The 57,671-nt window shown below is 50.9% G+C and carries 50 protein-coding genes, 1 other RNA gene and 1 pseudogene (2 of these 52 running past the window's edge); 14 read left to right on the forward strand and 38 right to left on the reverse strand.

Annotation, left to right across the window (positions count from 1 at the left end):
- Positions 1-58, forward strand: partial view of a thioredoxin family protein gene (locus GZZ87_RS14780; RefSeq protein WP_162026589.1) — the 3' end only. It extends 650 nt beyond the left edge of the window; 58 of the gene's 708 nt are visible here — the last part of the coding sequence; its start codon lies off the left edge, out of view; it ends in the stop codon at positions 56-58.
- A gap of 181 nt (positions 59-239) precedes the next feature.
- The gene (locus GZZ87_RS14785; RefSeq protein WP_162026590.1) at positions 240-494 is read left to right on the forward strand and encodes a GlsB/YeaQ/YmgE family stress response membrane protein; all 255 of its coding nucleotides are present in this window, start codon (positions 240-242) and stop codon (positions 492-494) included.
- Positions 495-770: 276 nt separating this feature from the next.
- Here the strand turns inward: GZZ87_RS14785 and GZZ87_RS14790 are convergent, their stop codons facing one another.
- Positions 771-1,148 carry a rhodanese-like domain-containing protein gene (locus tag GZZ87_RS14790; protein ID WP_162026592.1) on the reverse strand — a complete coding sequence of 126 codons (378 nt, stop codon included), beginning with the start codon at positions 1,146-1,148 and terminating at the stop codon, positions 771-773.
- Between the two features lie 339 nt (positions 1,149-1,487).
- Here GZZ87_RS14790 and GZZ87_RS14795 point away from each other — a divergent pair, with 339 nt between their 5' ends.
- Together GZZ87_RS14795 and GZZ87_RS14800 are read left to right on the forward strand one after the other, a co-directional pair.
- Positions 1,488-2,378 carry a diadenylate cyclase gene (locus tag GZZ87_RS14795; protein WP_162026593.1) on the forward strand — a complete coding sequence of 297 codons (891 nt, stop codon included), beginning with the start codon at positions 1,488-1,490 and terminating at the stop codon, positions 2,376-2,378.
- Positions 2,379-2,421: 43 nt separating this feature from the next.
- Positions 2,422-3,765, forward strand: a complete 1,344-nt coding sequence (locus tag GZZ87_RS14800; protein WP_162026594.1) for a DUF2254 domain-containing protein — start codon at positions 2,422-2,424, stop codon at positions 3,763-3,765.
- A 10-nt stretch (positions 3,766-3,775) separates the two neighbouring features.
- On the opposite strand, the gene GZZ87_RS14805 is transcribed toward GZZ87_RS14800, so the two are convergent.
- The 4 genes from GZZ87_RS14805 to GZZ87_RS14820 form a co-directional block, all read right to left on the reverse strand.
- The gene (locus tag GZZ87_RS14805; protein WP_162026595.1) at positions 3,776-4,585 is read right to left on the reverse strand and encodes a hypothetical protein; all 810 of its coding nucleotides are present in this window, start codon (positions 4,583-4,585) and stop codon (positions 3,776-3,778) included.
- Between the two features lie 512 nt (positions 4,586-5,097).
- A complete protein-coding gene (locus tag GZZ87_RS14810) occupies positions 5,098-5,421 on the reverse strand; it encodes a helix-turn-helix domain-containing protein (RefSeq protein ID WP_162026596.1) in 324 nt (107 codons plus the stop codon).
- A gap of 15 nt (positions 5,422-5,436) precedes the next feature.
- Complete coding sequence (locus GZZ87_RS14815; protein WP_162026597.1) at positions 5,437-5,745, reverse strand: type II toxin-antitoxin system RelE/ParE family toxin; 309 nt, start codon at positions 5,743-5,745, stop codon at positions 5,437-5,439.
- 287 nt (positions 5,746-6,032) lie between these two features.
- Positions 6,033-8,039, reverse strand: coding sequence for a tetratricopeptide repeat protein (locus tag GZZ87_RS14820; protein WP_162026598.1), 2,007 nt, complete (start codon positions 8,037-8,039; stop codon positions 6,033-6,035).
- Positions 8,040-8,489: 450 nt separating this feature from the next.
- On the opposite strand from GZZ87_RS14820, the gene GZZ87_RS14825 reads away from it, so the two are divergent.
- Positions 8,490-9,044, forward strand: coding sequence for a hypothetical protein (locus GZZ87_RS14825; protein ID WP_162026599.1), 555 nt, complete (start codon positions 8,490-8,492; stop codon positions 9,042-9,044).
- A gap of 530 nt (positions 9,045-9,574) precedes the next feature.
- Here the strand turns inward: GZZ87_RS14825 and gatB are convergent.
- From gatB to gatC, 3 genes are all read right to left on the reverse strand, one after another.
- Positions 9,575-11,041 (reverse strand): Asp-tRNA(Asn)/Glu-tRNA(Gln) amidotransferase subunit GatB, encoded by a 1,467-nt coding sequence (gatB, locus tag GZZ87_RS14830; protein WP_162026600.1) that lies wholly within the window; start codon positions 11,039-11,041, stop codon positions 9,575-9,577.
- 161 nt (positions 11,042-11,202) lie between these two features.
- Complete coding sequence (gene gatA / locus GZZ87_RS14835; RefSeq protein ID WP_162026601.1) at positions 11,203-12,669, reverse strand: Asp-tRNA(Asn)/Glu-tRNA(Gln) amidotransferase subunit GatA; 1,467 nt, start codon at positions 12,667-12,669, stop codon at positions 11,203-11,205.
- A 133-nt stretch (positions 12,670-12,802) separates the two neighbouring features.
- Positions 12,803-13,096 (reverse strand): Asp-tRNA(Asn)/Glu-tRNA(Gln) amidotransferase subunit GatC, encoded by a 294-nt coding sequence (gene gatC, locus GZZ87_RS14840; RefSeq protein WP_162026602.1) that lies wholly within the window; start codon positions 13,094-13,096, stop codon positions 12,803-12,805.
- A gap of 224 nt (positions 13,097-13,320) precedes the next feature.
- On the opposite strand from gatC, the gene GZZ87_RS14845 reads away from it, so the two are divergent.
- Positions 13,321-13,719, forward strand: a complete 399-nt coding sequence (locus GZZ87_RS14845) for a response regulator (protein WP_162026603.1) — start codon at positions 13,321-13,323, stop codon at positions 13,717-13,719.
- Between the two features lie 150 nt (positions 13,720-13,869).
- Here GZZ87_RS14845 and GZZ87_RS14850 read toward each other — a convergent pair whose 3' ends face one another.
- The 5 genes from GZZ87_RS14850 to ffs all read right to left on the reverse strand — a co-directional run bounded on the left by GZZ87_RS14850 (position 13,870) and on the right by ffs (position 17,915).
- Positions 13,870-15,279, reverse strand: a complete 1,410-nt coding sequence (locus GZZ87_RS14850) for an alkaline phosphatase (protein ID WP_162026604.1) — start codon at positions 15,277-15,279, stop codon at positions 13,870-13,872.
- A gap of 210 nt (positions 15,280-15,489) precedes the next feature.
- Positions 15,490-16,116, reverse strand: a complete 627-nt coding sequence (gene msrB / locus GZZ87_RS14855; RefSeq protein ID WP_244648036.1) for a peptide-methionine (R)-S-oxide reductase MsrB — start codon at positions 16,114-16,116, stop codon at positions 15,490-15,492.
- Positions 16,117-16,187: 71 nt separating this feature from the next.
- Positions 16,188-16,433: a hypothetical protein gene (locus tag GZZ87_RS14860; protein WP_162051185.1), complete on the reverse strand. Its 246-nt coding sequence runs from the start codon at positions 16,431-16,433 to the stop codon at positions 16,188-16,190.
- A 113-nt stretch (positions 16,434-16,546) separates the two neighbouring features.
- Complete coding sequence (dnaX, locus tag GZZ87_RS14865; protein WP_162026606.1) at positions 16,547-17,683, reverse strand: DNA polymerase III subunit gamma/tau; 1,137 nt, start codon at positions 17,681-17,683, stop codon at positions 16,547-16,549.
- A gap of 134 nt (positions 17,684-17,817) precedes the next feature.
- Positions 17,818-17,915, reverse strand: an RNA gene (gene ffs / locus GZZ87_RS14870) — signal recognition particle sRNA small type.
- A gap of 178 nt (positions 17,916-18,093) precedes the next feature.
- Between ffs and GZZ87_RS14875 the strand changes: the two genes are divergently transcribed.
- Entirely contained in the window at positions 18,094-19,167 is a 1,074-nt protein-coding gene (locus GZZ87_RS14875; protein ID WP_162026607.1) for a hypothetical protein, read from the forward strand.
- Between the two features lie 223 nt (positions 19,168-19,390).
- Here the strand turns inward: GZZ87_RS14875 and cimA are convergent, their stop codons facing one another.
- Entirely contained in the window at positions 19,391-20,968 is a 1,578-nt protein-coding gene (gene cimA / locus GZZ87_RS14880; RefSeq protein ID WP_162026608.1) for a citramalate synthase, read from the reverse strand.
- Positions 20,969-21,234: 266 nt separating this feature from the next.
- Between cimA and GZZ87_RS14885 the strand changes: the two genes are divergently transcribed.
- Positions 21,235-22,083 (forward strand): PEP-CTERM sorting domain-containing protein, encoded by an 849-nt coding sequence (locus GZZ87_RS14885; RefSeq protein ID WP_162026609.1) that lies wholly within the window; start codon positions 21,235-21,237, stop codon positions 22,081-22,083.
- Position 22,084: 1 nt separating this feature from the next.
- Here GZZ87_RS14885 and GZZ87_RS14890 read toward each other — a convergent pair whose 3' ends face one another.
- Both GZZ87_RS14890 and aldA read right to left on the reverse strand, forming a co-directional pair.
- Positions 22,085-23,521 carry an NAD(P)H-binding protein gene (locus GZZ87_RS14890; RefSeq protein ID WP_162071463.1) on the reverse strand — a complete coding sequence of 479 codons (1,437 nt, stop codon included), beginning with the start codon at positions 23,519-23,521 and terminating at the stop codon, positions 22,085-22,087.
- A 214-nt stretch (positions 23,522-23,735) separates the two neighbouring features.
- Positions 23,736-25,172, reverse strand: a complete 1,437-nt coding sequence (gene aldA / locus GZZ87_RS14895) for an aldehyde dehydrogenase (RefSeq protein ID WP_162026611.1) — start codon at positions 25,170-25,172, stop codon at positions 23,736-23,738.
- A gap of 231 nt (positions 25,173-25,403) precedes the next feature.
- Here aldA and fusA point away from each other — a divergent pair, with 231 nt between their 5' ends.
- Together fusA and GZZ87_RS14905 are read left to right on the forward strand one after the other, a co-directional pair.
- Positions 25,404-27,497 carry an elongation factor G gene (gene fusA, locus GZZ87_RS14900; RefSeq protein WP_162026612.1) on the forward strand — a complete coding sequence of 698 codons (2,094 nt, stop codon included), beginning with the start codon at positions 25,404-25,406 and terminating at the stop codon, positions 27,495-27,497.
- A 285-nt stretch (positions 27,498-27,782) separates the two neighbouring features.
- Positions 27,783-28,640: an MYG1 family protein gene (locus GZZ87_RS14905; RefSeq protein WP_244648035.1), complete on the forward strand. Its 858-nt coding sequence runs from the start codon at positions 27,783-27,785 to the stop codon at positions 28,638-28,640.
- A gap of 522 nt (positions 28,641-29,162) precedes the next feature.
- Here the strand turns inward: GZZ87_RS14905 and GZZ87_RS14910 are convergent.
- The gene (locus tag GZZ87_RS14910; RefSeq protein WP_162026613.1) at positions 29,163-30,155 is read right to left on the reverse strand and encodes a DNA/RNA non-specific endonuclease; all 993 of its coding nucleotides are present in this window, start codon (positions 30,153-30,155) and stop codon (positions 29,163-29,165) included.
- A 424-nt stretch (positions 30,156-30,579) separates the two neighbouring features.
- On the opposite strand from GZZ87_RS14910, the gene GZZ87_RS14915 reads away from it, so the two are divergent.
- Positions 30,580-31,521: a PfkB family carbohydrate kinase gene (locus GZZ87_RS14915; RefSeq protein WP_162026614.1), complete on the forward strand. Its 942-nt coding sequence runs from the start codon at positions 30,580-30,582 to the stop codon at positions 31,519-31,521.
- 77 nt (positions 31,522-31,598) lie between these two features.
- On the opposite strand, the gene GZZ87_RS14920 is transcribed toward GZZ87_RS14915, so the two are convergent.
- The 3 genes from GZZ87_RS14920 to menD all read right to left on the reverse strand — a co-directional run bounded on the left by GZZ87_RS14920 (position 31,599) and on the right by menD (position 36,074).
- A complete protein-coding gene (locus GZZ87_RS14920; protein WP_162026615.1) occupies positions 31,599-32,030 on the reverse strand; it encodes an RNA-binding protein in 432 nt (143 codons plus the stop codon).
- Positions 32,031-32,380: 350 nt separating this feature from the next.
- Positions 32,381-34,060, reverse strand: coding sequence for a fumarate hydratase (locus GZZ87_RS14925; protein ID WP_162026616.1), 1,680 nt, complete (start codon positions 34,058-34,060; stop codon positions 32,381-32,383).
- Between the two features lie 259 nt (positions 34,061-34,319).
- Complete coding sequence (gene menD, locus GZZ87_RS14930) at positions 34,320-36,074, reverse strand: 2-succinyl-5-enolpyruvyl-6-hydroxy-3-cyclohexene-1-carboxylic-acid synthase (RefSeq protein WP_244648034.1); 1,755 nt, start codon at positions 36,072-36,074, stop codon at positions 34,320-34,322.
- A 519-nt stretch (positions 36,075-36,593) separates the two neighbouring features.
- On the opposite strand from menD, the gene GZZ87_RS14935 reads away from it, so the two are divergent.
- Together GZZ87_RS14935 and GZZ87_RS14940 are read left to right on the forward strand one after the other, a co-directional pair.
- Positions 36,594-36,854: a hypothetical protein gene (locus GZZ87_RS14935; protein ID WP_162026617.1), complete on the forward strand. Its 261-nt coding sequence runs from the start codon at positions 36,594-36,596 to the stop codon at positions 36,852-36,854.
- A 24-nt stretch (positions 36,855-36,878) separates the two neighbouring features.
- A complete protein-coding gene (locus GZZ87_RS14940; protein WP_162026618.1) occupies positions 36,879-37,286 on the forward strand; it encodes a hypothetical protein in 408 nt (135 codons plus the stop codon).
- Here the strand turns inward: GZZ87_RS14940 and GZZ87_RS14945 are convergent.
- The 4 genes from GZZ87_RS14945 to GZZ87_RS14960 all read right to left on the reverse strand — a co-directional run bounded on the left by GZZ87_RS14945 (position 37,283) and on the right by GZZ87_RS14960 (position 39,780).
- Positions 37,283-37,987, reverse strand: a complete 705-nt coding sequence (locus tag GZZ87_RS14945; RefSeq protein WP_162026619.1) for a 5-oxoprolinase subunit PxpA — start codon at positions 37,985-37,987, stop codon at positions 37,283-37,285. The genes GZZ87_RS14940 and GZZ87_RS14945 overlap by 4 nt on opposite strands.
- A 27-nt stretch (positions 37,988-38,014) precedes the next feature.
- Positions 38,015-38,275, reverse strand: coding sequence for a hypothetical protein (locus GZZ87_RS14950; protein WP_162026620.1), 261 nt, complete (start codon positions 38,273-38,275; stop codon positions 38,015-38,017).
- 121 nt (positions 38,276-38,396) lie between these two features.
- Complete coding sequence (locus tag GZZ87_RS14955; RefSeq protein WP_162026621.1) at positions 38,397-39,125, reverse strand: hypothetical protein; 729 nt, start codon at positions 39,123-39,125, stop codon at positions 38,397-38,399.
- A gap of 217 nt (positions 39,126-39,342) precedes the next feature.
- Positions 39,343-39,780 carry a Fur family transcriptional regulator gene (locus GZZ87_RS14960; protein WP_162026622.1) on the reverse strand — a complete coding sequence of 146 codons (438 nt, stop codon included), beginning with the start codon at positions 39,778-39,780 and terminating at the stop codon, positions 39,343-39,345.
- 151 nt (positions 39,781-39,931) lie between these two features.
- Here GZZ87_RS14960 and GZZ87_RS19970 point away from each other — a divergent pair.
- Positions 39,932-40,204, forward strand: a pseudogene (locus GZZ87_RS19970) (MerC domain-containing protein); the annotation flags it as partial.
- 141 nt (positions 40,205-40,345) lie between these two features.
- On the opposite strand, the gene GZZ87_RS19975 reads toward GZZ87_RS19970, so the two are convergent.
- The 14 genes from GZZ87_RS19975 to GZZ87_RS15030 form a co-directional block, all read right to left on the reverse strand.
- The gene (locus GZZ87_RS19975; RefSeq protein WP_348534077.1) at positions 40,346-40,492 is read right to left on the reverse strand and encodes a hypothetical protein; all 147 of its coding nucleotides are present in this window, start codon (positions 40,490-40,492) and stop codon (positions 40,346-40,348) included.
- A gap of 283 nt (positions 40,493-40,775) precedes the next feature.
- The gene (locus GZZ87_RS14970) at positions 40,776-42,653 is read right to left on the reverse strand and encodes a sulfatase-like hydrolase/transferase (protein WP_244648033.1); all 1,878 of its coding nucleotides are present in this window, start codon (positions 42,651-42,653) and stop codon (positions 40,776-40,778) included.
- Positions 42,654-43,003: 350 nt separating this feature from the next.
- Positions 43,004-43,204: a hypothetical protein gene (locus GZZ87_RS14975; protein WP_162026624.1), complete on the reverse strand. Its 201-nt coding sequence runs from the start codon at positions 43,202-43,204 to the stop codon at positions 43,004-43,006.
- A gap of 27 nt (positions 43,205-43,231) precedes the next feature.
- Positions 43,232-43,555, reverse strand: a complete 324-nt coding sequence (locus tag GZZ87_RS14980) for a hypothetical protein (RefSeq protein WP_348534067.1) — start codon at positions 43,553-43,555, stop codon at positions 43,232-43,234.
- A 14-nt stretch (positions 43,556-43,569) separates the two neighbouring features.
- Positions 43,570-44,298: a DUF1080 domain-containing protein gene (locus GZZ87_RS14985; RefSeq protein ID WP_162026625.1), complete on the reverse strand. Its 729-nt coding sequence runs from the start codon at positions 44,296-44,298 to the stop codon at positions 43,570-43,572.
- Between the two features lie 30 nt (positions 44,299-44,328).
- Positions 44,329-45,681 (reverse strand): Gfo/Idh/MocA family oxidoreductase, encoded by a 1,353-nt coding sequence (locus GZZ87_RS14990; RefSeq protein WP_162026626.1) that lies wholly within the window; start codon positions 45,679-45,681, stop codon positions 44,329-44,331.
- A 54-nt stretch (positions 45,682-45,735) separates the two neighbouring features.
- Positions 45,736-47,133, reverse strand: a complete 1,398-nt coding sequence (locus GZZ87_RS14995; protein ID WP_162026627.1) for a sulfatase-like hydrolase/transferase — start codon at positions 47,131-47,133, stop codon at positions 45,736-45,738.
- A gap of 17 nt (positions 47,134-47,150) precedes the next feature.
- Positions 47,151-48,605, reverse strand: a complete 1,455-nt coding sequence (locus tag GZZ87_RS15000; RefSeq protein WP_162026628.1) for a sulfatase — start codon at positions 48,603-48,605, stop codon at positions 47,151-47,153.
- 70 nt (positions 48,606-48,675) lie between these two features.
- The gene (locus GZZ87_RS15005) at positions 48,676-50,211 is read right to left on the reverse strand and encodes a sulfatase (RefSeq protein WP_244648032.1); all 1,536 of its coding nucleotides are present in this window, start codon (positions 50,209-50,211) and stop codon (positions 48,676-48,678) included.
- Positions 50,212-50,280: 69 nt separating this feature from the next.
- Positions 50,281-51,777, reverse strand: a complete 1,497-nt coding sequence (locus tag GZZ87_RS15010; RefSeq protein WP_244648039.1) for a sulfatase — start codon at positions 51,775-51,777, stop codon at positions 50,281-50,283.
- A 71-nt stretch (positions 51,778-51,848) separates the two neighbouring features.
- Positions 51,849-53,771 (reverse strand): sulfatase, encoded by a 1,923-nt coding sequence (locus GZZ87_RS15015; RefSeq protein WP_162026631.1) that lies wholly within the window; start codon positions 53,769-53,771, stop codon positions 51,849-51,851.
- Positions 53,772-55,262 carry an arylsulfatase gene (locus tag GZZ87_RS15020; protein WP_244648031.1) on the reverse strand — a complete coding sequence of 497 codons (1,491 nt, stop codon included), beginning with the start codon at positions 55,260-55,262 and terminating at the stop codon, positions 53,772-53,774.
- Between the two features lie 44 nt (positions 55,263-55,306).
- Positions 55,307-57,157: a sulfatase gene (locus tag GZZ87_RS15025; RefSeq protein WP_244648038.1), complete on the reverse strand. Its 1,851-nt coding sequence runs from the start codon at positions 57,155-57,157 to the stop codon at positions 55,307-55,309.
- Positions 57,158-57,267: 110 nt separating this feature from the next.
- Positions 57,268-57,671: the final stretch of an arylsulfatase gene (locus tag GZZ87_RS15030; protein ID WP_162026632.1), read on the reverse strand. 1,168 nt of this gene lie beyond the right edge of the window; the window shows 404 of its 1,572 coding nt (coding positions 1,169-1,572); its start codon lies beyond the right edge, outside the window — the gene reads right to left on this strand; it ends in the stop codon at positions 57,268-57,270.

Consider the following 57,671-nt stretch of genomic DNA (forward strand, 5'->3'; position numbering starts at 1 on the left):
TAGCAAAGGCGGCTATGTGAGCGGAGGCCCATCTGCCTTTTTAAGTTCAATCCGTTAGTCATCAAACGCGAGAGCTGCAGAACACAGGAGTTTCGACCCGATTCCAGTCCCTTGCACCTATAATTCCACCCTCAGGGCGCATGGTTGTGCTCGCGCTGTCGGTTACCCTTGGGTATACATTTTGTTGAGTTGTCATCTCGGTCAACTCGCAACAGATCATCTAAACAAAAAGGCAGAACATGGACATTAATGAAATCGTAGCTTTTCTTATAATCGGAGGTGTTGCTGGTTGGCTGGCAGGCCTCCTCTTAAAGGGGCGTGGGTTGGGACTTATCGGCAATGTCATTGTCGGTATCATCGGTGCCGTTTTAGGTGGTTCCATTTTCCGTGCCTTGGATATCTCGCTGGGGAACGATTTGCTGGGGGTGCTCGCCACTGCAACTGTGGGCTCGGTGGTCTTACTGTTTGTCTTAAGTCTGATCCGAAAGAAATGAGCATAAGTGCAATGGGAGCAGAATGACCTCATTTTCAAGAACAGCCTTCGCAGTATTCGTGGTGTATCTGTTGTGCTGCTTTAGCCCTCACGTTGGCGCAGAGGCCTCGTAAGACGACTTCCCCTGGATCGCAAGGTATCTTCAGGATACAAGAAGTGCTGAGTGCCGATGTGCCTCGTTCAGCTTTAACGGAACGCTCGCTTTTTCAGCCTCCTCCAGATTGGGGGCGTCTTTTTGAGTAACAATGATTCCAACCTGTGAGTTAAAAATAAAACGTTAATTCAATTGGTCGTAGTATGCCTGAGCATCCGCAAACGACCCTAAGTCTGTGATGTTGGTGAAGCCGATTCCCTCGAGGCTAGCTTTAGCAATTCCAGACCGTCTGCCACTGCGACAAAACACGATAATTGAATCGCTTTTTTGAAGCTTCAGTTGAGCGACTTCGCCTACGATCTGATCGAATGGGATATTGATGGAACTCCCAACTGTTTTTTCAGCAAACTCGGAAGGAGTCCGAACATCAATCCAAAGAGCCTTTTCGTTCGCCTCAACAGGCGCTCGTTCCAGCCTGTCTGTATTCGAAGCATTATCACACCCAACGAAAGTGATGAGTGCACCAGTCCAAACAAAGCATGATATTAGTTTAAATCGCATCGTTACTTCGAAACAGTGACACCCCTTTGAGTCAATGGGAATGGATACCGAAGCGTCAGCGGACCTGAATATATGCATCATCATTTTTGAAGCACACAATCGATGCTCCTGGCGAAGCGTCCGATCAGTCCCGAAATAATTCCAGCCTTATTTTCAGGATAATTACGCATCAGAGCCTTTGCTTTATCCTGTGTCCAAACCATGCACACGGAGCAAACTCTTTTCAGACTTTAAAAGAGTAAGCGACTACAGACATGTCTGAACGCCCCAATGTCAGCCCTCACCACATTCAAGGATCTCGCTTGCAGATTTACACAAATTATATAATTAGTAGCGTGTATGCCGACGAAGAAAAAGACTCATAAGCAAATAGAAATCAATGAAACCCGCTTGTTGATCGACTATGGCTTCGACTTAGCGCGAAAGTTAAACATCAGAACGGTCCTTGTCATCGGTGAGCTTGTAACCGATAGGAAAATGGTCGACAAACACCGGGTAGATGAAAGCATCATCTGGGTCTCTCGCGACACGGAGAAGAAGCAACAGGACCTCAAGGAAGGTGACTATTTAGTTTTCATCCCGCATAGTCCAGCGAAACGAATGGACCAAATATCACTCGCTCTGATACTCTCTGTTATGCACGGATATGTCAAAGAAGCTGATTCGATTGTATGCCTGCTGGGGCTGTCGGGGTCCAAACGCTTAGACAATTTACTCATTGCAAATCCACAACGTGACTTCGAGTGGTTTAAAGACGGCAATCATGAAAAAAGCCAACTACCCATTTCCCAGGAATTCATCCAACTCGTCGAGATTGCTTTGAGATTCGCTCATGAGGGACGCGAAGGTAAGTCGATCGGCACTGTATTTTTACTCGGAGATCCCGAAGAGTTAACTGCTATCGCACGCCCCCTCATCTTGAATCCCTGTCACGGGCACCCAAAAAAGTCTCGCAGTATTTATGATCCCGACTTTGTGGAAACCATGCGTGAGTTTTCCGCGCTTGATGGCGGATTTCTAATTGACCGCAAAGGCGTGGTCGAAGCCGCAGGCGTTTACCTGGACGCACCCGTCACCTCGAAGGTTAAAGTCCAAAGAGGATTAGGTTCGCGCCATCTCGCGGCAGCAGCTGCCACGGCACAATCCAATTCGATTGCAATCGTCATCTCGGAATCCTCAGGGATGGTGACCGTATTCTCGAAAGGTTCGAAGGTTCTATCACTCGGCTAGATCAAGGCCTGACTACCAAACGACTGCCATCTAATTTTTCTTGATGAAGGAGCGCTCAAATATATCGCAGGAGATACTCTACCAGATGCCGCGGCTATTTGTGCTCAAAGTCATTCATTCCTTCTGGTTCATCCCTAGCCTGCTCGCAGGCGCATCAGTATTGACCAGCATCCTGCTGCAGAGTGCGGATCGATGGCTCGAACTTGAGCCGAGCGGATCACTTAGCTGGCTGTTTACCAGCAGTGCCGACGGCGCACGCTCCCTACTATCCACGATCGCGGGCTCAATTATCACTGTCACAGGTGTCTTGCTCTCCGCTATTATCGTGGTCATGACGCTCGCCTCTCAGCAATACGGCCCACGGTTAGTGCAGAATTTCATCAATGACCGTGTCGGTCAAATCGTCATCGGTTGCTTTGTCGGATGTTTCGTTTACAGCGTGCTCACGCTCAAATCCATCCAATCTGGCGAAATCATTTTCCTACCACACCTTTCTATTCTCGGCGCGCTCCTTTATTCACTACTGTGCATCGCCTTACTAATTTTCTTCGTCCAGCACCTCGCCTCCTCCATACAAGTGCAATCCATTATGCGTCGTGTGTCACTTAACCTCAATGCGGAGATCGACCATCTATTCCCAGAGGCACTCGGCCATGAGCCGAGTGACGACGTATCGCAGTCGAAGACTGATTCAAAAAAAGCCGCAGTCTCTACCGAGATCAAAGCACATCGCTCCGGCTACTTACAGTCCATCGACTACGATCAGTTGATGAACCTGTCTAAAGTCAACGAGTTCGTCATTCACCTCAAGGCAATGCCTGGAGAATTTCTGATTCATCAAGCAACCATTGCCGAATTAGAGACCAAGGCAGCAGTTGAAGAGCCACAAGAAACACTCAAAGGTTGCTTCATCATCGGCACCTATCCGACATGCGATCAAGATGTCCTCTTCCCCATTCGCCAACTCTCTGAGATCGCCATTCGCGCACTCTCACCAGGCATTAACGACCCACATACGGCCATCGAAGCAATCGATTACCTAGCGTCTTCCCTCGCTCAACTAATCAACCGAGACTGGCCCTCTCAATACCGCTACGACAGCGATCAAGCACTCCGAATCACCACACGATCCCCGAGCTTCGAAACCATTCTACGACAAGCCTATCAACAAATACACCACTATGGGCTACGCGACGTGACCATCGTCACCAGACTACTCGAAGTGCTTGCCACCATTGCAGCACAAAATACCACGGCCACAGAGCGCATCGCTGTCATCCGCAGCTTCGCCCATGAAATTTGCGAAAAGAGTTCCTCAACCATTGAAGCACAGTCCGACATCACAGCCATCAAGAAGACTTACCACAGCTGCTTTCCGAACAACTAACACCGATCGCCTAGGGGGTCGAATCTTCGACCAGAGCATTGAGTAGTTCGTGTAGTTCCCGTAGATCGTTCGCGTCAATTGACTCTCCCTTATTAATTTTTTCGATGTAAAAAGTATCCATAGCGATGCCTCGCTCGGTTGCGATACGTGCGGATGCGATGTCAAATCCTAGGGAATAAATGAGACGTGAAATGCTGTAGAGTAAGCCGGTGCTGTCGCCTGCCTTTACCTCGATAATGATACGGTTGAGTGAGAGTTCATTGTAGATTTCTGCATATGGTCGGAAATTCCGTGGTGGCATGCTACTCAGTTTTTTATGGCCCTTGATCTGAGCTTCCAAGCACTCGATATCGTAGGTCAAGCGTTTGTCATGCACCAGCGATTCTTTGACGTGTGCTTGAAAGATGCCTTGCGCCTCGGTGTCCGACACCACTCCACCTTCGGGCCCCATGATGTAAAAGGTGTCGATTGATATATTGTCTTTGCGCGAGAATGCTCGGGTGCTCTGGATGTTGACACCTGCCAAAGTCAGTGCTCCTGCCAGCTTGAAGAACAAGCCCGCGCGGTCCCATGTCACTAAGTTAACAACGGTCATGTTTAAGTCGTTGTCATCACGCCAGTCGATGATGGGGGACAGCGTCTCGACTGAGTCGGATTGTTCGACGTGCGCCAGTAGTTGGTTCACCATACGCAGGTGTAATTGAATCTCTTGAGCGGTGAATTTTATAAAATAGTGCTCAGGCAAGAGACTAAAGTGGGCTTCAATTTCTTCTTTGGCGACTCCTTCGATTGCCAATTCGGCTATCTGTTTATGTAACATAGAACCCTATCTTAGCCAGATTCATACCATTTCTCATTGATTGGACGCATTAGGTTCAGTCTCACGCATTCTAACATAACATTGTTGAATGTAGGCCCGAATGGGCCCGTAGGTTTCTGCATATAAACAAAGACCGCCTCTGCTGGATCTCGAAAGATACCTTTCTCAACCATATCAAGCACCCACTCGGCTAGTCCCGACGGGAGATAGGCTTCAAATTTCAAACCACCTTCCGAAGCCTGCTGACGCAACAAGCCGGCACGCTCACGTGCATCACTCTCAAAACTATCGCTAGAGCCCTCAGTATTGTAATCTGCGGGTGCTTCTGCCTCAGCTTCAGTTTAGCCCGAAAGCGGTGTCCTTTTGGATTGCTGCAGCTTCAAATAAAACCAGCGCATATCGCTCAGCTCACGCATCAATCCCTTCTTTGAGTAGCAATCCAGGATGTTGGACGGGCGGTAGCTGTTTGGTATGGCTCATGACATATTATCCTAACTTCTAACTACTGCCTCCTAACTCCTCTTTTTAGGATTATACGGTGCAGCATCCTCCGCACACTCCAGCACTTGCTCGGGATATTTGGTGGCCACGCGCATCAAAACCTTCGCGCTCGGCGGTGGTTGACGACGCCCCTGCTCCCATCCGCGGACTGTGCCGACTGGCGTGTCCAATAATTTGGCAAAGGCCTCCTGAGTGAGCCCCAGCTTCATCCGCGCCGACGCCACAGCATTCTCAGGATTGACCACCCGCACGCGTGACGGTGCGAGTTCGCCCTGTTCAATCGCCTTCATCTGGCGGATCGATTCTTTCAGTTCGTTAAATAGTTCAGTCTCCATGGTCGTGCTCCTCTCTTAACTTTCAATCAGCTCACGTAGGAGCTTGACCTCAGCCTTAGTTAAATTGTCCTGTTTGTTTTTCGGATAAGCCAACAGCAAGAAGATCACTTCTGGCGTGTTTCGATAGTAGATCACTCGAAAGCCCCCGCTCTTTCCGCCGCCTTTACGAGCGAGACGAATCTTTCGCAGTCCGCCACTCCCCGCAATCAGATCACCCTTATTCGGATTCTCCAAAAGTTCACCTTGTAACTGTTTCAGCTCATCATCCTCAAAAAGCCCACCGCTGGCTTGCTTCGTAAAAATCGGTGTTTCAATGAAGAGCATTCGACTAAACTACGTCATTGGCGCAGACAGTCAACAGCTAAGTCAATGACGCACCGCAAAGGTAATGACATGACCCGTTTTTCAGCCTTCGACTTTCAATAGTTGTTGGTAGACTCGCATCGAAACGGGCGCTGAAAGTAGCACAAATGGCCCTGACGCCACTGCGAATACTAAAGGGCTACAAAAAGAAAATACAACCGCACCATCCCAACCATAACCTGCCCATTTCATAATCGGACATGACACAAGCATGACCCCAAGATAAACAACTAGCGTTACATCAACCATTACTCGTTCTCGTGATTCTCGAGTGCGTTCGCACGGGCTCCGATATAAACCTCTGGATCCGCCGCTACCTCAGCAAAAGCATTTCTTAGCGATGGCAGCGGAATCATCTCGAACACGACATCCATGAGATATAATTTGAGGGCCTTTCGAGTGGCACTATTTTCCCGACGCTCTTCTAAGTCTAGGTCTTCCTGCTTCAATATTTTTTGAGCCCGATTGGATTTTGCGGTAAGCGTTTCAGTCTGCCCCAAAAACGCCTCAGCCGCCATCAGATCGATTAAGGAATGAGTATTCGATTTCATATCAGTCACCACCCGCTCCATATACACCAATAGTTCATTCGCATATGCAAAATCCTTCTTAAGCAGTGCGAGTTCTATGCTAAGTTCAAACTGGTCAAAAAGGTCACGGAATTTGAAGAAATCAGGGCCTTGGTAACGATTAGAATCCAACGCTCTATAAGCCATAGATAAATGATCCATTGCAGCAAAAGCACACTGCTTCAACTCTCCCGATACTGATGCATACTTATGCAAGGCATTCGATTGTTGAATGAGCGCCAACTGCTCCTTCGAAATAGGTCCGACATCCATTTGAAACTCTGCCCAGTCCTCAGGAAATTGATCCGCCGCTAAAGGTTCAACACGTCCACCAAGCCATGCCACTTCAACATCTAGGAAATAGCGATTCCTCGGATCAATCACTCGGCAAATCTCTAGAGCTTCAATAACAAGTTCATGATCACCATACCTATGCTCGCGTTGAGAAAAGGAAAACACCGCCTTCTGCAAATGCGTATTATCCGGATAATCTCCAGCCCATTGAATGATACGTCGCCACTTCCCCTCACGCGAAGTCAACAATACCATACCTGCGAGCACTTCGGGCCTATCCGCTTCAGCAGCTGCGAGCTCTAGTAATTCAGAATCTGAAATCTGATAAATGCCTGACTTGCCCAGCATTTGATCGCCCAACAAACGCTGTATCATCGGATCATTCGCCCCCATCATCCCAATCCGCTCAGAAATATTAGTCTCGTCCGAAAGTAACCATGCAGCAGTTAGCAGCGACTCATCTGGACGCTCACTCCGCCGTGCTGCCAACTTTGACATATACTCGGCAGACACAACCTCAGCATTCAATACTGTGACCTGACCAAAGGCCTTCGACGCTGCCTCATACTGCCCTAACTCAAACAAGGCACAGCCCATCAAATAGCGAGGATAGACATCATCAGGCTCTTCTTCTAAGGCATTTCGATACTCTGCCACTGCTTGCTCATACTCACTGAAAAAGAGATGCCGATCCCCACGAACAACTGCTTCAGTGCGCTCCACTCTCATCGCCAGATCCCGCGCATCATCCATCGTAGACAAGGTGTCGCCAATAAGGTCTAAGGCTGGTAGATCATTAGCAAAATCATCTGTCACAGTGCGAAGCGCTTGAAAATTCGCCTTTAGCGCTAGATTGCGCCGTATGATCGGATCCTGAAGGTCCAATATCAATGCGTCATACTCCTCACGACGTGACTCCCACAGGGACAGCCACTCCGCTTGATTTCCGGCAGGCTCCTGCAATAAAGCCTCTAACAACAGTGAGAGTGTATCCGAATTATATGCATCATAATTTTGAAGCAAATAATCGACTCCTTCAGGTGAATGCCCGATCAGTCCCGAAAGTATTCCAGGCTCATTATCAGGATAATAACTCAGTAAATGCGCCGCCTCTTGCTGCAAATCTTCCAGCTCAAGCATGGTAACATAAATCATCGTGCTCACAAAACGAAGTGCCACATCCTCAGACGCCCACAGCGCTTCTATATCCGAACGATCACCCTCCGCTTCATAGGTCTCAAGCGCTCCAAGCAGCAGATCGACATCAGCATCCTTAATCTCAACCGATTGTTGAATCGCAGCACGTAACTCTTCGACAGAGATCTCTTCCTCCTGAGCCCAAACCAAGGACACGGAACAGATCACAAGAATCCAAATATGAAAGACGCGCATACGGGAAACCTAACAGTCACTAACGGCCAGTCAATGAATCGCTGTAATCTTCATATTAGAGACCATTTCATTCGAGGTTGAGTTAGAGTTAGTCCGCTTTTTTACTCCCAACCACAAAGGTAATGACATGACCCTTTTTTCAGCTAAAGGTAATGACATGACCCGTTTTTCAGCTTTTCAGCTTCTTTTTTCAGCTTCTGACCCTTTTTTCAGCTTGTAAGTCAATGACGCACCACAAAGGTAATGACATGACCCGTTTTTCAGCCCGACCCGTTTTTCAGCCCTGACCCGTTTTTCAGCCCCTACCCGTTTTTCAGTCCGTTTTTCAGTCGACCCGTTTACCAGTCCCTATGAATTAAATCATTTTAACGTTTGCTCCTGACCATTTTCCCCTACACACAAACCACGATTAGAACAATAGCTCTTTACTTAAACACATATATCAAAAATATGACCAGACTACTAAACTGCATCATCGCATTTTCAATATTTCTATTTGGAGGTTGCACGATGCACATCCATCAGATGCAGCCTGCACCAGTGTTAAATATTACGCCAAAGTATTCAGACATAAATGTATCGGTCTCAGACTCAATCCCTGAACTTTATGAAATCCCAACGAAAAACGGTATTAAAGCAGCAAAAATGGATACTTGGAACTCGACCCTGAAGGGCGCATTTTCAGATTGTCTGTCGGAATTTTATACGGTTACAAATAATGCGAGCTACACGTTAGAGGTCACTCGAGCTGATGTCGAATTCGTGCCAGACGGAAGCACTTCAAGTTCCTATGGATCAAACGGATACGTAAACAGTGTCACAGTGCCAATCGTTCGCGCCCAAATCAAATATTCAGTATCACTCACCAAGGCAGGATCCGAAGTAAAACGATCAACAGGACGCGCCTTGTCGACCTCTACAGCAACAAGTCAAAGAGCAATTACAGATTTAGTTGAATCTGCGTTGGAAACGATGATCGAGGAAGTTTCGGAAGACCTGCTATAAGCAAGAAAGCAAACGACCTAATAATAGGAAAAACTCGCATCAGAGCGGATCGAAGGGGTCGCCCCCTTTTTCAGTCTCCTTTTTCAGCCTGGACGCCTCTGAAATAGTCGCCCTCGGCGTAGCGCAGACTGTTTTGAATGAAGCGAATCTGGCACGCGCAAACCCTGGATTTGCCGACCGATTAATCCACGCAGATTACCTCGTATCGACTGCAGGCATGTTGAGCTTTGAACGCAAAAAAAGGGAACGCAAAAAAAAGGCACCAAACGCAAAATATAAAGATTAGAAAACATAAACCGCCTTTACCATGGAACATATTGAACCTGCGGAAGCGTTATTGCCTTCGCGGTCTTCGCGGAGCAAAGCCCCTACGTTTATTCAATATTCAAAGTTAGAAGTTTGAGCGTCGAGGTCGTGACGCTGACACGAAAACGCCCAACTCCTATTCGAAGTTGGGCGTTGAAAGTTTAACGTTGCTACGCCATCTACGGCAGACCTCCGTCAACGTTCAAGCGACGAAGCCGCGCCCCCTACCCTTCGCCAATCAGCTTCTTAAGCAGCTCATCAAGCATCGCTGGATTGGCTTTGCCCTTAGTGGCTTTCATGACTGGGCCCTTCAAAGCATTCAGCGCCTTTTCGTTGCCGTCCTTATATTGGCCGACTGCTTTGGCGTTGCCGGCGATGGCTTCGCGGCAAAGGGCTTCGATCTCGCCGGTGTCGTTACTCTGCTTGAGGCCTTTCTTTTCGACGATAGCATCGGGCATGTCGCCGGTAGCGAACATATCCGTAAACACTTCCTTGCCGATTTGCTTGGAGATCACGCCTTCATCGATAATTTTGACCAGTGTTCCAATGTGCGCGGGTGTGAGCTTACACTCGCCGACGCTTAGGGCGCTGTCACCATGCTCGGAGGCTGCGGAGAGTTCGCGCAACAGATCATTGGTGATGTAGTTGGCGATCGCTTTAGGCGCGTTGTGCGTTTCTAGAGCAGCTTCAAAGAATTCACTGAGCTCGCGGTTTTGGCAGAGCACGGAGGTAATGGTGAACGGTAGCTTCAGGTCTTCCTGGTAGCGGCGCTGCTTATCAAGTGGACGCTCTGGCAGCTCGGCTTCGAGCTCGGCCACGCGGGCGCGGTCCATTTGCACGGGCATCAAATCGGGGTCTGGAAAATAGCGGTAATCGTGTGCTTCTTCCTTACTGCGCAGTGAGAAGCTAATGCCTTTGTCGACATCCCAGCGGCGGGTTTCTTGTGTGATGCTGCCGCCCTCTTCCAAGATTTCAGTCTGGCGCTCGATCTCGTATTCGATCGATGCCTTAACATTGGACATCGAGTTCAAGTTTTTCATCTCGGTGCGGGTGCCGAGCTTGTCGGAACCGACGGGACGGATGGAGACGTTGGCGTCGCAACGCATTTGGCCCTTCTCCATATCACAGTCGGAAATGCCGGCGTAGATGATCATATTGCGCAGGCAGTTCAAGAACGCGACGGCTTCGGTGGACGAGCTCATATCGGGCTCGGTCACGATCTCAGCGAGTGGCACGCCGGCACGGTTGAAATCAATTACGGTCTCGAAGGCTTCGTGTGTGAGCTTGCCCGGATCTTCTTCTAGGTGAATACGATTGAGCTGCACCCAACGGTGGTCGCCTTCGACATTGCGCGATGGGCCGGGGAGTTCGATCTCGACCTTACCACCGATGCAAAGCGGCTCTTCGTTTTGCGTGAGCTGGTAGTTCTTTGGTGAGTCCGGATAAAAGTAGTTCTTACGGTCCCACTTACAGACTTCGGCGATTTCGCAGCCGAGCATGAGGCCGAGCTTAGCGCACTTCTCGATGGCGGCGTGGTTGAGCACCGGCAAGGTGCCTGGCAGGCCGAGCACGACGGCGTCGGTCAATGTGTTGGGCGCAGCGCCATAGTTATAAGGCGCGGCGGTGAACATTTTGGTGCGGGTTTTGACTTGGACGTGAATTTCAAGTCCGATGACTGCTTCGTATTCCATAGGAAGTGATTACGCGCGGAGCGCGAAGTGAAGGTGTGAGTGAAAGTGGCTTAGGATACGTGCGATTTGAAACCGCGAATGGACGCTAATTAACGCGAATAATATTAATTTTGACTCCTAAATTAGCGTGTATTCGAGTTGATTCGCGGTTCCTTACGTCGTTAAAGGGTTGGAGTTTGCTGCGCATAATCATGCGCTTGCTCGAAGGCATTGGCTACGGCGAACATGTCGGCTTCGCCGAAGGCTTTGCCGATGACCTGCAAGCCGATTGGCAGACCGCTTTCGGTGAATCCACTTGGGATCGAAATCGCTGGCAGGCCGGCGAGGTTGACCGAGATGGTATACACGTCGCTCAAATACATCGCGAGTGGATCGTCGCTACGCTCGCCGCGTTTGAATGCGGGTGTGGGCGAAGTTGGCGTTAAGATGGCGTCGACTTGCTCGAAGGCTGTTTCGAAATCACCTAGAATGAGGCGGCGGACTTTTTGCGCGCGCAAGTAATACGCGTCGTAATAACCGGAGCTGAGCACGTAAGTGCCAAGAATGATGCGGCGCTTCACTTCGTCGCCGAAGCCTTCGCCGCGGCTCTTGGTGAAGAGTGTCATTGCATCTTTGGCTTCTTCACTGCGATGCGTGTAACGCACACCGTCAAAGCGAGCGAGATTGGAAGAGGCTTCGGCAGTCGCGACGATGTAGTAAACCGGCACGGCCAGTTCAGAGTGTGGCAGGGAAATATCAACGATTTCGCAACCTTGGCTCTTATACCAGTCGATGGCCTTCTCAATGTTAGCCTTTACCTCAGGATCGATGCCTTCGCCGAAAAATTCACGCGGCACGCCGAGTTTCCACGGGCCTTTCTTTTCCTTGAGGGCTTCTGCGTAATTGGTTTCGCCTTGAGGAGCGATGGATGTGGAATCCAGATCGTCTTTGCCGAGCATGGCTTCCATCAAGATGGCAGCGTCTTCAACGGTGCGAGCAAAGGGGCCGACTTGATCAAGCGAGGATGCGAAGGCCACGAGGCCGTAGCGGGAAATGAGTCCGTAGGTCGGCTTCATACCAACGACACCACAAAGCGCGGCGGGTTGACGAATGGAGCCACCCGTGTCGGTGCCAAGGGTGGCAATCGCCTCCCCCGCTGCCATCGCAGCGGCACTACCGCCGGAGGAGCCACCAGGGATGGTTTCGAGATCCCATGGGTTGGCGGTGGTTTGGTATGCAGAGTTCTCGGTCGAGGAACCCATCGCAAATTCGTCCATATTGAGGCGGCCCCAGATCACAGCGCCCGCTTCGCGTAGCTTAACGATACAAGTCGCGTCAAAGGGAGAGACGTAGTTCTCAAGCATCTTGGAAGCGCAACGTAGCGGCTGGTCCTTTACAGCGAGCGTGTCTTTGATGCCAATGGGGATACCATCGAGCGGCCCGAGAGCATTACCCGCAGCGCGGCGCTCGTCCGAGGCCTTGGCCTGAGCGAGTGCGTCTTCGGCGTCGGTGGAGAGAAAGGCTTTCACCTGGCCGTCGACGGCCGCGGTGCGGTCGATCACGGCTTGGGTGATGGCGACGGAAGTGGTCTCACCCGCGGCCAGCATGGCGGCGAGTTCGGAAATGGTTTTGAAATGGAGATCGGACATACCTGCGGTAATGGCGAATTGCTAATGAATGATGGCTAATGAAAAAATCTGAATCTTACTCGTGATCTTGATCTGAATCGGCCCACGGCTCTGCTGAGATTAGGAGTATGATTAAGATTATGAGTAAGAGGGTTTACTCGACGACTTTGGGAACCACGACTTGGTTGTCGCGTTGTTCGGGAGCCATTTTGGTGAGCACTTCGGGTGAGTAGGTCTCGCCGGGTTCGTCGCCTTCGCGCCAAACATTGAAGACACGGTGCGCGTGCGCCATAGGCTCGACGCCTTCGACATCGACGCCGTTGAGCTTATCAAAGTGGCCTAGGATGTCGTCGAGCTGAGAGCCGAGCTTGGCCTTCTCGTCGTCGGAAAGATCGAGTCGCGCGAGGTTAGCGACGTAGTCGATGTCAATATGTGGTGTTTCGGACATGATTTTATAAATATTAAAGGGCAGAAGGCTCTCGCAAAGGGTGAAAGACGCAAAGTTTTTTTGGCTTAAAACGGCCAAAAAGTGAAATTCGCCCACTTCAGCTGCCATAAAACCACTGCCGCTTTAACATTTACACATCTACCAATCATATTCTTACTATGAGGCTCTGATCAACGGCGTCCCTCACTCGCCAAGCCTGGAGCAAAATAGACCGATCTATCACAATGCACTCACGTGAAAGCCTCGCCCCATTTCATGTTCTCATCTGCGAAGATCGGGATGACAACCTATTGCTGGCTCAACTCTTGGTAAAATCCTTCGGGTGTGAGTGTTCCAGCGCAAGAGACGGGGCTGAAGCGGTCAATACCTGCCAAGAGACTAAGTTTGACGTCATCCTAATGGACTTAGCCATGCCGGTGATGTGCGGTCTCGAAGCCTCCAAAGCGATCCGAGCGTCCGAAAACCCCAACCAGCACACTCCAATTATCGCAGTGACTGCCGACATCAATCCGATCGTCAAATCAGCATGTGCCAATTTCGGCATCGAATACTATATCAGTAAGCCAATCAACAGTGACTCGCTCTATCGAGCCATGAGTGAACTGCATGCTCAAAAGTCATAGGCTCCTCAGACTCCGAGAAGCACCTCAGACTACACCAAACTCGGATCATCCACTCTAGCCCTTTCGATCCACACGTCGCCCCCAGCGTCGTAAAGCTAAAGCGCATGAGTCAGCACCACATGGATCTACTATTTGCGAACCGCTAGGCAATTACGGAGTCTTCAAATCCAACGCCTGCGTCATCACACCGAACAATTCGTTGTTATTGATAAAGGGCTTAATCCGATCCGATCCCGGTCCGAATGCAAATAGGTCCACACACTCGGATGTGTGGTTACTCGACGTCCAACCGACCGCGGTTTTCTGGAACAAGTCATCCTCCACGATGCCTGTCATAGCGCTAGACAGATAAGTCGTCTCTGGGTCATCCATTGTCGCTTGAATCGCATTCGCCTGCGCCTCAGTCGGAATGATCCCAGTGGCCTCGGTAAATACTTGAGGATCAAAACGTCCTGTTGCCTTAAACTGTTGCTCCAATGCCTCGAAGCTCGCGGTCATATCATTGATACGTTCCAGCGCGGGCCCACTATCAGCATACGCTTTACCAGCGCCATTGAGCTGACAACCACCAGTGCCGTGATCTGTCGTAATAATTAGCAAGGTGTCGGGATCATTATTCAAATACTCCAAGGCAATGGGGATGCAGTCATCAAACTCCAACAGTTCATGTAAAATGGCGGCAGGGTCATTACCATGCCCCGCGTGGTCCACGCGGCCGCCTTCGACTTGCAGCACAAAGCCATCCTTCGACTGGCTCAGGCTTTTCAGCGCAGCGCGAAACATCTGCGGCAAGCTCGGCACCTCAGCTAGCGCAGCATCATTCTGGCGATCAATCGCATAAGGAATGTGAGATTTCGAAAACAATCCGAGCAAGCGTGGAGTGCCTGCCTGCGCTGCCAACTCGGACTTGGTTTGCACAAACTGGTAGCCCTTCTTCTGGAAATCAGGCACCGTCGTCAGCGCTTTCTTGCCTTCAAAGAAACGCGATCCACCACCAAGTAACACATCAATCTCACGCTCGTTGTATTGCTGTGCGATCTCACTTTCCATGCCTCGCTTTTTGACGTTGGTCGCAAATCCAGCAGGTGTCGCATGTGTGATGCGGCAAGTAGTGACCAAGCCAGTGGCTTTGCCTGCGGCCTTCGCATAGGTGAAGAGTGGCGTCAAAGAGTTGCCATTCGCATCGGTATTAAGTGCGCCATTCATCACGCGTTGCCCACAGCCCCACGCACTGGCGGCGGCGGCGGAATCGGTAACCGGCGAACTCGCCGAAGCAGTGTCTTGCAAGGCACGCGTCAAACCGGCTTGCTCATACACTTGCATCCAATTGAGCGGTGCCTTGCGATTGCGCAAACTCCAATGATGTGCGAAGCCATACGTGCCAGTGCACATCCCATCGACGACTAGAAAGATTAGGTTCTTCGCCGTTGCCGTCTTCGGAGTTCGGAGACGAACACGTCCAGCAACAGAGGAGCTAGCTCCGAGTGTCGCAGCGACACCGCTGAGGCCGAGGCCTTTAATAAACTGACGACGATTCGACAACGGGAATGATTTCGACATGGCTCAAATCATTAATGGCAGATGCATGACGACGGAAGCCCGAAATCTAAAAATGCGCGCCATTTACCTCTTCAGTCTCAGCTCTTCAGTCTCAGCTCTCAAGTCTCAGCTCTCAAGTCTCAGCTCTCAAGTCTCAGCTCTCAAGTCTCAGCTCTCAAGCCTCAGCTCTCAAGCCTCAGCTCTCAGCTCTTCAGTCTCAGCTCTCAAGTCTCAGCCCTCTTCTTTATACCACGCTTCAACCAACTCTTTGATTGCCTCTGGCGACTCTGCCTCTTCGAAACTGAGAGATGCTGAATTGATGCAATACCGCAAACCAGTCGGCTCGGGACCATCGGGAAACACGTGCCCTTGATGTGAGCCACATACATCACAATGCACTTCAACACGGGTCATACCAAAGCTCACATCTTTCGTCTCACCGAGCGTGCGTTCATCGATCGGCTTGAAAAAGCTAGGCCACCCCGTGCCGGAATTAAATTTGGTCGTGCTACTAAAAAGCGGCGTATCACAACCGACACAACGATACAGGCCGGTTTTCTTATTATCGTGATAGGGATTATTAAATGGGGGTTCAGTGCCCTGCTTACGCGCGACATGATACTGGATATCCGTAAGGCGCTCTCGCCACTCGGCATCGGTGCGCAATACTGGGTAACGATCCCCGCTAAGATCTACATGCGAAGGCAGGCCGCAGGCACTGGCACATTCACTTAAGTTCACATCAGAAGATTCGGGAGAAGACGTATTATCAGCCATGGCAAATGTAATGAGAAGACTGCCCACTACAAGAGCGAGCACAGCATAGATGGATCGAGAGAAACGTGAGGCAAGGTTCATAGTGAATATGAGATGTCACTCACATAAAACTTATTCCAATAGAGTGCAAACCACTGAACGTGGATTATTCCCTAAAACAACAAATCATTCTCATCTGGATAGCGAATATCCGTCAGACTGCCATTGAATTTCTCCTCCAATACAGCCAACACCTTCGGCCCCAGTCGTTGAGCGGCTTGGGCCGGACTCATGAGCGGTTCTCCGGAGTGAACTACCACGGGCTTTTCTTTGCCTGTAGAAAACACACCCGCAGCTTCTTGTGCCAGTCGATCCGCTTCAGCATCCTGCCTCGCACGCTCTGCATCAACCTCAGGCAATTCAACATCCAGCAATGCATCGATGACATTATCCGGAGCATCTAAGGCCGGCGTTGACGGAGCCTCAACGACTTCAGTCGTCTGAACATCAATCGCCTCCGGTGTCGCTGGGACTAAGGCTTTTTTTTTTCGTCTGGTAGTGTCGCACCTGCGCCTGCCAATTGCTTGATCAAGCTATCAATCGCACGTGAGCGCGACTCTTCAGCTGCTTTCAACAGCACCACTTCGAAATTTACTTTTTCAGAGAGACCACGTTGCACAGACGCCTCACCACGATGCAAGGCATCAAGCATACGCATGATCGACTCAGTCGTCAGCGGCACACCGAGCTTCGCAGTCGAACCACCATTTTGAATCGCATCCAACAACGCTTCGCGTGCATACGCCTCGAGATCCTGCAAAATACGAAACAGATCGCGGCCCTCATCCGCAAATTGATCCACTGCTGCAATAATCGCCGGGTAATCGAGTGTGCCCAGCGCCTTTCCCAGCTCAGCGATACGTGCGCCAGAAACCAAGCCATACACATCGAGCACGTCACTTTCTTCGATCTGACTGCCACAGAAGGAAATCATTTGATCAAGAATCGACTGTGCATCCCGCATCCCGCCATTGGCAAGGCGTGCAATCGAAGTCAACGCGGCGTGCTCGACCTTAATGCCTTCGGCATCGGAAATCTCCATGAGTTTCTCGGTGATGACTTTATCCGAAATCGGACGAAACTCGAATCGCTGGCAGCGCGAAGTGATGGTCGGCAGCACCTTATGCGCTTCAGTGGTCGCAAAGAAAAATTTAACGTGCTCTGGCGGCTCTTCGAGTGTCTTGAGCAGCGCATTAAACGCCGCAGTCGAGAGCATGTGCACCTCATCGATAATGTAGATCTTGTAAGTGCACTGCGTCGGAGCGTATTGGCAGTCATCACGCAATGCGCGCACCTGCTCCACACCATTATTAGACGCACCATCGATCTCGATCACATCCATGCACGAGCCACCCATGATCGCTTGGCTGATCTCAGAGTCATTATCCGGCGTCGCACTCGGCCCGCCCTCGGCATTCAGCGCCTTAGCAAACAAGCGCGCGGTGCTAGTCTTACCCGTGCCACGCGGCCCAACAAATAGATAGGCGTGCGCGATACGCTTCGTATCAATCGCGTTGCGCAAGGTGCGCACGATATGATCCTGCCCCACCAGTTCATCAAACTGCTTAGGACGCCAGCGGCGTGCGATTACTTGATAGCTTTTTTCCATCGAGGCTTAAAGAAAAGCTCTGATTTGGGGGAAGTTGCAAGGGGCTTTTTCAAGAACTTCGCGCTTTTCAAAAATCTAGTGAAAAGTAGCCGAAAAACGGCGAATTCTGGCCAATCCATATGTCCAGACACAAAAGTGGCCAGGCACCCTACGGCACATGAGGATTAGGTGTTCGCTGCTTCCTTCCGGATCTGACGAGGTCAACCTGTCCAACATTGCATAGGACCCGGCCACCGACAGAAGACACCGACTCCAGCGGTTCATTCAACATTAAAATGAACTATTTTTTCAGCCGAAGCATTGCGTGCAGAACCGAAACAAAAGACAGAGCCCTCCACTTTCGATGAAAAATCCGCTTAAACACCATTCCGTGTTCGACCTTCGCCATAGGATAATCGATCTTTTGGCGCATGCAGCCAGCCGTCACTCAACACCGAAAACAATTTTTTCCCATCAATGACCTTTTTCGGGACTACCTGAAAACCTTCCACCGCAGTCAGGATTTGCCAATCAGCTATGAAGATATGCTGAAATACGACGACTCCTTCCCCCTGATCAACAAAGAGGGCAACGACACACTGTGGCAGACCCTAATCTATGAGCAACAGTTCGGTCGCGAGATCTACGACGGCCTAAAACGTATCTATGTGCAGCTCCGCTCAGGTGGCGACGAGTCGATCCTTAGCAATCTCTACATCGACCGCGTTGACTTCTGCACCTTTGGTAACACCAAGCCGATGCGCGTGCGCGTCGTGAATCAATACAACGACAATCACGACTATTTTTACGTCAAAAAGGCCGACGCCTCTCGTATCTATGGCCTTGAACTGGAAGAGCTACTCTCACCCAATCATATTAATTTCCTAGTCAACGGCGACACCCTAATCGAAGAGCACATCATCGGCGTGCCAGGCGACGACTTTATCCGCGACTATCTCTCACGCCCCGACTTACACGAAGTCCGCCTAGCAAAGGAATTCATCAAATTCAACGAGCGCTGCTTCGTGCGACTGCTTGGCGATATGCGCGCCTATAACTACGTGGTCGAAGTGACGCCCGACTTTGAGCAAAATCAATACCGCGTGCGCGCCATCGACTTCGACCAACAAAGCTACGAAGGCCGACGCAGCCTCTATCTACCACAGTTCTTTAAGAATAACCTGCCAGTGGTAAAGCTCTGCACCGAGTTGATCAACTTAGAGACCAGTCAGCAGTATCAGCGCGAAGAACGTTCTTTGATGCGCCGCCGCCTCAAATTCGCGATCCACCGCGTCCGTCACCTACGCGAGTGCATGTGCGCCGATCAGATTTCGAGCACCGAAAAGACCTACCAATTGCGCAAAGAACTCGCACAAATGCACAACGACCACCGCTTCATGCTGTGTCACTCGATGGGCGAACTCACCTTCCTCAATATCACGCTGACACTCGGGCTCGAAGGCGACGCGGCCTACTTCCCCGAAGGCGCAGGCACCTTCCTCTAGAGATCTGACGTCATAATCATAATCTTACTCATAATCGTAATCCTCTAATCGAATCCGTAAGGTATTCGATGAAAACGCTTCGATTATAATTACGATGAAGAGTCAGAGTAAGAGAACAGCAGCCACGTAAGCAATTCACTGGGACTGTCGTAATTCCGTGCTGAGGATCGGCGGACGGCAGCGTAGAACGCAGCAGGCGCGGAGGCCATCCCTCCTCTAAACTCTACTTTTCCGAATCCAACAGAATCTTATATTCAACCGAATCCACCAACGCGCGCCAAGTGGCTTCGATGATATTATCGCTCGCGCCGACTGTGCCCCATGTGGCTTCGCCGTCCGTGGATTCAATTAATACACGAGTGATCGCATCGGCGCCGTGCTCTGTCTCGAGAATACGCACTTTGTAGTCAATCAACTCGACTTCCATGATTTCAGGAAAGACGGGTGCGATCGCTTTGCGCAAGGCATCATCCAATGCCCCAACAGGACCATTGGCCTCGGCAACGGTGTGATGCACTTCGTCGCCAATCTTCACCTGCACCGTCGCTTCAGAAACGACACGATCCAATGCGGGTTGATGGCTCACCATCACACGATAGCCGACCAACTCGAAATCCTCTTTTTTCCCCTTGAGGAAACGGCTTAGCAACAACTTGAACGATGCATCGGCGGCTTCATATTCGTAGCCTCTAAATTCCAATTCTTTAAGTTCACCGAGAAACTCCTTCAACTCCGGCGAACGCGCATCGAGATCGACACCAATTTCCTTGGCCTTCATCATCACACTGCTACGGCCGGACATATCCGATACCAATACGCGCGTGCGATTTCCGACCAACTCAGGCGCAATGTGCTCGTAGCTATGCTTCACCTTGGCAGCGGCATCCGCATGCACCCCACCCTTGTGCGCAAACGAGCTCGTGCCGACAAATGGCAACGTCGCATCTGAAGCGCGATTGGCCATCTCATCCACAAACAGCGAGAGGTCACGTAACTTGCTCAGATTGGGCGCGCAATTCAGCTCAGCCCCCATTTTCAAAATCAAATTCGGAATGATCGCACTGAGATTCGCATTCCCGTTGCGCTCACCAAAGCCATTCATCGTGCCTTGAATCAAGCTCGCGCCCGACTCGACACCCGCCAATGACAACGCGACACCCAGACCAGAGTCATCGTGGCAATGCACGCCCACCGTAGTCTTCGGGAAGTGCGCAACCACCTTGCTGACGATCGTCTGCAGCTCACTGACAAGCTTACCCCCATTAGTATCACACAGTGTTAAATTAATCGCACCACCACGCTCAGCGGCTTCCAACGTTTGCAGCGCGTATTCAGGGTTGTCGCAGTAGCCATCGAAGAAGTGCTCCGCATCATAAATCACCTCGCGCCCGTTCTCGGTCAAGAAACGCACCGAGTCCTCGATCATTTTTAGATTCTCTTCAGCCGTCGTGCGAATGATCTCAGTGACATGCAGCAACCAAGTCTTACCAAAGATAGTCACCACGGGCGTTTCAGCTTCCAACAATAATTGTAACTGAGGGTCCTCCTCTGCTTTCAAGCTCGCACGGCGCGTCGAGCCAAAAGCTGCGATCTTCGCATGCTTGAGCTTCAGCTTCTTCGCTTCATCGAAAAACGCCATATCGCGCGGGTTGGATCCCGGCCAGCCACCTTCAATATAATCAATCCCGAACTGGTCCAATTTCTCTGCAACGCGGATTTTAGCCGCGACAGTAAAGGATACCCCTTCGCCCTGCGTGCCATCACGTAAGGTAGTGTCGTAGATTTTGAGAGCTGTTTTCATCGGTAGGTAGCAATTGAAAAACCGACGAAAACAAAGACTTCACCGCAGCGGGGCAAACCAAAAAGCCAACTCTCTCATACCGCGAGCATAACCCCCATCATCGACCCACAAAGATCGCAATTAGACATACGCCAACCTGATTGGACAAAATGCCGCTGGAGCAAGTGTTGCGAATAGGAATCCAAAGCATTCCACTTGACACCCCCAAAAATACGCCTAACCCCTACATGATTATAAGGTATATAACCTACTTTTTTAATTTACAGATGAAAACTTCATTCAGAAACCTCAGCTTACTAATTTCCCTCTGCCTATCGCTCCCCTGCACATCTCAAGCGATCGTGATCAATATAGATAGCGGCAGCGACTACGCCCTGAATATTACTGCTGTCACCTACACAAACACAACACACCTCACTTCTACGACATACGACAACAGCACGACACTCGAGTTCTACGACAACGAAGTGAAAGCGATTGGCTGGAATTCAGCCAACTCCAAAGCTCAATTTTCCATCCTCAACAATCAAGCCCCCACAGTTGCAGCATCGGATGACTTTAATGCATATGGCTCCGCACTTTCGGATTCATTCACCAACACAAATCTACTTAATTATTCTAACAAAGATGGTGGGTCCTCAACGAACTACGACTACGACATCATCTTCAAATACGGCCTACAGACAACCGACTACATGATCATTGGAGAGCGCGATGGCAACAGCACGTTCACACTACAAGCCCTCGACAATAATGGCTACATCATCGGCAACACAGTGACCTTCAATAGCCCATATTCCTGGAACACTGGCTTTACTAGCCCAGAATACCAAGGCCAAGAGATGGAGATCAATCTAGTAGATCTAGATGCATTCTTTGACGACACCAATGGCGACCTAGTCAACCCAGAGGCAATCTACGGATTCAAAGTCACCAATGATGACGGGGCTGACATTAAAATACTTGCGGCTTCAGAGAACAGTTTCATTACAGCAGGAAATGTAAATGCGAACTTCGACTCCCCCTCACCCATCCCAGAGCCCAGCACTTACGCCCTACTACTGAGCCTAGCCATGCTCGGCTTCGTAGGCACACGACGCAAAAATCGCAAGTAAGCTAAGGCTTCACTCGGCTCAAATATCGCCCAAACGCACGCATCACAAATAAATGAGCCCTAGCCTGGGTGCTGGCATACAACCACCAAGGCAGAGTCGGTGCAAACCCATGGATTGAGGCGATTAGGCAGCCGCGCTCAGCAAATGTGCGAAACTCTAAACGCCCGCGCGGCTCAACATCACGCGAAAGTAAACCGCCGGTAATATAAAAGGCGCAGCGACGCTCTTGCTCGCTATACGGCGAAGGCGTCAACTCCAGCAGCACAAAGCGCCGACTCAAGACACAGAAACGCACCACGCCAGCGGAATCCGTATCGACCTTGAGCAAGCCACGATAGCGACGGCTCAACCACACTCCATATTCACTTGCAACCTGCTCGGCCACCCACCCCTCCGGCAGTGGCATACGCTGCACCGATCGCACGCGGCGCGCCTGCTTAATCTGCTGTGTATCAGTCAATTGCGTCCCACTACGCGGGTTCGGTAACGGTTGCCCATCCGCATCCACTGCGCGCGCCAGCGAATCTGCGAATGAGATCAGTCGCGGTTGCAGGTGTTCCAGCAGTGGATTTGGACGCGCTTCTAGATCATGCAACAAGCTCTCCTGCAATGGCCGCACCAAGGCCATCGGCACACGGCCAAAATATGACACCCATCGTTGCGACAACGCAAACAAGTGCCATGGCAACGATACCGTGCGGATCGGACGGTTCATTAATTCTCCCGTGCGACAGATCAACTGCCCATAACTCATGGGCTCATGCCCGCCAAGATCATACACGCCCCCCACCCACTGCGACTCCGACAAGCAACACTCAAAAGCATCGCAAACATTCTCAATATCGACCGACTGAGTCATCGACGACGCCCACGCCGGAAAGATCATATACGGCAAGCGCCTCACTAAATTAATCAGCATCGAAAACGACGAGCCACCTGGCCCGAAGATTAAGCCCGCCCGTAGCACCGTCACCTGCACAGAGCGACTCTTCAACACCGCCTCCACCTCCGCACGACTACGCAAATGCGGTGACAACGGTTCATCGCCCTGCGGCAGCAGCCCGCTGAGATACACGACATGCTTCACACCAGCCGCCTCAGCCGCTCGTATGAAATTATCCGCCAGAAGTAAGTCCGTATCCTCGAAATCCGCCTGCATGAGCCGACTCGATGGTGCCATCGAATGCACCAAATAGATGCCAACCTCACAGCCCTCCAATGCCTCGGTCAATTGAGGCAACGAATACAAGTCACAATGTCGCCACTCCGTGGAGTCCTCCTCCTCGTGACACGCCACGATGTTCTGACTACGCGTCAGCGCCCGAAAACGGAAATGCTCAGCAAGGCGCATCCGAAGGTGAGTGCCGACAAAACCACTCGCCCCAGCAAGGGCGACCAAAGGCTGAGTTTCCTGAGCATTAGACGTCACTGATTGCATCTTATAACAGTGCAGGCAGATCACAAATTGATATGCAAGAAACAGGAAAGCGCAGCATAATTTGTAAAAACAACATCAACCAAAGCACCAGCACACCGCAAGACGAGGCAGAGCCTGAGCTCGTCCCTCCCGAATGGGTTGAGCTAAAAATCACAAAATGCTGCGCGGCAAGAATATCAAGCAAGCTCAGCTCAACTGAGCCCATCAGCACGAATTACGAGCGCTGCAAATAGACGACCTGCGTCTGCATGAACTCATACAAACCGTGTTTACCGTCCGCACCACCAATACCAGACTTACGCCAACCGGCATGGTAGCCCTGCATCGCTTCGAAATGCTCACGATTCACATAGGTTTCCCCAAAGTTCAGCGCATCCACGAGGTTCAACGCCTCATTCAAATCCTGCGAAAAGACAGAAGATGTAAGTCCATACTCCGTATCATTCGCCATCGCAATCGCCTCTTCGATCTCGTCAAAGATCACAATTGGCACCACAGGACCAAAGATTTCCTTCGTCACAATGTCCATCTGCTGCGAGCAACCAGCCACCACTGTTGGTTCAAAATAATAGCCACTCTCATCCGCTCCGCGTTGACCGCCGCAAAGGACCTCCGCGCCATCGCGAACCGCACTCTCTACTAGAGTGACGATCTTATCAAAGCCGGCCTGGTTAATCATCGGACCATAATCGACGGTCTCATCTTCGAGTGGATTACCAAAACGAGCCGCTTTCATCTTCTCAACCAGCTTCGCGGTAAATGCCTCGGCCACGCTACGCTGCACATAGACACGCTCGGCACAGTTACAAACTTGGCCACTATTAATCACACGTGACGCTTGGATCGCAGTCGCTGCCAGATCGAGATCGGCATTCGCAGTGACAATTGCTGGAGCCTTTCCCCCCAACTCAAGGTTCACCCGAGTAATGTTCTTCGCGGCTGCCGCCATGATACGCGAACCTGTGTCCACACTGCCCGTAAAGCTAATCAGTCCCACCTTTGGACTCTCCGTCAGCACACGACCAGCCGTTGCACCATAGCCCGACACCAGATTAACCACCCCAGCAGGAATATCCGTTTGCTCCAGAATTTTGCAGAATTCAAATGCGTTGTTCGGCGTCTCCTCACTCGGCTTCAAGACGATGGTGTTGCCAGTGACCAAAGCCGGCGCGAGCTTACGCGCGATCAGGAAGAACGGAAAATTCCATGGCAAGATGCCAGCGACCACACCGATCGGCTTGTGATGTAGGTAAATATTCTCTTTAGGACGGTCGCTCTGAATCACCTCACCTTCGATGCGGCGCCCCCACTCGGCCATGTAATCTAGATAATCTGCAGTGAAGTTCACTTCCACCCGCGCCAGCCCCAGCGTCTTGCCCTGCTCCTCCACAATCACGCGAGCCAGCGGTTCGCTATGCTCGCGAATTTTGTCAGCCAGCACACGTAGATGCTTCGCACGTTCGATAGCCGGCAGTGCTGCCCATGCTGGTTGTGCAGCTTCTGCAGCATTAATAGCAGATTCAACGACTTCCGCCGAACTGTCAGGAATCGTCGAGAGCGCTTCGCCAGTGGCAGGGTTCACCACAGAGATCGTGTCCGCGTTGGGGGATTCGACAAATTGACCGTTAATAAAGTTAGAGTAATGGATCATATAAGAAACCATTCTAAGAACCCGCCATCGATACAATCAGAAAGAGGCTCCACACAAAATATTACGCCCGCGGGGATAAGAGAGTTAAAATCCCCTACTTTCTGGCCTTGCAGTATTCAAAATCAGCCCTAATCTCCGCCTCTTTTTTGGAACTTCGTGGGCGATTCTCGCGTATCCAAAGCCCTCAAGTTCAAGTAGTAAACACAATCTCTAAACACATCAGATAAGATCATGACCGACCTATCAAAATACAGAAACATTGGTATCTTCGCACACGTTGACGCCGGAAAAACAACGACAACCGAGCGTATTTTGAAGCTCACTGGTAAAATCCACAAGTTGGGCGAAGTGCACGATGGTGCGGCTACGACTGACTTCATGGAACAAGAGCAAGAGCGTGGCATCACGATTCAGTCCGCTGCGACAACTTGTTTCTGGGACGGTTACCGCTTCAACATCATCGATACTCCGGGTCACGTTGACTTCACCGTTGAAGTTTACCGCTCACTTAAGGTGCTTGATGGTGGTGTGGGTGTATTCTGTGGTTCTGGTGGTGTTGAGCCTCAGTCCGAGACAAACTGGCGCTACGCCAATGACTCGAAGGTCGCTCGTTTGATCTTCGTCAACAAGCTCGACCGTATCGGCGCTGATTTCTACAAGGTCGTAGACCAAGTGAAAAACATCCTCGGTGCTAAGCCACTCGTTATGGTGCTGCCAATTGGTGAAGAGAGCGAACTTCAAGGTGTCGTCGATCTTCTGACACGTAAGGCATGGGTATGGGACAACTCCGGTGACCCAATGGCATACGAACTTCAAGACGTGCCTGCTGACATGGTGGACAAAGTCGAAGAATACCGCGCTGCGCTGATCGAAACTGCTGTTGAGCAAGACGACGACGCAATGGAAGCTTACCTCGAAGGTAACGAGCCAGAGATGTCTGTCATCAAGGCATGCATCCGCAAGGGCACCATCGCACTCGACTTCTTCCCAACTTTCTGTGGTTCCGCGTTCAAGAACAAGGGTGTGCAAAACGTCCTCAACGCTGTCATCGACTACCTTCCAAGCCCAACTGAAGTGCCTGCACAACCAGAAGTGGATGCAGAAGGTGTTGAAACTGGTGAATTCGCAATCGTTGATGCTGAAAAGCCACTCCGTGCACTTGCATTCAAGATCATGGATGACAAATACGGCGCGTTGACTTTCACACGTATCTACTCCGGCAAGCTCAGCAAGGGCACAAGCGTTCTTAACACCTTCACAGGTAAGACAGAGCGTATCGGTCGTATCATCGAAATGCACGCTGACGAACGCACTGAAGTCGAGTCCGCTCAAGCGGGTGACATCGTCGCGCTCCTCGGCATGAAGTCTGTGCAAACAGGTCACACACTCTGTGACCCTAAGTTCCCAGCAACACTCGAGCCGATGGTATTCCCTGAGCCCGTGATCTCCATCGCTGTGAAGCCAAAGGATCAAGGCAACTCTGAGAAGATGGGCACCGCGATCGGTAAGATGGTTGCAGAAGATCCGACTTTCATCGTTGAAACAGACGAAGACTCCGGCGAAACCATCCTTAAGGGAATGGGCGAGCTTCACCTCGACATTAAGGTCGACATCCTGAAGCGCACATACGGCGTTGAAGCTGTTGTTGGTAAGCCACAAGTTGCATACCGCGAAAGCATCACTCAAACAATCGAAGACTCCTACACTCACAAGAAGCAATCTGGTGGTTCTGGTCAGTTCGCGAAGATCCTCTACAAGCTTGAGCCACTCGAGCCAGGTGAAGGCTTCCAGTTCGAATCCAAGGTTGTTGGTGGTAACGTTCCTCGTGAATTCTGGCCAGCAGTTGAAAAGGGCTTCAAGCTCTCGAAGGAAAAAGGTGTCCTTGCGGGCTACCCTTGCTTGGACTTCAAGGTCACACTGGTTGACGGTGCGTTCCACGCAGTTGACTCCTCTGCAGTTGCTTTCGAAACTGCTGCTAAAGCAGCGTATCGTCAGTCCCTTCCAAAGGCAGGCCCTCAGATCCTTGAGCCAGTCATGAAACTCGACGTCTTCTGCACAGAGGACAAGATGGGTGACGTTATTGGTGACTTGAATCGCCGCCGCGGAATGATCAAGACACAGGAGCCAGCTCCTAACTCTGGCGTTCGCATCAAGGCAGACGCTCCTTTGAGTGAAATGTTCGGTTACATCGGTGCACTTCGCACAATGACATCGGGTCGTGGTCAGTTCTCCATGGAGTTCTCACACTACGCAGCATGTCCTAAGAATGTTGCTGACGAAGTCATCAAGGAAGCGCTTGAGCGCGAAGAAGCAAAGCGTAAGTAAGCGCTTCGCACTGAGACCTGAAGATGGAAAGTTGAGACCTGAGGGTTAAGGCTGAAAATCAAAGTTCAGATTTTAACAAAGTCCCCGTCTCGAAAGAGCGGGGACTTTTTTTGTGCCCGTAATCCTAATCCTAATCCTAATCCTAATCCCACGTGATGATTAAGATTACGAATAAGAGTAGGATTAAGAATCTAAGATTTCACCATTCAATGTTCGACGTTCGATGTTCAACGTTCAACCTTCCCCACACTTTCACCCTCACTTTCACTCTAACTCATCACTCAATTGATAAAATCAATTTTAACACATCCGGGCGGCGCCCATAAAGACGACTTCATGGCCTGCGCCGTGCTCCTGACGCAGGCGCCCGTTGCCATCCAACGCCGCGAACCGACTGAGGCGGACCTAGCCGATGCCAACATCGCCGTGCTCGACGTCGGCGGCGAACACTCCCCTGAGCGTAGCAATTTCGATCACCACCAATTTCCGCGCGACATGGTGCCAACCTGCGCCCTCTCCCTCGTGCTGCAACACCTCGGCATCTATGAAGATGCAAAAGAATTCTGCTCATGGCTCGAAGTCGCCGAATGGTTCGACTGCCGCGGCCCTAACGACACAGCCGAATGGCTCGGCATGGATCGCGAGACGATCGGCAAACTTAACTCACCGCTCGACATTACGATCCTGCGTCGCTTCGCCTCACAGACTGAGCACAAGCCTGGCGAGCCGATCTGGGAAATCATGCGCATGATTGGCCAAGACCTCGTCGACTATGTGACTAACCTTCGCACCCGCCTCGACTTCGTCGCACAACACGCGGAAGTCTGGGAGTTTGATGGATTCAAAGCCCTCTTCATGCCGCGCACCGAGCCAATGCCTGACGAAGCCTCCGCCGGACTCGGCGGCCACGTAATGGCACTCGGGCTCGAAGAAGAAATCCTCGCCCTCGTCTATCCCGACAGCCGCGGCACAGGCTATGGCATGCGCCGCTTCAACGACGACCAGCGCATGGACTTCAGCCCACTCAAAAACGAAGAAGACGTGCACTTTGCCCACGCCCGCGGCTTTATTGCCAAGACATCCAGCGCTGATGTCGAACGCCTGAAAGTGCTAGTCAGCACAGCCTACATTGGCGAAGCTTAGCACAACTAAAGCTCAATACCATTGAAGGTTAGCACAAATGACTAGGATAACGTCCTAATCATGGCTATTTCATGGCCACAAAGAGGCACTTCCGAGCGCAGCGATAATCAACCGAAGGGCGCAGCCCAAAATACACAAAATTCCTACTGTTTAGTTTTTCGTGCTTCTTCGTGCCTTTTTGTGGCTGAAACTCAGTGGTCTGGATTCTGATGATCCCCGAAAAGTAAAAGGTATAGAAATATGCAATGGCATTATTGCTCACGCGCATCATGATTTGTGAACAACGTATTCATGCGACTTCGCTATCTTACCGTAGGGGCTTTGCTTGCGAAGACCGCGCAAAAGCCGCACGCATAGGAAGTTGCAAAACTTTAGCTGCCTTCGCGGGTGCCGCCCTTCGACAAGCTCTGGGCCTTGAGCCTGTCGAAACGGCAAGCAGCACCCCTACGCCAGAGATGCTTCGATTTCACAAATCACAATTTATCATGCGCGGCAGTATTCACAAAAGCGTCACGCTACGCTCTACCACAAACGCTTCGGCAAATCCGCTTCCAACGCGGCCTCGGATTCGTCGTCCAGCATCGACAGTAAATCCAAGCCCGTCGCCGCTTCCACTTCATCAATGGTCACGAGATGCTGACTCATCTTACTCGAATCCGCCACGTTTTGCTCTAGAATCACGGCAAGTGCACGCACGCCTGCCGGCTCCACCACATCGACGATCACCTTAAAAAATGCACTCGGGACAGCGACGCCACTGCGTAATCGAGAAACTGGCTCGCGATAGATCGGGCCGGTGATCACCCAAATCTCCTCATAATCACGCACGTAGCGATTCGCGACTGTCTGCTCCAAATCTTTCCACGGCCTCTGGTTGAGCTCGGGCTTCTGCGGCACGATATTACTCATCAAGAAGGTCTCCTTCTGCGCGCGTTCACCAAATACTAGATCAATCGCATAGTTCGGCGCCATGTGCCCACGGTCATAGCCGGAATTACTATAGTCATAATGATCGACCCGTGCCCGTGTGCGACGATCCGCCTCAAAGGTTTCTGGGCGCTCGGAAGTCGCGGCCCCCTCACCTCGCTCTAGGCGATAGGCGACCCAGGCGGGATTACGTAGCGCCTCATCATAGCCGACGATATACCCTTTATTTTTCAAGAGTTTCACAGGGCGCGCACTCACAGGCACTCCCGCAAAGGTGTAGCGATCGGCACCTTCGACATCGCCCACTGCGATCACATTACCCAATGAAGCGGGAATCTGCTGAACCACCCAGTTCAATATCTCATCGACATCACCATTGGTCGCCTTGAGCTCGATCAAAAAATCCAGCCCAACGATGATCTGCTCCTGCGAGCGACGTTGTGTCGCCGCATCCTGCTTCGAATACCAGAATCCATAGGCCACTGCCGCAACTAGACTGAGCAACACCAACAGTTTACAATTGCGCCACAGTCGCCCGATCATACCGAGCTGACGCACACGCCGCTTCACCTTTCGCTTAATTGCCATATTATAAGAGTCGTTAGAAAATAGGAAACAGGAGTTGGAAGCTGAATATCAATGCCATCTGCAGCATGTGCGGTTCGCCAAATTGGCGGTGAGTGACGAAACTCGATGCACGTCATTACCAAAGACTGAGTTCTGACTCCTATATAGGATTATTAAAAAATCAGCCACGACAACGTCTCCTCAACAGAAGGCAATACGCGACTGATGTGCCTGCAGAAATCCAGATGAAAACGAAATATAGGTCAGGACACGACCCCGTGCTGCAATTACATTTTAAATATAAAAAATCAATTCACTGGTCACTTAAAACACTTCCAACGCACACACACTTGGCACCAAAACTGCTATTTACTAAAAATTAACAACATACCAAAGCGCAACCATTCATACACTAAGACCAGTGATCAACATCCCAACATCAAGAATGATTCGTAACACAGAAAGCGACGTGCTTTGCGTAGGATTCGCCTGCATCGATATTAATTTCAGCACGCTCCATCACCCTGCACCAAGGGAAAAAGTAAGAGCGCACAACATGAATGCCTGTGGCGGAGGCCCTGCCTCAAACGCAGCGATTACCATCGCTCGTCTCGGAGGAAAAGCACGTTTCTATGGCTACATCGGCAATGACGGATTCGGACGTTCTCACATACGCGAACTACAAGCCAATGGTGTATTAGTTGATATGATGCGCTTCGGCAATGCACCGACCGCCATTGCAGCCATCACGATCAAACCCGATGGTGCCCGCTCGATTATTTGCTATCGCGATCCAGGCGCCTTTTCGCACGAAGGTTCAATCTCCCTAAAAAAACACCCAGCAAAAGTGCTACTTGTGGACGGACACCAGCCGTCCCTCTCACTGCGACTCGTCGAAGAGGCACGCGAATTAGGCATCCCATCCATATTAGATGCTGGCTCCATCAACGAGGGCACGCGGCAACTCTATGACAAAGTCGACTATCTAGTCGCGTCCTCAAAATTTGCATACCAGCAGACAGGTATCGGCGACACTGCCGCGGCACTCGAATCAATGCGTGACTTTGCCCCCTTCACCGCAGTGACCAAAGGCCCCGAAGGCATCTATTGGCAAACACAAGACTCAGAAAAAATCTCTCACATGAAAGCGTTCAGGGTCGACGCAATCGATACCACTGGAGCCGGTGACGCATTTCACGGGGCTTTCGCACTCGGAATCGCCCAAGAAATGCCGATCATTGATAATATTCGACGCGCATCCGCCTGCGGCGCGCTGACCTGCCTAAAAATGGGTGCCAGGAATGCCTTGCCCACCAAACGTGAAGTGCAGTCTCTTTTATATAAATCGACCACTCCCCAAGTGGTCGTGCAATCGCGATCAGCATAAAGAACCTTAGCAGTAGGCACAAAAAAGCGGGGTTCATCGAAATGAACCCCGCGAAAGTTTAAATGTAAACTGAGTGACTACCAGCCACCGCGTCCACCGCGATCACCGCCACGGTCGTTACCGCGTCCGCGACCACCGCCGCCTCCGCCGTATCCGCCGCCACCGTTACCGCCGCGACCACCGCCGCCGTAACCGCCGCCGCCATTACCGCCGCGACCACCGCCGCCGTAACCGCCGCCGTTGCCGCCACGTGGGCGTTCTTCGCGAGGACGTGCTTCATTGATCGCAAGATTGCGGCCCATGAATTCAGCACCGTTAAGCGCTTCGATTGCTGCGTCCATTGCAGACTTCTCTTGCATTGTAACAAAAGCGAAGCCACGAGGGCGGCCAGATTCACGATCCTTGACGATGAATACATCGCTAACTGCACCATGTGCTTCGAAAAGCGCTTGGAGTTCTTCTTGGGTTACATCGTAGGACAAGTTGCCTACATACATTTTTGCATCCATTATGTGTTCCTTTTCTTTACTTTGATTTGGGCTATCCCACTGCTTCTTTGCTCTTGAGTGTCCGCTGTCGGACTGGATCACCTAACTGAATACTTTCGTCTCACCCTGATGACTACCCACGCTCTGAATGTTAACATGTGTTCTAGTCGGGGCTGGTTATCGACTATTCTGAAGAAATAGCAAGCAGCGAATCGTGTTGTTTCAGAATCGACACAATTCGCCCAATCCTAGAGTTTTTCAGTCCTCAACGATATACCAACGCTCTGAAAATCAGCGTGTGATTCAAACGAAAAAGCCCCGCTCAATCGAGCGGGGCTTTGAAAATGATTTTTTACTCAAAAACGAGCAAACTACACACCTGCTTTGGCCGCATCAAAGGCCTCGACTGCACATTTCGCGCAGGTCTCGCGGATGCCAGCAAAGAAGTCATTGCCCTTGTCATCCACTAGGATGTAAGCAGGAAAATCTTCCACATCGATCTTCCAGACCGCTTCCATACCGAGTTCAGGATACTCCAGCACTTCGACATTTTTAATGTTATACTCAGCAAGCAAGGCTGCTGGGCCACCAATCGAACCGAGATAGAACCCACCGTGTTTGTGGCAGGCGTCCGTCACTTGCTGCGAGCGATTGCCCTTAGCAAGCATGATCATCGAGCCACCTTCCGCTTGGAATGGTCCCACATACGAATCCATACGACCCGCAGTCGTTGGGCCGAATGAACCAGACGGTTTGCCCGCAGGTGTCTTCGCAGGGCCTGCATAATAAACCGGGTGGTTCTTAATGTATTCCGGCAAGCCTTCGCCACGGTCAATACGCTCCTGCAACTTGGCATGCGCAATATCACGGGCAACAACGATGGTGCCCGAGAGCGACAACGGAGTGGTTACTGGATATTTACTCAATTCAGCAAGGATATCAGCCATCGGACGATTCAAATCAATCTTCACAGGCTCCTTCGGCTTCGCGATCTCCGCAGAGTCCGGAATGAAGCGACCTGGATTCTCTTCCAACTTCTCCAGCCAGACGCCGTCCTTGTCGATACGTCCCTTCACATTGCGGTCCGCCGAGCATGAGACACCGATACCGACCGGGCACGAAGCACCGTGACGCGGCAAGCGCACCACACGCACATCGAGTGCAAAATATTTACCGCCAAACTGTGCACCGTAGCCCATCTTGCGTGTAAATCCGAGTAGCTTTGCTTCCAGTTCGAGATCACGGAACGCTTGGCCGTGCTCGTTTCCTTCAGTCGGCAACTCGTCGTAGTATTTGGTCGAAGCCAGCTTCACAGTCTTCATCGTGGTCTCAACAGAGGTGCCACCAATGACGATCGCGATGTGATACGGAGGGCAAGCGGACGTGCCCAGTGTGCCCATCTTCTCGATGCAGAATTTCTCGAGGCTGGCTGGATTTAGCAGCGCCTTGGTTTCTTGGAAGAGGAAAGTCTTATTGGCTGATCCCCCACCCTTCGCGACGAAGAGGAAGTCATAGGAGTCGCCATTGGTCGCGAGCAAATCGATCTGTGCGGGCAAGTTGCAACCAGTGTTCTTCTCTTCATACATGGAGAGCGCCACTGTCTGCGAATAACGGAGATTCTCCTTCGTGTAAGTATTGTAAACACCTTGCGAGAGCGCTTCCTCATCTTCGCTGCCGGTCCAGACGCGCTGGCCTTTCTTACCGAGAATGATCGCAGTGCCAGTATCCTGACAGAATGGCAACACACCGTGCGCCGCAACTTCTGCATTACGCAGCATCGTCAACGCGATCGTGCGGTCATTTTCAGTCGCTTCCGGATCGTCGAGGATCGCAGCCACCTTCTCGAGGTGCTCCGTGCGCAGCTTGAAGGAGATCTCCTTCATCGCAGTCTCCGACAAATAAGTCAGCGCTTTCGGATCGACCTTCAGAATGCTTTCACCGTCGAAATCCACGGTTTTAACGAACTCATCAGTCAACAGACGGTATTCAGTCTGCCCCTTGCCGAGTGGAAATTGCTTTTGGTAGTGGAATGGAGGTGGTGGTTTAGCCATGATGTTTATCTAATTTAATAAAATCCCAGAATAAGCTTAAGTTATAGCAAGGTGCAAGTCTGGAAGTGCTTAAAAGACAGCTATGCTATATTTAATGACTGATTCGATTTCGCAAATACTTTGAGCCTGATTTCTCACGGTGAGGACAAACGATCGAACGTAGGGGCTTTGCTAGCGAAGACCGCGTAAAGGCCACAAGCACACGAAGTTCTACACGCCTCCAACGTTCGCAGGTGCCGCAAGCAGCACCCCTACAAATTCACACAGACTCAATCAACGCCCGTAGCGTCGTCACATCTGCCTTACGATCTGTCGGCACTTCGATCACCCGCACACCCTGCTCTGGCAATGAACTGATCGCCGCAACGAACTGCTCCCAGTCCGCCACTTGCTGGTGTGCGACTCCATGTGCCGCGCACAACTGGTCGATCTGCACGCGCTGAGGTGTTGCAAAATACTGCTCAAAGTCCGCATCCATCGCCGCCACTGGTAAATGCTCAAAAATACCGCCGCCATTATTATTCACCAGCACCACCGTCAGGCTCCCCTTCAATTCACCAGCCGCCAACAACGCATTGGAATCATGCAGGAATGCCAAGTCACCAGAAAGTAACACAGCAGGACTCCCGCGATGCGCAACACCGAGTGCTGTGCCCAGAGTGCCGTCGATCCCATTCGCTCCGCGATTGCAAAAGATCGGACATGCGCGGCTGTCAGCGTTCCAGAAAAACTCCGCATAGCGCACACTCATGCTGCTGGCAATGAAGGTCGGCGTGCCGACTGGCAAATGCTGCGACAACAACCACGACACCTTGCCCTCAAACAGTGCATCCGTCGCCTCAAACTTTGCATCTAACGTTGCCACAGCTTGCTGCTCTAACCGAACCCAGGACTGTATCCAGTCCGGATCCACGCTCTGATGCGCTAACAACTCAGCCAACACATGCGCTTCGCCATGCAATGGCGTCGCCACACGATGCAGCGGATCCGTATTGATCGGACGATCTGACAATAGGAATGCCACCGCCTCACTTCCCGCCAACCAAGCCCGCAGCACCTTACTCGTCGGCAAAGGTCCAATTTGCAGAACCGCCGTCGGCTCACAGCTTTCCGCCGTTGCAGGGTTCCTTAAAAATGCATCATAGTGGCAAATCAACGACTGATTCTGCCCGGCATGCCCACGCAATGGATTCAACACATCGCTGAGCACTGGCCATCCCAACTTGTGCGATAGCATCGCCACCGCATCGGCAAACGACTCGTCGCCATCACGTGGATTCACTGCGCCAACCACGATCACGCCCTGCCGATGACTTGCTAAACGCTCCAGCGCCACCGTATCAAAATTCGCACCGCAGCCCACCATCTCACACGGACGTGTCGACACCGTGGCCTCCGCCTCCAATGCAGTAGCCTCAATGACAGGCACCGCATTCACTTCAGGCAGCAAGGGATCACGAAACGGGAAATTCAAATGCACCGGCCCCGCGTTACCATTCAGCGAGCGATCCACCGCATGCACCAAGGTCTGGCGCAAATAAGCCAATAGCGCAGGCGTGCTCTCTGGCAGCGCCATTTCATAAAACGCCCGCACCGAATCACCAAAAATCTTCATTTGATCGATGGTCTGCCCCGACGAGCAATCACGCAGCTCCGCTGGACGATCCGCCGTCAACACCAGCAACGGTGTGCCTGACATCGAAGCCTCCAAGACCGCAGGATGATAATTCACTACCGCCGAACCGGAGGTGCAGACCAAGGCAACCGGCTTACGTGTGCGCTTCGCCAAGCCTAGCGCAAAGAAGCCCGCCGACCGTTCATCCAAAATTGAGATCGCCTCCAGTTTCGGATTCCGTGCCGCCGCAATCGTCAACGGCGTCGAGCGCGAGCCCGGCGAGACCACCACCGTCTCCACTCCGAGGCGCGCCAGCACCTCCATCGTCAAGGCACCCCACACTGAATTAACATTGGAGCGCGCAAGCGCATCGAAAGAACTAGAATTTTGATCGGTCACAGGATGATTAGTAAAGCTCACAGAGATTGAATAAAAATCCAGCAATGACAACCACGGAGAACGTTGAACGTCCAACGCCGAACTTTGAACGTCGAATATCTGAAACGTAGGGGCTTTGCTCCGCGAAGACCGCGACAACACCGCTCAAATCAAAAAAGTGACACAGGCATTCCTGCCTGTCTTCAGAGAAATGGTCCAAGCACTGAAATAGCATTGCACCCAAAAGACAGAAGCCATTCATCCTAAATAAATGAGTTGAACCACGAATGGACACGAATGAACACGAATGAACACGAATGAAAATCTATAAACACTTCATATTCAAAGCACCTCCCCTCGAATACCTCAGAGCCTCATTAAATTTAAACTTCGCCATATTGGCGACTCATCAGATTCGTGTAAATTAGTGTGCATTCGTGGTTTCTAAAATTGAACCTAAGCCTACTGCCGTATTTAGGTTCATAGACACTTCTCCTCTAAACAAACGAAACGCTCAAAAAAGCATTTAATCCACACACAATGAAAGCACTCATCGGAGTCGGCATCTTATTAATCGTCATCGGTCTCCTCGGCAAAGTCTCAACCACTACGAGTATGGCAGCGATCACCACCGAAATTTCTAAGGATGCCAACAATTTGGAGGAATACTCTGAGCAAATTGCTGAGAATCGTCAGAAAGCAGACATCTACCGCTGGGTCACAATTTCAGGCGTCGTTGTCTTCTTTGGCTCACGGGTGGTGTTACGCGCCCAGGCAAGACGTGCAAAAAACCAATACTAACTCAATCACTTGCCCCATTTCCCCATGAGCCAATTTTGTAAATACTGCAAACGAAACGCAGCTTACTCAGAGAAGCAATTGACATGGAAAGGATTCACCTTTTGCGACCAAGCATGCCAACAGGCCTATTCAGACAAGAAAAAGGGCATCAAAGAAATCATCAGTATCAATACACTAATTTACCCAGCCCTATTTGGACTAGCCTCTGGGAGCCTAGGATTATATGGTCTATTCAGCGGGAGAGCATTTATGCCGGAACTCAATAGTAGCAGTTCGTATCAAGGCACGAATGACAGCTTTTGGGTAACTAAAGCGGATCCTTGGATGTATTGGACAGTCATCCTAATAGAACTAGGCCTGTTCCTCTTCATGGTCATCGCATGTGTCAGGCACTATCTAAAAAATAAACACAAGATACGTTTTGAGAACTAAGCTCGCAACGCCTCCAACAATTCCAATGCGTCCGGCGAATCCGAATGCACGCAAAGAGTCTCTGCACTAAAGGCAACGCTGCCTCCGTCGACCGTCGGCATTGCGCCCGTTTGCTGCCACTGACGCAAACGCTCTACTGCCGCAGACACTCCATCGATCAACGCCCCGGGTTGATCGCGTGGCACCAGTTGACCGCTCTCAGTATAGCCGCGATCCGCAAAGGCTTCCTCCCAGACACGAATACCGTCGGCTCGTGCCACTCGTGACAGCCGTCCACCAGCCAGCGAAAAGATCCCGACATTGGTATCCATCAATTTGATACGCCGCAGATAGGCTTCAGCTAATCGATCATTCTGCTCTACCGCATGGTATAACGTGCCATGTAGTTTCACATAACTGACCGGCACATCCACCTCACCCGCAAGCGCAACAAAACTCCCCAATTGCTCCTGCAAGAGTGCATCCAACTCTGCAACGCTCGGCACAGCGCCGCCACGCCCACCAGCAACCGCCAAACCAGGATGCGCACCCACTAGCACGCCAAAGCGCTTCGCCAGTTCAAGTGTCGCACGTGTTTTCTCCAAACTACCCGCATGCACACCGCAGCAGATATTCGCCGCCCCGACACGCGCCATCAAACACTCGGTCTGTGCCGCGCTCTCATTTTCACCCAAATCACAATTCAGTAGTAGTTCGCCCATTGTTGATGTTCTCTTATAAATTTAAAATCATTTCCTACGCAGCAAATACTTCACCTCATCAAAGAGTCCTGAGTATTTCCGCTCACGCCCAGCGTAGTGCTCTAGCACATAGAATAAAAAATAGTAGAAGCGGCACGCACTCCAAGCTAAGATCCCCAACAGCACCAGCGTCTCCCAGCGAAAACTCTGCAGCAACAAGCCCAAGCCAGCGAGCACCGCAACCAGCAGGAAAAGCAGCCCCTTCAGGATCAACAGCTTCTTACTTTTTATATCCGAGAATACATCCATAATCTAATCGCCCCCACAGCCACCACTACTACAGCCATTCACCACTGAGCCAATTCAGCATAAAAGCTTTGGTGCATTCTGCGCCTACTTGCGGCCAGCCCCACTCGCCTCATCTTCAGCTCTAGTAACGATTGCGACGTTGAAAATCTCTTTTTTTCGCCTCTCTTTGCCTCTCGAGTTCAGCCGCTCGCGCCTCAATGGCTCGCTTCATTTCCATCATTTCTTTGCGATAGGCAACAAGATCCGCTTCAACAACGACCTTGTAAGCCTCCATCTGTTTATAGGCCAAGGTGCAAGCCTCGTCCTCTAGCAACCTCTTAGTAAACAAGCCACTCACATCTAAATCACCTTGATAGAGAAGCGTCACAGGACGAAACGACACGCTAAATTTGCGACTAGCATCCCCACTTAAAAGAAGTCCTCCAAGCTGGTGATTCATCACCGAAAACTCTGGGCTACTCATGGGAAAACTGCTGTCACCGTAAACTACATCTCGAATGATTGAATCGACATCAGAATGACCCGCGACGAGCAATGCGTAGCGGACATAAGTCGCAAATTCCAAGCCCGTCTTTACATTGACGAAGTAAGTGCGGATTAACTTCAGAACACTACGAGCCAGGCGCATCCCAGACATCTCTATATCTTCGCACTGCGAAGCATTTGAACAAGCCGTCGAAACATCGACACAACGATCTAGAATAGGCCGATGCAGGGAAAACTCACAAGACAGTTGCTGGTCGCACATAGACAGCAATTCTTGATTGGGGAAGGTATCAGGGGCACAGTCAGGCGCTTCGACGGATGACTCGTTTGTGCATGACGAGGGGGTTGAATTTGTTTCGGCCATAGTGGAGTTGAATCACATCGTGAAGTTCGCGATGCATCATCATGGTGTTCTTACAAAAAACGACAAGACCTCAAGCACATATGGGTCAACACAGCAGGCATTTCCGGACAATCAAAGGGTATTCTCGCATTTATTCTAGCCCGCCAAATCTATATTTGAGCACTGTCGCTGAGTTAGGATCTGCGTTTACCCTCTTTGTATTCTGATCAAGCGAGCACTAGCTCTGACTATCACAGTCTTTGCACACGCCGTAGACTTCCATAACATGTGTAATTTGTGAGTAGCCGTGGGCCTTCGCGCGCCCCAGCACTTCTTTACCGACGCAAAGATCTAGACGCTCAGCTTGATGGCACTCTCGGCAAATTAGGTGATGATAGTGCTCACCGGGAGCAGTCAGTTCGAAAAGTTGTGTGCCATTTTCGAGTGGTATTCGTTGAATCACGCCAATGTTGCGCAGCGCGTCTAGATTGCGATACACAGTCACAAGGTCGGTTTCGGGGAGTTGCGCGCTCTGACGAATCTCCTCGGCGCTGGCCGGGCGGTCGAACTGCGTCAAAGCCTCTACAATACGTATGCGCTTTTTGGTAATCCGCCCACCATCTGCGCGCATGCGCTCTAGGATGGTTTCTATCGAACTGTCGGGCGTGGGATTCATTCCTCCATATTGTATGGGCTCAATTGTGGATCAAGTTCATTCCCCCATTGATAGAGTATCGAAGAGTAATGTGTCTGCTATACTTCTTAATGAAAATGAGTTGCATTAGACCTAGAAATAAGTTCCGTTTTAATGAAAGTCACTAACACTTATGCACGCACACTCTCTCAGCAGCCGTTTTTTAGATCAAGTCGCCATATCGATGGCTATCATTTGCGCGATACATTGCCTTGCAACTCCGATATTGCTCGTAGGGCTACCCATCTTAGCGACAACGGTCTGGGTAGATGCCAACTTTCATCTATGGATGATTCTGTTGGTGATTCCGACCACGACCTTGGCGGTTTGGAGTGGATGTCGCCGCCATCGGGATCGATGGGTAGTGGGTATGGCTGTCGTTGGATTAGGGCTTCTATCGGCTGCAGTCACCAGCGAGCGCATCGCGCAAGCGGCCGCTCAAAATGATGTAACATCAGGAGCTAAATTGCCTGCTGCAACCGACGCCCCCCCTGTTCAAGAAACCAGTGCCTCTGCTTGCTCTACCTGTAGCGCGTGCGCTCTTAGCTCACAGGTGGGGGCAGGCATCCTTAGCACTGGTGCGACTCCCGTAGGGCTCCCATGGCATTTGATACTTAATGTAGCTGGTGGACTGTGCTTGGCCACTGCCCACACCCGCAACTTTCTTCTTTGCCGCAAAGGTCGCTGTGAGCATCCCCATCAGTCAGAAGGCTGTCAGCCTTAAGACCGCGGAATAGGTAGCCCCAAAGCGGATATTCCGCAAGGGGCTCAGACTATTGCTGTAGGACAAACACAAATCCGGGCGTAGCAAGACCTCTCCTATCGAGATCCTTTACGCAGACCGCTTTCTTACACCCATCCCCACACTCACTCTGGCTCACAACCACAAAACCTCTGCGCCTCAGCGCGAGACAGACTGCCATTTGCCAAATTTATCTCACTCTCGGACTGCCGCATGGCAGTGCCTCCGACTGAAATCACTTAGTTATTTTAAGCGCGTAAACAGTATAAGGTGACTTCTTTTGCATTTTGTTGTGGGCGGGCAATTCAGGGTAACTAACCAAGAATTGATTTTGGTCGATCAGGTTAACAAATACATACTTTGTATTTTCAGGAAGCGTGACCGTGGCGGTGGATGAAGCTTGATCGATGGTCATATCCTTGCGGAACCACTCATCGTAACCTGTGGGCTTAATGTGGTTGTAGTAGATAAGGTGTGCCGCTTTGACGTCAGCTCCATTGGTCTTGAAGGTGACCGTGAGACGATCTCCATCTTGCTTATGTGAGAGGACGGACGGCACCTTATTTTTGAAAGGAAGCTTTTCTTTGCTGTTCGGGTTATAATAGGGATAGCTGGCATGCATTTCCGTAAGTTGCTTAGAAAGAGCAAATTCCATGGATTTGACTTTTTCTGGCATGCTAGCAGCCAAATTGTTTGCTTCTTCTATATCTACACGTTGTGGCACACCGTTTGTCGTTTCGTAGAGTTGATAGAGTTCAAAAGGTTCTTTACCGGGATTGTTAATATCATCGTAATTTTTGATGAGTTTGAAGTCACCGATGATGATCGAGCTTTCTAGGGCTGTATGCGGGAAGTGCCACATCATTGAATCGCGGGTATTTCCTTCCTGATCTTTGACTAGTTGCGCATCTTGTGGATCTGTGGTGAGCAGCGGGAACAGGTCTAATCCATCGAGCTGTTTCTCAGGCTGCTCTGCTTTTACCATGGAGAGCGTCGTGGGGTATATATCCAATCCATTGATGACTACATTCGACTGAACGCCTGCTGGGATATTGGGGCCAGTCACGATAAATGGAACCCGGACTCCCCCTTCTTTGACCGAGGTTTTCCCGAGATCTAGAGGGGTATTGTCGGTGTAGCGCTCATAGGATTTCCCTTCAGTGCCGCCATTATCTGAGGTAAAGATAATGTAGGTGTTTTCGATGAGCTTGTGGCCGGGCCAACGTGGATCGTCGGTCGTTTCAAGATAATTGAAAAATCTGCCGATATTGTAATCGAGTTCTTCTACCATTGCAGCGTAGAAGGGGTTTCTTTGACCTGTCGTGCTTCCTGAGAAGCTCTTTTTATCTGCGGGATCGATCCCCATTTCTTTAGCATATTTTTCAAGCAGTTCCTTAGATCTGGTCTGGATCGGAGCATGCACGAGCCAGGTGGCGTAGTAGAGGAAGAAAGGTTGATCTTTGTTATCTGTTACGAATTTAAGGGCATTTTCAGTCGTTTGATTGAAGGGGAAGCCATTGGAGTCCAGTTTGTAAGGATCGTCTTCTGCTGTTGTGGCAAAGTCCGCTAAGCGGTCTTTCATTTTGGCTTTCGAAATTCTGCTTCCGTAGCTGGTATCGAACCCTAGCTCTGTCGCTTTGGGCTCTGAGTAGGAAATATGCCATTTGCCAACGTGCCCTGTGGCATACCCATTGTCTTTCATGGCTGAGGCAATGGTGTAGTCCCCTACCGGTGTGCGTGCACTATACCACGGAGACATCATGCGTGACTGCGGAGTAAGTGGTAGTGGTGGCGTGCCGCCGTGGATGTGCGTTTTCTGTGCTCGCGCGGGATGCACACCACTGACGATAGCGCAGCGCGATGGTGCGCATGTTGGTGCAGGCGAATATGCTCTCCAGAATAGAACACCTTTTTCCGCAAGCGCATCAATGTTGGGGGTCACATAGGCATTTTTCTCATCGATATCATAACAGTCGACGTCTTGCCAACCGAGATCGTCTGTCACTAAGACAACGACATTTGGCTTTTCAGGGCGTTCGGTTTCTGCGTTTAGGTGGAAGCCAGCTAGCGCGAGAAGCATAGCAGCTACGGTAATTATTCTTTTTTTTGACATACTAAATGATCTATTGGGGGGTGTGAGGTGTATGAAATGTTATCTTATAAAAATTGTAGAGGCAGAAAAGTAGTTTGGTATTATTTTTTAGTTCTTAGGTGTCTGGAAGCTCAGATGGAGCCATGTCGTTATAATTACAATTACATATTTCACACAACCAGTCCCTTCAAAATCCATCGCGTAATAGTCTTGTCCCTTCCCAACGCATTGAGTCGGGAAGGGACAAGGCTATTACGCCCACTCAGGTCGACACTAGCTTATGCCTAATGTTTCTAAGAGTTTACGCTTATAACTGTAATTTCGGTTCTGCCTATTTGTTCGAGAAATTCTCTTGAGCAGACGGCGCCGCCTTATTTTGCATAATTTTTACCATATTTCAGTGGCGCATTGCCCGAAATCACATCTTTGCCATGCGTCTGAGCACCATCGTTATCAGATCTAAAGAATATATTGGTCGTTTTGATCAACTTCTTATCTGGGTTGCGCGGTCCATCCATCTTTTCCAAGAAATCCACGATACGTCCAAGACTCCAGTCTACCGTGGTCATCATCGTAGCGTTCGTCTTGGCTTCGCTAGACTAAGGCGTAGAGCGTGCTTTGGGCGCGTCCTTCGGCAGTTCGTTTTCCTTTGGACCAGTCCACCCTGCCGAGCCTTTGGCCAACAGTAGTTTCCACTTCCCTTGGCGGTAAGCAAAGTGGCCTGTGACCGAGTGATGAATGACACCCGCACGCGTTGTAACGATTTCCGCTCCAGACAACGCAGGTAGAAAGCTGACACTGTCTTCGGCACTGCCTGCTGGTGATGCGACTCCAGTGATATCCGAGGTCGTTGCAAACAGATCAGTCAAACAGATCAATTGATCACTGCTCGATCCAGCGGCGACATGCCCTGGCCAACGCACGATAAAAATGGTGATTAGTTACTAACCAATTTCACGATAAAACTACGCATCGCGATCGGACCGTGATTACCTTGTATTGCAATCGGTCCCGTCGCGGATTCCTTTTTGAGCGGATGCGCGCGTGTCGGGCCAGTGACCTCGACGTCCTGCTGCACAAGCTGCCCATTCAGATGCACTGAAATGAAGCGCGCATGTTCGGTTTTTAAACCATCCGCATCAAAGCGAGGCGCACGAAATTTAATATCCAAACGCTGCCACTCGCCGGGGGCTTTGGTGGCATTGATGAGTGGCGGCACGCCCTCGTAGCCTTTTGGATCGTGTCCGGGCTCTTTGTGATATCGCTGGTAGACGCCTCCCATATCGCTGAATTCCAGATGTTCCACGCCGTAGCTGTCGAAGATCTGTATTTCATAGCAGCCCATGAGATACACGCCCGCATTCGCCCCTTTAGGGATCATGAATTCGAGGTTCAGTTCGAGATCCCCATAGCTATCTCGGGTGAACAAACAGGGAAGCTTCCCAGTCTTTTTATTGGCATTCAACAATATGTGCCCGGACGGGTCTGCATGGCTGACGAACTGGCTTGGCTCGGCTGCACTCATGGCAATCTCATCAACCAGATGCCACTGCTTCGTCGGGCGAAAGTTGCTGAGCACATCGCCAGTGATGAGCTCTTCAGCGTGAGTCGCCCCCAGAGCCAGTAGAATGCATCCTGCCGTTAATAGAGTTTTTTTAAGATTCATTTTTTAATTTCGGGTTCAGCATTTCTAGGCCTAGACTGACAAATCTTCGACGCGGAAGCCTGCACGGGCTTCGGTCTGTAAGAGTGCATTTGCCTCGTCATTGTTAGTAATCGTCATGGTCTTTGCATCGTATTCGATGGTTTTTCCAGTGCGAATCGCCAATGTGCCTAGGGCAATAGTTTCAGTGAGCGGCCCTGCGTAATCAAAACTGGAGCCCGGCTTCGGCCCCTCTCCCTTGATCGCTCGAATCCACTCATCCATTTGTGAGCCCTTGATGCGCGGATACACTTTAGCAGGACGTATCGAAGGTGTTTTGCGGAAGTCCTGCCACAGCGATTCCGGATACAAACGAGGGCTATTGGGGCGCATACCGGAATGAAAAATAATTCCTTTTGAACCGATCATCATCAAACCACCCGCTGAGCTGAGCTCCGTATCACCAAGCATTTCGGGCTTCGGAGGCATCTTGGGGCCTTCATACCATGTGAGCGGCACATCCTTCTTCGCAGCCTTGGAATACGCAGTATATTTGACCACCGAACCCGCAGGGGTGTAGATCTCATTGACATGATCCACTTCGATGTCGACACGCGTGGGAATCTCTAAGTCCAACGCCCAGAACGGGGAATCGATGGTATGACAGCCAATGTCGCCGAGCGCGCCCATACCAAACTTCCACCAGCCACGCCAGTAGAGTGGGTGATAAGCGCCGGTCGCATAAGGCGGAGCATCCACAACAGGCCCTACCCACAAATCCCAATCCACATTGGCTGGCACTGGGTCCGCTGGCGGATATTCCATTCGCTCGCCTCTGAAACCGACCCCCGAATTGGGACGATTGGTCCAGGCGACCACTTCTTGGATTTCACCAATCAAATCGGCCTCATACCACTCGCGGATCAAACGTATGCCTTCAGAGGCATGCCCTTGATTTCCCATCTGCGTGATGACGCCCGTTTCTTCAGCCAAGGCCATCATTTGTCGAACCTCACTGATACTGTGTGCCAAGGGCTTCTGCACGTGCACGTGCTTGCCCATGCTCATCGCCATCATCGTGGCATGGAAATGCGTATGATCCGGAGTCGAGATGACCACCGCATCAATTTCATCCCGCATTTCCGTCAACATGACTCGGTAATCTCTGTAGGTCTTCGCGTCCGCATGCATCTTGCTTGCGACTGCCAGTGGCTTCGAGTCGATATCACATAGAGCAACAATCTTCGCTCCATGGATACTTTTAAGGTCACTTTTGCCACGTCCACCGACCCCGATGCAGGCAATACGTGGCTCTGCGACAGTTGATGTGTTCGAACCCGCGAAGAGGGTATATCCGGCACAGGCGCCTAGGCTAGTTGCGATGAATTTTCTACGATTTATTTGCATGATACGAATGATTTTAATATTCAGGATTAGAGCAGAGTCTTAAAAACCCGATACCTATTGAATGAGTGGCCAGTCGGGATGAATCGGACGCTCGAAGTTGCCACCGTCCCACTCAGGCACCGGTGGCACTTGCTGGATTAACTTTGAAAGTTTCTGGTGCGCGGTCATTGCCCGCTCTCCGTTAATCGAACCCGCGAGATTGTTCGCTTCATCTAAATCGTTCGCGATGTCATAGAAGCGGCCGTCGGCATAGAGCTTGAATCGCTCCGTTCGCACAAACGCGTCCGCGTGCTTGCTCCCGAACTTCATATAGGGCTGATAGTGCATCAGCACATGCGTGCGCGGGCTCGTCTCAAGGCCTAAGATTTGCGGCAAAAAGCTTTGGCCATCTTTGGGATCGGTTTCGTCGAGCTGTATTCCAGCGACCGCAGCCAAGGTGGGATAGACATCGGTAAAGTCCACCAAATCCTCACAAACCGCTCCCACCGCACTCTGGCCTTTCCAGTAAGCAATCAGCGGCACATGGGTGCCCATATCTTTGGTGTCGCCCTTGCCTCCCCGAATGATACGTCCGTTCCAGTTAGACTGGATTGGCGTATGCGTCCCGTTGTCAGACGTAAACACGATCAACGTATTCTCCAACTGTCCAACAGCCTCCAGTTTTTGAACAATCTTGCCCACGATTTGGTCCAGATAATTCACCATCGCGACGAAGTTCGCCTTCTTCTCCGCCCTATTTTTGGTTTTGTTGTTGGCCTCTTGCCCACGAGATCGCTGACCGATGGTATCCGGCGTCGGAACAAATGGATCGTGAACCAGCACTGTAGGATAATAAACAAAGAACGGTTCATCCTGATGGCGCTCGATAAAATCACAGACGAAATCGCTCATAATATCAGGGCCGTATAGATTTTGATTCGCCTCAGCCGAGATGAACTCGCCGTTAATCTCTAGCGGTGGACTCCAATAACGTTCACCGTTTTCCTTCGCGGACTTCTCCTGCGTGACCTGCCACAAGGCATACTCATCAAAGCCCGCTTTATTCACACGTGTGTTGTCGGCGTGATCGGCAAAGACCTCTGGATCATACAGCCCGTTGAGCTGCCATTTTCCAGCAATCGCGGTTTTATAGCCCGCCTCCTGCATCAAATTCCCAAACGTCTTCTCGTCCGGACTGAGATAGCCGAAGTGCGTATAATTCCGAAAGTTGTATTTGCCCGTCATGATCATCACCCGCGACGGCGTGCAAATGGGCGTCGAATAACAATGCTCAAATTTTACGCCCTGTTCCGCCAAACGGTCAATGTTCGGCGTCTGGTAATCCTCCGCCCCATACGGACCAAAGCACTCCCAGCTCGCATCGTCCGTCATAATCAGCACGATGTTCGGTTTGTTGGCCGCCGACAAAAGGGGAACCAGTAAAAGGCTTAACAGTAGGGTTTTGATTCTCATTTTAATTCGTCCTTTGATTAGTTTTTGTTCTTACGCTTCTTGTTCTTGCTCCCCTTTGCGGCAATAAAGTCTTGGTAGCCCGCTTCATCACGCTTAGCCAGCAGACGCGCTTCCATCTGCTTTACTACGGACGCATACTCCGGATTATTGGCCAAATTAGTGAACTCCCCCGGATCTTTATTTAAGTCATATAATTCCATGCCCGACTTACCGAATCCCCATTGAGTAAAGCGCCAATTCTCTGTTCGGAGCGACTCTCCTCCCACACGACTGATGGTAAAGACCGCATCTTTGGTCCAATCAGCTGAGTTCGTATCTTCAAGCAGTGGACGCAAACTCGTTCCCTGCAGTGAGTCTGGAGCGGGGATCCCAGCCAAGTCAGTCAGCGTGGGATACAAATCTATCAGCTCGGTCAGCTGCGTCGTGCCTTTGCCATGCTCGGACGCCATCCACGGCACACTGATAATGAAGGGCACACGCGTCGCTTCTTCAAACAAGTGCTGCTTCTGATATTTATCATGGTGCCCCAGCAAGTAGCCGTGGTCACTGGAGAAGACCACAATGGTATTCTCCTTCAAACCATTTGCTTCAAGCGCATCCAAAACACGCCCCACTTGAGCATCCATATACGATACGCTGGCATAGTAAGCTGCCAAAAGGCCTTTGTGAGATTCAGGCGTCACGCCATATTCCTTGTTGCTCTTATAATCGCGTATGATTTGAGGGACATCCTCCAGGTCATGTTCAGGAAAGAATGGAATCTCCATATCCTCTTGATCATACAGATCAAAATACTTGTCCGGTGCCACCAAGGGCACGTGCGGACGCACAAAGCCAACGGCAAGAAAGAACGGTTCGTCCCCCACTTCATCTAGAATCTCAATGGCCTTGCTGGCAGCCATCCCATCCGCGTGCTCCAAGTCACCGGCGGTTGAAACGACACCCACAAATGCCTGCGAGGTCTGATTGTCAGGGGACCAATTGGTCTTCTTGCCAGGTGTATTCTGTTCGGGGGCTGACATATTAAACGCCTCATCCCAAGAATCTGGGTCATCACTATGCGCAGTGCCGTTGATAATTTCGTCCGGGATGTTCATGTGGTAAATCTTACTGACTCGCCCAGCGTAATATCCCTGATTTTTAAAGGCCTGCGACATAGTCACTACATCCGGAATTTCCCTGCGTAGTCTGCCTCCGTTACCGAGCATCCCATTCGTGTAGGGATAGAGTCCCGTCATGATCGACGCCCGCGATGCGCCACAAACGGGATACTGGCAATGCATACTCTCGAACTTGACCCCCTCCTGAGCCAAGCGATCCAAATTCGGGGTTTTGCACTGCTCGTGTCCAAATCCACTCAAGGCGGTATTGAGATCATCAGACATCAGAAATAACACATTCGGTTGCTGAGGCCGCTCAGCAGCAACTACGTGGATGCTGAGGATGAAAGCTATAATGTGGAGTATTTTCATAAGAAAATCTTTTCGTAAAAGGGGTGTTAATTTTTTGATTGGAGAGTGCCGAATGCTTAGAAGGAGAACCCTACAAATCATCTTCTAGGTCAGGTCGTTCGTATTCTTTCGATCGGTTTCTCAACTTTTCGCCTGCGTTTAATCGCTCGTAAAAGTCGCGCTCGTCTTCTTTGCCATAGGGATTCTCTGAGCTATCATACCAATCGCCCTCACCAGTCATGCGCAGATCGCCTTGCTGCGTGAGTTGCTCAAAGAGCTCCTGCTTCAACTCGGCCATCTGCTGGGCATATTCCGGATTCCCTGAGAGGTCTGTGATGCATTTCGGATCTTCTTCGACATCATAGAGCTCTTCGGCTCCACGCTTTGCGAGTGACAGCTTCCAATACTCCGAGTCCTCACCAGCCTCTACCACGGCCGCCAAGGTCGGGCTTGGATCTGTATCCTTAAATCCGGTTAATGGATTCGCGCTCGGCCAGCGGGTAGGCTCAAAATTGTGGATGTAGAAATACTGCCCTTTTCGGATGACGCGCACCGGATAGCCTAAATCATTCGGGCGGCCGGGGTCATTGCGTTCACGTCCCATCAGCACGGTATCACGCTGTGGAATGTGCGCCATGTCGCGACCGCCCTTGAAGATCTCCATTAGACTGCGACCTGGCGACGGTTGCATACCGCTTTGCTCTTGGCTGATGCCAGCCATTTCCAGAAAGGTCGGCGCTAGATCGATGAAACTAATGAACTGATCAAAGCTTCGCCCCGGCTCCTTGATTCCATCTTTCCACATCGCCATAAAAGGCATGTGCGCGGCCTCGTGATACGGATGTCCCTTCACGCGCGGGAACGGCATGCCATTATCCGAAGTCACAATCACAAGCGTATTGTCGAGCAAACCATGCTGCTTGAGCACATCGATACATCCGCCGACATGTTTGTCGAAATTTTCGACCTCTAAGGCATAATCGAGCATATCGTGGCGCACCGCTTCGGTATCCGGCCAATACTGGGGCACCTCTGGAATTGAATCTAAAGTTTTGCCGTTTTTGACACCCGATTTAAATTCATAAGATCGGTGTGGTTCATTACAGCCCAGCCAGAATGCAAAGGGCTTCGAAGCATCAGTATCGATTAAAAACTGCTCGAAATTTTTGGCATAATCATTTTTTGAAATCCTCTTAGACAAAGACTTTTTCACTCGGTGTTTGCCGTGATTTTCACCCAATACGTCTCGCCCCTCAGCCACGCCTGGGCGCCAGCCCTTTCCAGTGAATCCGGTATTATACCCATTTTCCTTTAAAGTCTCAGCGTAACTTTTGAACTTTGGATCTAAAACCGCATTGTGGTTGATCGCCGCTCCTAATTGCCAAGGATTACGCCCCGTAATGATCACGGATCGCGATGGACCACATTTCGGGTTCGGCGTGTAGGCTGAAGTGAAGTTGATCCCCTGCTCCGCAATTCGGTCAATATTGGGAGTATTCACCCAAGTGCAGCCATTCGCGCCGAAATGCTCGAACGACGCATCATCCGCAATGATGAATAAAATATTTGGGCGTTCGGCGGCGTAGCTCGAAGAGACGATCGCAAGGAATAGAAAGATCCATTTCATACAGTTTGATTTCATCTTAATTATTTTGTGATCGGAGTCCGTCAGGTTCGCTGCACCCTTAATGACTTACTAGTCCTTCTTGGATTTCTTCGTCTTCTTGGTCTTCCTCTTAATTGGCCTGCTCTCTTCGAGCTGCTTTTGATCTAGCGGCAGCTCACGATCAAACAGGCTCACGTATCGCTGGTAGCCGTTATAATCGACCGCTTCCTGTTGCAAATGTTGGTAGCCTTGATCGTATTTTTGACGCATCTCTTCCATGATCGGTGCATACTCCGGATTGTTGGCGAGGTTCACCAATTCCAAGGGATCTTTCTCTAAGTCATACAGCTCCTCGGTGGGGTCCATGTTGTCATCCCCATACCACCAAAAGGTATATTTGTAGCGACCGTCCACGGTGCTCATCGCTTTGGTCGCATCGGGCCCGAAGGTGTTCATCAGCGTTAACTGCTCATGGCCGCCTTCCAAGGGGTCCTTTAAAATCGGCAACAGACTGATACCATCCATATTTTTAGGAATCGGCACACCTGCGAGCTCCAACATCGTCGGCGCGAAATCGATATTCCCCGTCAGCATTTGTGTGCGAAGGCCCTGCCCTGCGGTTTTAACGCGTGGATCATAAATCATCAACGGCACCCGCGAGGCTTCCTCCATCGGCATTACTTTTGAAGCGTAGCCGTGCGATCCACAAATGTAGCCGTTGTCACTGGTGTATATAATGACGGTATTATCCGCAATTCCCTGTGCCTCTAATTCATCGCGAATCATGCCAATCGCCACATCAATCGCATACACTTGCTGATGGTAGATGCGCATCACTTCGTCGTAATCGGTGTCATACCCCCAATCCGAGAAATAGACATATTGACGGCCTTGCTTACTTTGCGGCGCACGTCCCTCCGCAAACTCACGACCAAAGTTGCCTGGCTTGGTGAAGACTTTGTCCGCGTAAATATGATCAAAGCGAGGGTCCGCTACGGAAGGTTTATGAGGTGCCTTAAAACTAATGGATAGGAGCAACGGTTCATCTCGCTTCACCGCTTCGCGGATCGCATCGCGACCAAAGGCTCCATACGACAAGGTCGAATGCGGAAACTCTTCGGCATACTGCACCATCGATTTGTTTTTACTCGTCTCGTAGCTCGTTTGCTGAGGCCCCCCACCCCACATATCAAAATCGCTCTCGCACAAACCTTTGCCTTCCACCTCAAGCCCAAACTTGCCGGCAAACGCAGAGAAATAGCCGGACTCACGAATTAAGACGGGATATGACTTGGCCCATACTTCAGGACGCATGTCTCCATGAAAAAAGTTGGTGCCCGTTTTGTATTCATACATCCCGGTCAAAATGTTGGCCCGACTGGCCATGCAGATCGCAGTGGTGTCATAGTGACGATCAAAGATCATACCATCCGCCCCGAGCTTATCCATCTGCGGCGTCTGCACATCAGGGTTGCCGTAGCAGCCGACTGAATACGTGTTCTGATCGTCGGACAGCAGGAAGATGATATTCGGACGACTCTCTGCGAAAGCGTTCCCTACGCCTAAAGCCATCGCGGCGATGGACATCACAGAAACGAACTGACACTTTTTATTTTTCATATTATTTCAAAAGCTCTGGAAATTTATTGGCATTCCGATTAGCGCGCCGCGCTCAGCGCATCTTGTGAGTATTTCAGTCGCCCCTTATAAGCCGCCTGACTCTTCACTGCGGGATAGCTCACTAGATAATTATTTTCATCGATGATGTTAAACAGATAGTGAGTTGTCCCCTCCGGCAGAGTCGCCACCACACTTCCATCTTCAATCGTTGCAGGTGCGACAAACCACTCCTCATTTGCATCGCCACCTAATGTGGTATACAGCAGTTGAGCGCGAACGACCTTCGCCCCGTTTTCCTTGAAGGTTGCGCGAACGATGTCGCCGTTACGCTCGGCCGAAGTGATTGCGGGCACCGTCTCCTTATGTGGCAATTCTCCCTGATAGAGAGGATTATAATAAGGGTGACTGGCATTCATACTGGTCAGCAGTTCAGTTAACTTGGCATTCAACTCTTCTGCCTTTTCGGGCATGGAAGCTACCAAGTTTTTGGATTCCTCAATGTCAACACGTGAAGCCTCGCCGTCGCGTGTATCGTAGAGTTGATACAGCTCCAACTCGCTATCCACGCTGCGGTTGTTGATAAAATCATAATTACGCACCAACTTATAATCACCGACGCGGATCGTGCTATACTGCGCCACGCTATTAGGGAAGTGCCACATCATGGTATCGCGCACGCCACCGTCTGGCTCCTTGACGAGCGTCGGATCTTGAGGCGCTTGCGTCAGTAATGGATACAAATCACTGCCGTCGAGCGCTAGGCCTTCCGGCGCCTCGATGCCTGTCATCGTCAAAATCGTCGGATAGAAGTCCAAGCCATTGGCCATCACTTCGGTTTGCACATCCGCAGGAATGTTAGGTCCGACAATGATCAGCGGCACGCGTGTGCCGCCCTCTTCCAGACGGATCTTACCACCATCGAGCGGATAATTATCGGTAATGATATCGCCCTTCAGCTTTTCCATACCTCCATTGTCTGACGTGAAAATAATGTAGGTGTTTTCGCGCAGCATATGCCCCGGCCAACGTGGATCTTCTGTCGTCTCCAAGTAAGTCAACAAGTTGCCCACATAGTAATCGAACTCTTCAATCATCGCGCAGTAGTAGGGATTCTGCTGCCCAGGACGCGTCATCGGACTCGCGTCTTTCGGAAACGGGATACCGAGCTTTTTGCAGTATTTCTCTAACAACACTTTGCTACGTGTTTGAATCGGAGAGTGCACTAAACGTGCCGCACAAAAGAGGAAGAAAGGCTGGTCCTTCTCTGCTTCCATAAAAGTCACCGCATCGTCAAAAATTCCGTTTTTCGGATAGTTCTGCGCATCCAGCTGCCAAGGATCATCCGGCGCGTGGGTCGAAAAGCCTTTCACACGATTGGGGACCATATCGCGAGCCACGCCCATGCTTTCTTCCGACCAGTCAAAGCCCACATCTTTAGGCAAAGGCTCTGCCGAAGGCTTAATATTCATATGCCACTTACCACTATGTCCTGTCGCGTAGCCATTCGCCCGTAGCAACTCAGCAAGCGTCGCCTGATTCGTCACCAAGCGAGCGGACTGCCAAGGTTCCATCACGCGCATACCATTCAGATTATATGCCGATGGAGGCGTGCCGCCGCGCACGCTGGTTTTGTTGGCGCGTGCTGGATGGATGCCGCTCAGCATAGCGCAGCGTGAGGGTGCGCACACCGGCGCGGCCGAATAGCCCTGCCAAAACATCACGCCATCCTTGGCCAAGCCATCAATGTTCGGTGTTTCATACGGAGACGGCTCGTCGATGTCGTAACACTTCACATCCTGCCAGCCGAGGTCATCGGCGAGCATCAACAATATATTCGGCTGCTCAGGGCGGCCATCGTCAGCCGAAGCAACACCCGTAAACAGAGCTGCAGCAAATACCGAGAAACCGACTCGGGAACAACGACTGAGAAACGGCAGAGTGTTATTTTTAAATAGATTCATTTACTTGTTCTTTTTTACTTTCTCATTTTTCCAGAGCACGATCTGATCTGTATCATTGTTGGATGGGGCACCATCGGTGCTACGTCCGTTAAAAATATCGGCTTCGAGTTGGGCCAAGAGCCGCTGCGCGACTTCGGGGTGACTCTCATAAAGATTCGTGGTTTCACCTGGATCTTTTTCCATGTCATAGAGCTGCGCCTTGGGCGTGTCTTTGGGCAATTGATTTTCTTTGGGACCTGTCCAACCAGCCGATCCTTTGGCCAACAGTAGTTTCCACTTTCCTTGACGGTAGCCAAAGTGACCACTGATCGAATGATGAATCACACCTGCCCGCGTCGAAACAATTTCTTCTCCGGACAAGGCTGGCAGAAAACTAACACTATCTTCAGCACTTTCTGCAGGGACTGCGGCACCAGTGATGTCTGCGGCTGTCGCAAACAAATCAGTCAGGCAAATCAATTGATCACTAGTCGAGCCAGCGGCCACATGTTTCGGCCAGCGGGCAATGAAAGGCACACGGTGCCCGCCATCCCAGAGGTCCGCTTTCGAACCACGAAAGCCTGCACTGACGATGTGTCCTTGCTCAGCAAGTGCATCAATGTCCGCCGCTTTGGAGGTGCCATTATCACTGCTAAAAATCACTAGAGTATTCTCCGTCAGTCCGTTCGCATCGAGTGCGGCCAGAATCTGCCCTACTCCATCATCTGTTTGCATGACGAAATCACCGTAGATTCCGAGACCACTGCGACCAATCCATTCAGGCGACGGCACGATCGGTGTATGCGGTGAACCGTAGGGCACATAGAGGAAAAACGGTGTCTCTTTTTCGGACGCGCGTGCTTCGATATATTCGACCGCCTTGCGCGTAATGCGTGGCAGCATATTCACTTCGTCTTCGTGCGCGATCACGGTGTCGTTTTCGATCACGCCCTTCATGTCACCGGCATGGTGGAAGCCATGGTAATAATCAAAACCACGATCCACTGGTCCATCGGGAATAGTGCTGCCAACAGGGGCGAGCGTTTTCTTCCCTTTTCGCTTAATCACTTTGCCGGTATCTGCATCGAGATACTGGAAGTTAAGATGCCACTTGCCAACGATGCCGGTATGGTAGCCCTGTGCTTTCAGAAAACTCGCCACGGTCGGACGGCCTTCAGCGATGAGATTCGGCTTGAAGCCCTGCACGACGCCTGCCTGTAGGGTCGTCCGCCAGCTATAGCGTCCTGTCATCAGACCATAACGTGTCGGTGTGCAAACCGCGGAACCTGAGTGCGCGTCTGTAAAGATCATTCCTTGAGCAGCGAGCTTGTCCACCGCAGGTGTTTTAATTTTTCCGTGTTCAGGATTCAGCACCTGAATATCGCCGTAACCAAGATCATCACAGAGGATAAACACGATGTTAGGTTGTTCCACTGCATTCGCAGTGATCGTCAACGCAAGCGAAGTGAGACAAAACGCGACTGCTTTATGCACATATTTTTTTATCATCATAATTATCTAATAGTTTTTATTTCTAACTGTAATTTCGGTTCTGCTTATTTCTTCGAAAGATTCTCTGAAACAGACGGTGCGACCTTCGACGGCAGATCGTTGCCGCGTGTGGATTTTTTCACATATGGATAACTGACGAGGAAGTTGTTCTCATCGATTAAGTTGATCAGGTAGTGAGTCGTCCCCTTGGGCAAGGTGGCGGTCACTAGATTGCCAGGCAACACGTCGGCAGGCATACGGAACCACTCTTCATCACTGTCGCCTCCATTGAATGTATACATCAACTGCGCGCGTGCGAGCTTCGCACCATTTTCTTGATAGCGATACGCAACACGATTGCCGTTTCTTTCATGAGACAACACGGACGGCACCGTTTCCTTATTAGGGAGTGCATCACTAAAATATGGGTTGTAGTATGGATAGCTCGCGTCCATCGCTTCCAACTGCTCGGTCAGCTTCGCATTCATTGCCTCTGCCTTCTCCGGCATCTTTTGAGCTAGATTATTGGATTCCTCGATGTCCACCCGTGTCTGCATTCCGTCCTCTGTCTTATAAAGCTGATACAGCTCTAACTCAGCATTGCTGGGATTCAAGTAGTCGTAGTTACGCACCAGCTTATAGTCACCGATCCGAATCGTGCTCTCCAGCGCCTGGCTATTGGGAAAGTGCCAAAACAGAGTGTCACGCACCTGCCCGTCTTCCTGTTTCACTAGCGCTGCATCAGTGGGATCCGTCGCCAGCAGTTCAGAAAGATCGCTACCGTCAAACTGATTACCTTCAGGCTTCTGCGTATCCGTCCAAGAGAGAATCGTCGGATAAAAATCCATGCCGTTCGCCATCACATCCGTTTGCACACCCGCAGCAATCCCTGGGCCAACGATAATCAGTGGCACACGTGTTCCCCCTTCCATGGCGGAAATCTTACCACGGTCTAATGGGTAGTTATCGGTGATCACTTCGCCGGGCATATTCTCCATACCGCCGTTGTCTGAGGTAAAGATGATGTAGGTGTTCTCACTCAACATATGTCCAGGCCAACGCGGATCCTCGGTCGTCTCTAAATAGTCGAACATTTGGCCCACGTAGTAGTCGAGTTCCTCGACCATGGCGGCGTAGAAAGGATTCGTTTGGCCCTCGCCTTTCCACTCCTGAGGGTTTTCTGGCAGCTCCACACCGAGCTTTTCGACATATTTCTTCAGCAACCGCTCGCTGCGCGTATGAATCGGCGCATGCACCAGCTTGGTGGCATAAAAAAGAAAAAAGGGCTGGTCTTTATGTTCGCGAACAAAGGTCAGTGCATCTTCGCTCAGTTCATGCGTGGCAAAACCGTTTTCATCGAGACGATACGGGTCTTTGGGATCGTCGGTCGCAAATCCAGTCAAACGATGTGGCGTCATTTTTCGAGTGGTGCCCGCATGACTGCGGGTCCAATCGAAGCCAATATCCTCTGGTTGAGGGTAAGAGAAGTGCTTCTTGGCCAAATGCCATTTACCACTATGCCCAGTGGTGTATCCGTTATCCTTGAGCGCTTGAGCCAGTGAGACATAGTCAGTCGACATACGTCCACTATACCAAGGCGGCATCATGCGATGAGCGCTCTTATGATACGCCGCGGGCGGCGTGCCACCGACCACATGCGTCAATTGAGTGCGCGCCGGATGCGCACCCGTCATAATGGCACCCCGACTCGGAGCGCAACTTGGAGCCGGCGAATACCCCTGCCAAAACATAACGCCCTTCTGCGCAAGCGCGTCGATGTTCGGTGTTTCAAATGGCGACGGTTCGTCGATGTCATAACACTTCACATCCTGCCAACCGAGATCATCGGCTAAGAGTAACAGTATATTCGGCTTTTCAGGGCGGCCATCTTCAGCCGAGGCAGTGCCAGCAAACAAAGCTGCAACAGCGACAACAGAGTAACCGACTCGAACAATATGCCCGAGTAACGGAAGAGATTTCTTTTTAGATAAATTCACTATTTATTCGTCCTTTCAAATGGATGCAATTACTGACCGCTCTTCCAGAGTTTGATCTGATCGACAGGAAGATCGTTCGCCTGCTTGGGACCTGCCGTGCTGCGACCATTGGCGACGTCTGCCTCGAGCTGCGCCATGAGTGTTTCAACGACCTCAGGGTTCTTCAGGTAGAGATTATTCTGTTCGCTGGGATCGGCTTCCAAATCGTAGAGCTGGCCTTTGGGTGCGTCGGCTACTTTAGACATGGTTTTCTCACTCGGCAGAGTCCAGCCACCAGAGCCTTTTGCCAAGAGGAGCTTCCACTTGCCCTGACGATAAGCGAAGTGCCCACTCACACTGTGGTTGATAATGCCCTTACGGGTGAACTCCACGGACTTTCCGCTAAAGAGCGGTAAGATACTTTCACTATCTTCGCCGGCATTTGCAGGTAGTT

It is taken from the genome of Lentimonas sp. CC4 (genome assembly GCF_902728235.1).
Lineage (GTDB): Bacteria > Verrucomicrobiota > Verrucomicrobiia > Opitutales > Coraliomargaritaceae > Lentimonas.

Excerpts from the sequence above, each read along its gene's own strand:
- GZZ87_RS14945 (WP_162026619.1), bottom strand. The coding sequence starts at position 37,987 with ATGGGCGAACTACTACTGAATTGTGATTTGGGTGAAAATGAGAGCGCG.
- GZZ87_RS14820 (WP_162026598.1), bottom strand. The coding sequence starts at position 8,039 with ATGCGCGTCTTTCATATTTGGATTCTTGTGATCTGTTCCGTGTCCTTG.
- GZZ87_RS15000 (WP_162026628.1), bottom strand. The coding sequence starts at position 48,605 with ATGAAAATACTCCACATTATAGCTTTCATCCTCAGCATCCACGTAGTT.
- GZZ87_RS14825 (WP_162026599.1), top strand. The coding sequence starts at position 8,490 with ATGACCAGACTACTAAACTGCATCATCGCATTTTCAATATTTCTATTT.
- GZZ87_RS14985 (WP_162026625.1), bottom strand. The coding sequence starts at position 44,298 with ATGAATCTTAAAAAAACTCTATTAACGGCAGGATGCATTCTACTGGCT.
- GZZ87_RS19975 (WP_348534077.1), bottom strand. The coding sequence starts at position 40,492 with ATGCTCACAGCGACCTTTGCGGCAAAGAAGAAAGTTGCGGGTGTGGGC.
- GZZ87_RS14950 (WP_162026620.1), bottom strand. The coding sequence starts at position 38,275 with ATGGATGTATTCTCGGATATAAAAAGTAAGAAGCTGTTGATCCTGAAG.
- GZZ87_RS14915 (WP_162026614.1), top strand. The coding sequence starts at position 30,580 with ATGATTCGTAACACAGAAAGCGACGTGCTTTGCGTAGGATTCGCCTGC.
- GZZ87_RS14885 (WP_162026609.1), top strand. The coding sequence starts at position 21,235 with ATGAAAACTTCATTCAGAAACCTCAGCTTACTAATTTCCCTCTGCCTA.
- dnaX (WP_162026606.1), bottom strand. The coding sequence starts at position 17,683 with ATGGAAAAAAGCTATCAAGTAATCGCACGCCGCTGGCGTCCTAAGCAG.
- fusA (WP_162026612.1), top strand. The coding sequence starts at position 25,404 with ATGACCGACCTATCAAAATACAGAAACATTGGTATCTTCGCACACGTT.
- GZZ87_RS14785 (WP_162026590.1), top strand. The coding sequence starts at position 240 with ATGGACATTAATGAAATCGTAGCTTTTCTTATAATCGGAGGTGTTGCT.
- GZZ87_RS14805 (WP_162026595.1), bottom strand. The coding sequence starts at position 4,585 with ATGTTACATAAACAGATAGCCGAATTGGCAATCGAAGGAGTCGCCAAA.
- aldA (WP_162026611.1), bottom strand. The coding sequence starts at position 25,172 with ATGATCCATTACTCTAACTTTATTAACGGTCAATTTGTCGAATCCCCC.
- GZZ87_RS14850 (WP_162026604.1), bottom strand. The coding sequence starts at position 15,279 with ATGTCGAAATCATTCCCGTTGTCGAATCGTCGTCAGTTTATTAAAGGC.
- gatA (WP_162026601.1), bottom strand. The coding sequence starts at position 12,669 with ATGTCCGATCTCCATTTCAAAACCATTTCCGAACTCGCCGCCATGCTG.
- GZZ87_RS14790 (WP_162026592.1), bottom strand. The coding sequence starts at position 1,148 with ATGCGATTTAAACTAATATCATGCTTTGTTTGGACTGGTGCACTCATC.
- GZZ87_RS14815 (WP_162026597.1), bottom strand. The coding sequence starts at position 5,745 with ATGCTCTTCATTGAAACACCGATTTTTACGAAGCAAGCCAGCGGTGGG.
- GZZ87_RS14795 (WP_162026593.1), top strand. The coding sequence starts at position 1,488 with ATGCCGACGAAGAAAAAGACTCATAAGCAAATAGAAATCAATGAAACC.
- GZZ87_RS14970 (WP_244648033.1), bottom strand. The coding sequence starts at position 42,653 with ATGTCAAAAAAAAGAATAATTACCGTAGCTGCTATGCTTCTCGCGCTA.
- GZZ87_RS14955 (WP_162026621.1), bottom strand. The coding sequence starts at position 39,125 with ATGGCCGAAACAAATTCAACCCCCTCGTCATGCACAAACGAGTCATCC.
- cimA (WP_162026608.1), bottom strand. The coding sequence starts at position 20,968 with ATGAAAACAGCTCTCAAAATCTACGACACTACCTTACGTGATGGCACG.
- GZZ87_RS14875 (WP_162026607.1), top strand. The coding sequence starts at position 18,094 with ATGCAGCCAGCCGTCACTCAACACCGAAAACAATTTTTTCCCATCAAT.
- GZZ87_RS14995 (WP_162026627.1), bottom strand. The coding sequence starts at position 47,133 with ATGAGAATCAAAACCCTACTGTTAAGCCTTTTACTGGTTCCCCTTTTG.
- msrB (WP_244648036.1), bottom strand. The coding sequence starts at position 16,116 with ATGAACCTTGCCTCACGTTTCTCTCGATCCATCTATGCTGTGCTCGCT.
- GZZ87_RS14890 (WP_162071463.1), bottom strand. The coding sequence starts at position 23,521 with ATGCAATCAGTGACGTCTAATGCTCAGGAAACTCAGCCTTTGGTCGCC.
- GZZ87_RS14910 (WP_162026613.1), bottom strand. The coding sequence starts at position 30,155 with ATGGCAATTAAGCGAAAGGTGAAGCGGCGTGTGCGTCAGCTCGGTATG.
- GZZ87_RS14920 (WP_162026615.1), bottom strand. The coding sequence starts at position 32,030 with ATGGATGCAAAAATGTATGTAGGCAACTTGTCCTACGATGTAACCCAA.
- GZZ87_RS14960 (WP_162026622.1), bottom strand. The coding sequence starts at position 39,780 with ATGAATCCCACGCCCGACAGTTCGATAGAAACCATCCTAGAGCGCATG.
- GZZ87_RS14845 (WP_162026603.1), top strand. The coding sequence starts at position 13,321 with ATGCACTCACGTGAAAGCCTCGCCCCATTTCATGTTCTCATCTGCGAA.
- GZZ87_RS15010 (WP_244648039.1), bottom strand. The coding sequence starts at position 51,777 with ATGTCCATCGCCGCGATGGCTTTAGGCGTAGGGAACGCTTTCGCAGAG.
- GZZ87_RS14810 (WP_162026596.1), bottom strand. The coding sequence starts at position 5,421 with ATGGAGACTGAACTATTTAACGAACTGAAAGAATCGATCCGCCAGATG.
- GZZ87_RS14975 (WP_162026624.1), bottom strand. The coding sequence starts at position 43,204 with ATGATGACCACGGTAGACTGGAGTCTTGGACGTATCGTGGATTTCTTG.
- GZZ87_RS14990 (WP_162026626.1), bottom strand. The coding sequence starts at position 45,681 with ATGCAAATAAATCGTAGAAAATTCATCGCAACTAGCCTAGGCGCCTGT.
- GZZ87_RS15015 (WP_162026631.1), bottom strand. The coding sequence starts at position 53,771 with ATGAATCTATTTAAAAATAACACTCTGCCGTTTCTCAGTCGTTGTTCC.
- GZZ87_RS14800 (WP_162026594.1), top strand. The coding sequence starts at position 2,422 with ATGAAGGAGCGCTCAAATATATCGCAGGAGATACTCTACCAGATGCCG.
- GZZ87_RS15020 (WP_244648031.1), bottom strand. The coding sequence starts at position 55,262 with ATGATGATAAAAAAATATGTGCATAAAGCAGTCGCGTTTTGTCTCACT.
- GZZ87_RS14935 (WP_162026617.1), top strand. The coding sequence starts at position 36,594 with ATGAAAGCACTCATCGGAGTCGGCATCTTATTAATCGTCATCGGTCTC.
- gatC (WP_162026602.1), bottom strand. The coding sequence starts at position 13,096 with ATGTCCGAAACACCACATATTGACATCGACTACGTCGCTAACCTCGCG.
- GZZ87_RS14925 (WP_162026616.1), bottom strand. The coding sequence starts at position 34,060 with ATGGCTAAACCACCACCTCCATTCCACTACCAAAAGCAATTTCCACTC.
- GZZ87_RS14940 (WP_162026618.1), top strand. The coding sequence starts at position 36,879 with ATGAGCCAATTTTGTAAATACTGCAAACGAAACGCAGCTTACTCAGAG.
- GZZ87_RS15005 (WP_244648032.1), bottom strand. The coding sequence starts at position 50,211 with ATGAAATGGATCTTTCTATTCCTTGCGATCGTCTCTTCGAGCTACGCC.
- gatB (WP_162026600.1), bottom strand. The coding sequence starts at position 11,041 with ATGGAATACGAAGCAGTCATCGGACTTGAAATTCACGTCCAAGTCAAA.